Here is a 57186-nt window from a genome sequence, read left to right as displayed (position 1 = left end):
CAGGCTGCAATACCAGCGCCTTGCAAAGCTGCTGGACCCAGTGGCGCAGCGCCCAAAAAGCGCTGGCCGACGCCCATGCCGCTCACGATTCACTGCAACAGGAGCAGGAGCGTCTGGCCTGGCAAATTGGCGAGGTCGGCAAGCTGGCGCCCGGCGCAGACGAATGGGACGGACTGAACGCCGAGCACACCCGGCTTTCGCACGCCCAGGCCCTGCTGGACGCGGTGCAGGCCGCCATCGATGCCCTCGAAGGTGAGGACTCCGGTGCACTGACCGGCCTGTCGCGTGCCTACACAGCGCTACATAATCAGGAGCACATTGCGCCCGAATATGCTGCGCTGGCCGAGGTTTTAGCCTCCAGTCTGGCGCAGGCCGAAGATGCCGCGCATTCGCTGCACGCCACGCTGCGCAAGACCGAGCTGGACCCGGACCGACTGTCCGAGCTGGACGAACGCATGGCGCAATGGGTATCGCTGGCGCGGCGCTACAAACGTACGCCCCCTGAGCTGCCCGCCCTGCTGGACAGCTGGAAAACCGAGCTGGCCCGGCTCGATGCCGCCGCCGACACCGACAAGCTAGAAGCCGCCGAGCGCCAGGCGCACAAGACCTATCTGGCCGAGGCCCAGGCACTGACCAAGGCCCGCACCCTCGCTGCCCCGAAGCTGGCCAAGGCCATCACCCTGGCGATGCAGGGCCTGGGCATGCAGGGCGGCCAGTTCCAGGTGGCACTGCAAAAAACCGAGCCCAGCGCCAGCGGCATGGAAGAGGTGCAGTTCCTGGTGGCCGGCCACGCCGGCAGCACGCCGCGCGCGGTGGGCAAGGTGGCCTCTGGCGGCGAGCTGTCGCGCATCGCCCTGGCCATTGCCGTCACCACCAGCGAATTGGGCACGGCGCAAACATTGATTTTTGACGAGGTGGATTCCGGCGTGGGCGGCGCCGTGGCCGAGACCGTAGGCCGGCTGATGAAGCAGCTAGGCCGCGACCGCCAGGTGCTGGCCGTTACCCACCTGCCCCAGGTAGCGGCCTGTGCCGACCACCACCTGGTGGTGGCCAAGCAGCACGACGGCAAAAGCACGGTCAGCAGCGTGGCCTTGGTGCAGGGCGAGCAGCGCGTGGCCGAGGTTGCGCGCATGCTGGGCGGTGAAAAACTATCCGGCACCACCTTGGCACACGCCAAGGAAATGCTGGGCCCCACCTACTCCTAAGCGCCATGAAACTTGAAATCATCCTCATCACCGGCATGTCCGGCTCGGGCAAGTCGGTCGCCCTGCATGCGCTGGAAGACGCGGGCTACTACTGTGTGGACAACCTGCCACCCGAGCTGCTGCTGAGCTTTGCCAAGCTGGAGCAGACCCAGGGCGCACAGAAGGTGGCAATTGCCATGGACGTGCGCAGTGCCACCTCGCTGCCCCTGGTGCCGCAGTACCTGTCCACGCTGCGCAAAAGCGGCGTCACGGTCAAATCATTGTTTCTGGACGCCACCACCGACACCCTGGTGCAGCGCTACTCCGAAACCCGGCGTAAGCACCCGCTATCGCGCTCAGACCAGGTAGACCAGCAGCACGCACTGGTGGAGGCCATCGAGCTGGAGCGCGAGCTGCTGTCCGACCTGCGCGACCTGGCCCATGTGATCGACTCCAGCATCATCCGCCCCTCGCAGCTGCAGAGCTACATCAAGTCCCTGGTGGCCGCGCCCGATGCACAGCTGACGCTGGTGTTCGAGTCCTTCGCCTTCAAGCGCGGCATTCCTGTGGACGCGGACTATGTGTTCGACGTGCGCATGCTACCCAACCCGCACTACGAGGCCGAACTGCGCCCGCTGACCGGGCGCGATGCGCCGGTGGCCGAGTTTCTGCACAAGAGCCGCGACGTGGCGCAAATGTTCACCCACATCGAGCAATTCCTTTCGCACTGGCTGGAGCGGCTGGCGCGCGACCACCGCAGCTACGTCACGGTGGCGGTGGGCTGCACCGGCGGGCAGCACCGCTCGGTCTATTTGGTGGAGCAATTGGCCGCGGCGTTCAACACCCGCTGGGTCACCCTGAAGCGACACCGCGAACTGGACGCCCGCGCCAGCGCCCGGGGGCCGTCCAGCGAACCTACGGCAGGCGCCACTATTTTTTAAATAAAAAGTGCCTCTAGCGCAGAATATACCTGCGCTAGCAGCTACACAATCAATAGCAAATGATTTACATCAAGCTGCGGACAGCAGCTTGCGTATGGGGGCAGGCAAGCCCACCTCGGGCCAACGCGCAGCCTCTACCCAGTCGCCATCCAGGCCCGGGCGCGTGCCCAGCGGCAACTGCAGCCGCACAGGGTGAAGGTACAGGTCTTTGTGCGTCAGCACGTGTAGAAATACCGGCAGATCATCCAGCTGCGCCGCCCCGGTCGTGTCGGCCAGCGCCTCGCGGCTGTCGAACACCGGCAGGCAGTACAGGCCGGCCCACACGCCGGCATCCGGCCGGCGCTGCAGCCACACGCGGCCGGCAGCATCCTGCGCCCACAGCAGCCACCAGGATTCAGTACTGCGCTTGAGCTTGCGGGTTTTGACGGGATATTTCTCTGGCGCGCCCTCGCGCTGGGCGGTGCACACCGGCTGCACCGGACACAACAGGCAGGTGGGCTGGCGCGGCATGCAAACTGTGGCGCCCAGGTCCATCAAGCCCTGGGTATAGCGCGGCATGGTGTGCAAACCGGCCTGAGCGGGCAGTAAGGCGGTGGCCTGGTCCCACAGCGCGCGCTCATTGGCGGCCACGGCCAGGTCGGCATCAAAACCCAGCACCCGGGTCAGCACCCGCTTCACATTCGCATCCAGGATGGCGGCGCGCTCGCCATAGCAGAACGAGGCAATAGCGGCCGCCGTCGAACGGCCTATGCCGGGCAAGGTCTGCAGCAGCTCCGCTGTAGGCGGGAAGCGGCCGCCGTGCACTTCCATGACCTGCTGGGCGCAGCGGTGCAAATTGCGGGCGCGGCTGTAGTAGCCCAGGCCGCTCCACAAAGCCAGCACATCGTCCAGGCCAGCAGCGGCCAGGCTCTGCACATCCGGGAAGCGGACCAGAAAGCGCGGGAAATACTCCAATACCGAGCTCACCTGGGTCTGCTGCAACATGATTTCAGACAGCCAGACACGGTAAGGGTCCTGCGTGTTTTGCCAGGGCAGGCTATTGCGGCCATGGCTTTGCTGCCAGTGGATCACCTGCGAAGCAAACGCGGTCGCCACCGCCTGGTGCGACGCAAACGGGGGAGCGGCCTCGCGTGCGGCCAAGGCCGCCGTCATGCAGCCTCGGGCCGGGGCGGCAAATGCGCACTGGCGGTGGAAATAAAGTACGAGGTCAACAGCTGCAGGCGGGTGTCGAACTGGCCCAGCACCGCTTCCTGCGCCTCGATTTCGGCAACCCGCTCATCCAGGCCGCCGGCGGCTTCCTGGATGCGGTCTATGGCTTCTATGCGCCGCACAAAGCTTTTTTGCCGTTCTTTGAGCTGGTCGTCCAGCTGGGCGGCGGCAGATTTGCTCCACAGCTCCACATCGCCAAACGCCGACTCGAAAACCAAGCGCAGGCGCGCGGTCAATGCCCGCACCAGCCTCTCGACAAACTCGGGCTGGGCCAGCTTCATCACATTGCGCAGGCCCAGGTACTGAATATGGCTGTTCTCGATCTGGTCCAGCTCGCCCTGGTAGTGCGGCACATCGGGCATGCCATACAGCTGCAAGGAGAAGCTGTATTCGGCATTCAGCTGGCGGAAGGTGCCTTCCAGCATCTGCTGCATCTCCTGCGCCAAGGCCTGGGCGCGGGCCAGGTTGTCACGCAGCCGGGTAAAGGTGGCGGTGTACACGCCCTTGGCGCCCAGCTTCAGGCCGGGCTGGCGCAGGGCCTGGGCCAGCAATGCCATTTCGGCCTTCACCGCGCGGCTGCCCAGCAACGCAAACACTTCACTCAGCAGGCGGTGCTGCACGGAGCGCACGGCCTGTATCTTGGTGCTGCCCATCTCGAAAGCGCGCTTTTCCTGCTCGATGCGGGAGCGCATGTTTTTCACTACCACCGTGTTCTTGCCGCCCAGCCCCTGCAACTCCTGCTTTTGCTCGGCCAGGTCGCGGCGGCGGATGTGCAGCACACGACCTGTTTCCTTGCGTAAATCAGAAATGCCGCGCGATAACTCGTCGCGCAAGATGGCATGGCGCTGGCCCAGAATGCCTTCACTGAGCGCTGTCTCCAGCAGAGGCAGGCCGCTGGCTTCCAGCAGGGCCGCGTTGGCGCCGATCTTGGCCACCAGGCCCTTCTGGGCCGACACGGCCAATACGCGCTCCACCGCCACGCCCAGCAGCGCGGCCGACTCGGCACGCTGGCGGTCGATCTGTGTCTGTAGCTGTTCAGCTGAGCTCAGCGTATCCCATAAGGTGTCAACCTTGTTCAGCACGACCAGGCGCGCATGGCTGTTTTCGCCATCCAGGCCCAGGTGCTCTCGCCATACTGCCAGGTCGGACTTGGTCACGCCGGTGTCGGCCGCCAGCATGAAGACCACGGCATTGGCCTGGGGGATCAGGTTGACGGTCAACTCGGGTTCGGCGCCAATCGCATTTAGCCCAGGCGTATCCAGAATCACCAGGCCTTGGGCCAGCAGAGGGTGCTCCACATTCACCACGGCATGCCGCCAGCGCGGCACTTCCACCTTGCCTTCGGCGTCGAGCACGGGGTTGTCCTCAGGCACTTCGTCATGCCAGAAGCCCAGGGCACGGGCCTCGGACTGGCTTACCCGGCGGACTTCGGTGACCTTTTCCAAAGCGTGGGCCAGATGTTCGGCGTTGTCCACGTCCAGCTCGAACTGGGTCCACTTGTCAGGCGACTGGCGCCATTCGGCCAAGGACTGGGGCAGCAGGCGGGATTCGATGGGCAGCAGGCGCAAGCTGGGCGGCGTGCCGACATCGAAACGCAGCTCGGTCGGGCACATAGTGGTGCGGCCGGCGCTGGCGGGCATGATGCGCCGCCCGTAGCCAGCGAAAAACAGAGCGTTGATCAGCTCCGACTTGCCGCGTGAAAACTCGGCCACGAAGGCCACGGTGACCTTGTCGCTGCGCATCTGCTCTTCCAGACGCTGCAGGCGGGCCTCAACCCCGGCGTCCATCAAGGCGTGCTCTTTCATCCAGGCTGAAAGCAGCTTCAAGCGCAGCACGAATTCGCGTCGCCAGGCCGCGTATTCGCCTAATTGTTGATTGATGGAGGTCACCACGGTGGGCTGTGCTTTACATAGGGCGTTAAAAAATCAATATAGCACCGCCTGGCACCGTAATTTGCGGGCACTAGCGCTTTTGGCATTGCGGACAGAAATAGGTAGACCGCTGGCCTTGTCGCAGGAGCTGTATTGTGCTGCCACAAGCCCGGCATGGCAGGCCCTGGCGGTCATAGACCATCGCCTCCAGCTGAAAATACCCGCTTTCACCGTGGGCATTGGAGAAGTCGCGCAAGGTGCTGCCGCCTTTCAGCACGGCGCGCGCCAGCACTGTGCGCACCGCCTCGTGCAGCCTGGCCACCCGCGCACGGCCTATGCTGGACGCTTTGGTCGTAGGGCGGATACCGGCCAAGAACAGCGCCTCGGAGGCATAGATATTGCCGACCCCCACCACCACCTCACCCGCCAGCAGTACCTGCTTGATGGCCGTCTTGCGCGCGTGCAGACCCGCGTAGAACGCAGCCAGGGGGAAATCGTCGCCCAGCGGCTCCATACCCAGGTGCCCCAACAACTTGGTCGCAACCGGTGCATCCTGGCTGTCGGCATACACCACGGCGCCGAACCGGCGCGGGTCGTGCAAACGCAGCGTGCCCCGGCTGGTGAACAGGTCGCAGTGGTCATGCACCCCGGCAGGCGGCAACTCAGATGCGAAATGCAAGCTGCCAGACATGCCCAGATGCAACAGGAGCAGGCCACGGTCCAGGTCCAGCAGCAGGTATTTGCCGCGCCGACGCACCTGCAGCACCGTGCGCCCCTGCAGCAAAGAGGTGTCGCAGCCCAAGGGCCAGCGCAGCGGCTTGCCCATACGCAGCTGCTGTATGCGTGCGCCCTGGATGCGATCGGCAAAACTCAGTCGGGTGACTTCCACCTCAGGTAATTCGGGCATGGCGTGCAGGGATTCAGGTAAAGTATTTTCAAGGGCAAGGGTGGCAAGCCCCCTATAAGCAGTAAGTTCGCAGGCTTGGATTATTATGAGCCGATGAAGCGATTCCAACGTTTAGCCGCCACCAGTCTTGCCACACTGGCCCTGATCACAGGTAGTTTGCCCGCACAGGCGCAAACACCTGGCACCCCCTCTACGGAGCCGGCACAGTCTGCATTGAATGGCGAGCTGTTCTACATTCTGCTGCTGGGTGAACTGAATGCGGCAGGCGGTGAGCCCGGCTACGCCTACCAGCTATATCTGGAAGGCGCACGCAAAGCCGACGACGCCAGCCTGTACCAGCGGGCCATCGAAATTGCGCTGCAGTCCCGCTCAGGTGATGCCGCGCTGCAAGCCGCACGCGCATGGAACAAGGCCCAACCCTATTCCCGCGAAGCCAACCGCTACGTATTGCAAATACTGTTGGCGCTGAACCGTGTCGCTGACACCGCCGAACCACTGAAAAACGAACTGGCCATGGCCCCGGCCATGGAGCGGGCCGCGGCCATCAACGCCATACCTCCGAGCTACGCACAAAGCTCTGACAAGAAACAGGCTGCCAGCGTGGTGGAAACGGCGTTGGCAGACTACCTCGCCAGCCCCAGCGTAGGCGCAAATGCCTGGACCACCGTGGGCCGCATGCGCCTGGCTGCAGGCGACAGCACAGGCGCCCTGGATGCCGCACGCCGCGCCCAGGAAATCGACCGCAACGCCCCAGGCCCCGCCATGCTGGCTCTTGAAATGATGGGGCCCCAAACGCCTTTGGCCGAACCCATCGTGCAGCACTATATGGCCGGCCAACCGGCGCCAGAGCTGCGCATGAGCTATGCACGGGTGTTGATCGACGGACAACGCTTCGACGATGCAAGTGCACAAGCCAAGCTACTGACCGAGCAAAACCCCGACTTTGCCGACGGCTGGCTGTTGCAAGGCAGTCTGCAGCTACAAGACAAGCAGCTTGCAGCGGCCGAAACCTCTTTCAAGCAATTCGTGGCACTGGCCCAACCCTTGCCCGCAGGAGAAGCTCGCACCCGTGGCTTGGCACAGGCCTATTTATCCCTGGCCCAGATCGCCGAAAGCCATAAGGACTACGCCGGGGCAGACGCCTGGCTGCAGAAAATCGACGACGGACAAGACCGTGTCGCAGTACAGGGCCGCCGGGCAAGCCTGCTGGCCAAGCAGGGCAAGCTGGCGCAAGCCCGCGCATTGCTGCAAGCGCTGCCGGAACAAAGCCCCACGGACGCACGGCAAAAGCTGGTGGCCGAAGTACAGCTGCTGCGCGACAACAAGCAATACAAAGCGGCCTACGAGCTGATGGCCGCCGCCATCAAACAATCGCCCGACGACACCGACCTTCTCTACGACCAGGCCATGCTGGCCGAAAGACTCAACAAGCTGGATGAGATGGAGCGCCTGCTGCGCCAGTTGATTCAACTCAAGCCGACTTACCACCATGCCTATAACGCACTGGGCTATTCCCTGGCGGACCGCAACATCCGGCTACCGGAAGCCCGGGACTTGATACGCAAGGCCCTGGAGTTCGTGCCCAACGATCCCTATATTTCCGACAGCATGGGCTGGGTGGAATTCCGCATGGGTAACCAAACCGAAGCTTTACGCGTGCTGGACTCTGCCTACAAGGCGAAGCCCGACGCCGAAATTGCCGCCCACCTGGGTGAAGTCCTGTGGGCCATGGGCCAACGCGAACGAGCTACCAGCATCTGGAAAGAAGGGCTGCAACTCAATGCCGACAACGAAACACTGCAGGAAACCCTCAAGCGCCTGCACGTAAAACTTTGAAGCAACTCACTCGCCGCCGGGGTCTGTTGCTGTGCATGGCGCTGCTCAGCGGCTGCGCCCATCTCGGCACCACCACACAGCGCACCGAAGGTGCCCCATTCTGGAGTGGCCGCCTAGCATTGCAGGTGGAAGGTTCTGCCGCCCAGTCTTTCTCGGCGGGCTTTGAACTCAAAGGCTCAGCCCAAACAGGCGAACTCAACCTGTTTAACCCGCTAGGCGGAACCGTTGCCCGCATGGCCTGGCAGCCCGGCACCGCCACATTGCTGGCACGCGGCGAAACACGCCAGTTTGACTCGTTGGCAACCCTGGTAGAGCAAGCCACGGGCGCACCGTTGCCCGTCGCGGCGCTGTTCGACTGGCTGCGTGGCGACAATACCCCCATAGCCGGCTGGCAAGCCGACCTGTCGCAGCTGGCCGACGGGCGCCTGAACGCGGTGCGCAGCAAGCCCCAACCCACAGCCACGCTGCGGGTCGTCATCGACCAATAAACATGCAAGCCCTGTACGACGTAGCCGCCCCAGCCAAACTGAATCTTTTTTTGCACATCACCGGCCGCCGTGAAGACGGCTACCACCTGCTGCAATCCGTCTTCATGCTGATCGACTGGTGCGACACCATGCACTTCGAGTTGCGCAGCGACGGCCAGCTCAGCCGCGAAGATCTCAGCACCCCATTGCCGCCAGACGATCTGGTGTTACGCGCAGCCCGGGCCTTGCAGGCAGCCACCGGCACCCGGCAAGGTGCACACATCGGCGTGCACAAAGACATACCCGCGCAGGCCGGCATGGGCGGCGGCTCATCAGATGCAGCGTCGTGCTTGCTGGCATTGAACCGCCTGTGGAACTTGAAACTCAGCGTAATCCAGCTGCAGGCCATCGCTTTGCCACTGGGTGCCGACGTGCCATTTTTTGTGGGTGGCCGCAACGCCTGGGTCGAAGGCATTGGCGAAAAAATCACCCCACTGTCTCTGCCACCCAGCCGCTTTCTGGTCGCCAAACCCCCCGAAGGATTGGATACGAAATTAATTTTTTCTTCGCCAGATCTAAAGCGCAATTCAGACCATGCTATACTCGCAGGCTTTGCTGCTAGGCCACTTCACTTCGGTGAAAACGCCTTGCAGCCAGTCGCAGAAAATCTTTGCCCTGCTGTAAAACAAGTCCTTGAGTGGCTTGGAGGCAAAGGTTTACATGCTAGAATGACTGGCTCAGGAAGCGCGGTATTTGCGCCGATGCCAAACGATGTAGGTGTGACAGATGCGCCAAGCGCCTGGAGCATTCGCAAGTGCAGCAATATGGATGTTCATCCTCTGGTGGGTTGGGCATCCAGCGATGGTTAATCGGTTGACAGCGTCACGCTGTTGACCCGTGTAGGGGAGTCGCCAAGTTGGTTAAGGCACTGGATTTTGATTCCAGCATGCGAAGGTTCGAATCCTTCTTCCCCTGCCAAATATTTTGAACCTGCGGATGTTCAAAATATGCACACAGTCAATTCATCGCAAAGACGTTCATGCAGCCCCACCACACTGATTTCATGATTTTCACCGGCAATGCCAATCCTGGCATGGCCTCCGATATTGCCAAACATTTGGGCATCTCACTGGGCGCAGCCCGCGTGGGTCGCTTCTCGGATGGCGAAGTAACCGTTGAAATCAACCAGAACGTGCGCGCTCGCGACGTTTTCGTGGTGCAAAGCACATGCGCGCCGACCAATGAAAACCTGATGGAATTGCTGATCATGGTCGATGCGCTCAAGCGTGCATCGGCAGAGCGCATCAGCGCCGTGATCCCGTATTTCGGCTATGCCCGGCAAGATCGCCGTCCCCGCTCGGCACGCGTGCCCATCACCGCCAAGGTAGTGGCCAATATGCTGCAGGCCGTGGGCGTGGAACGCGTACTGACCATGGATCTGCATGCCGACCAGATCCAGGGGTTCTTCGACATTCCGGTCGACAATATTTACGCGTCGCCCGTTTTGCTGGGTGATCTGCGCCAAAAAAATTACGAAGACCTGATCGTGGTCTCGCCTGACGTGGGTGGCGTGGTGCGCGCACGCGCGCTGGCCAAGCAATTGGGTTGCGACATGGCCATCATCGACAAGCGCCGCCCCAAGGCCAATGTCAGCGAAGTGATGCACGTGATCGGTGAAATCGATGGCCGCAACTGCGTCATCATGGACGACATGATCGACACAGCGGGCACCCTGGTGAAAGCCGCCGAAGTATTGAAGGAGCGCGGCGCCAAGAAGGTCTATGCCTATTGCACGCACCCTATTTTCTCTGGCCCCGCCATCGAACGCATTGCCAATGGCTCTGCACTCGACGAAGTGGTGGTGACCAACACCATTCCGCTCAGCCCGGCTGCTGCGGCATGTTCCAAAATTCGTCAACTCACCGTGGCACCGCTGATCGCAGAAACGATTCAACGCATTGCCAATGGCGAGTCGGTCATGAGCTTGTTCTCGGACCAGGACAGCGCGTTTTAAGGCTGCATCCCAGCAGCCTCCCCTATTTGTTCTGAACAGGACAAAAAGCAGACCGGTGTGCACTGTGCCCACCGGTTTTTATGAAACCGGAGTGACACTGGTCGCGGTGCACTCTTACAGGAGTTAGTTATGAAATTCGTCGCTTTTGAGCGCGCAAAGCAGGGCACGGGTGCGAGCCGCCGTCTCCGCATTACCGGCCGCACCCCCGGCATCGTTTACGGTGGCGCTACGCCTGCCAGCCAGATCGAAGTCGATCACAACGCGCTGTGGCACGCCCTGAAAAAGGAAACCTTCCACTCCACCATTCTGGACATGGAATTGGCTGGCAAGGAAAGCAAGGTTCTGCTGCGCAACGTGCAAATGCACCCCTTCCGTCAGCTGATCCTGCACGTTGACTTCCAACGCGTGGAATCCGACACCAAGCTGACCATGAAAGTGCCACTGCACTACAGCGGCCAGGAAGTGTCCCCCGCTGTGAAGACGGAAAACTGCTTGGTCACCCCCGTGGTGACCGAGCTGTTGATTTCCTGCCTGCCTGCCGATCTGCCTGAGTTCATCGCTGTGGACCTGAGCGGCCTGACCAAGGGCTCTTCCTTGCATGCCAAGGACCTGACCCTGCCCAAGGGCGTGTCGGTTGTGACCCGCGGCAAAGAAAACCCCGCCCTGGTGTCCGTCGTGGCTCTGGCCGAAGAAGTGGCAGTGGACCCCGCTGCCGCTGCTGCTGCACCCGCCAAGGGCAAGGCCGGCGCCAAGCCAGCCAAGAAGTAATCCACTTCTTAGCCTTGCACAACGGCCCACCTCGGTGGGCCGTTTTTGTTTCTGCTTCGGGATAATCTGCGCATGATCAAATTGTTTGTTGGCCTGGGAAACCCCGGCCCCGAATACGAGGCGACCCGCCACAACGCCGGTTTCTGGTGGATAGATGCCTTGGCACAAGAGCTGAAAACCAGCCTGCAGCCAGATAAAAGTTATTACGGCTTTGTGGCCCGCACGGTAGTGGACGGGGAGCCGCGCTGGCTGCTCAAGCCACAGACCTTCATGAACCTGTCTGGCAAATCGGTGGCGGCATTGGCCCGCTTCTTCAAAATTCAGCCGGCCGAGATTCTGGTGGTGCACGACGAGTTGGACGTGGTCCCCGGCCAGGCCAAACTCAAACTAGGCGGCAGCCATGCGGGCCACAACGGCCTTCGCGACATCCACGGCCAACTGGGCAGCCCGGACTACTGGCGGCTGCGCATCGGCATAGGCCACCCCGGGTCCAGGGAAGAAGTCGCCAACTGGGTACTCAAAAAGCCCTCAGCGGAGCACCGCCATGCCATCGAAGACAGCATGCACCGCGCACTGAAAGCCGTGCCAGCCCTGCTGGCCGGCGATATGAACAAGGCCACCATGGCCATCCACACCACCAAACCGCCACGGCCCAAGCCGGAGCGTCCGCCGGAAACCCCAAAAGCACCAGAGGCTCCGGCGACCCCTGACAAGAGCTAGGGCTTGGCGATACCGGCCTGCAGCCGCCGGTATTTCTGCAGCAGGGTTTCCTTGTCTTCCACAAAATCCGGGTTCACCGGAATGCAGGAGACAGGGCAGACCTGCACGCACTGCGGTTCGTCGAAATGGCCCACGCACTCGGTGCACTTGTGCGGGTCGATCTCGTAGATCTTCTCGCCCAGGTAGATCGCATCATTCGGGCACTCGGGCTCACACACATCGCAGTTGATGCATTCATCGGTGATGATCAAAGCCATGGCGCTGTCCCGTAATTCATATGCGGATGGTAGGTCACACGCCCGCCAAAGCGCCGCGCATGCTGTCAATCACCGCCTTGTAATCAGGGTTGCCGAAAATCGCGCTGCCCGCCACAAATGTATCGGCGCCAGCCGAAGCCACACGCGCAATGTTGTCGGTCTTGATACCGCCGTCCACTTCCAGGCGGATGTCCTTACCAGATGCCTCGATACGCTTGCGCGCCTGCTCAATCTTGCGCAGGGCCGAGTCGATAAAGCTTTGTCCGCCGAAACCCGGGTTGACGCTCATGATCAGGATCAGGTCGATATCGTCAATGACCCAATCCAGCACGTCCAACGGCGTGGCGGGGTTAAAGACCACGCCGGCCTGGCAGCCCTTGGACTTGATGGCCTGCACGCTGCGGTGCACATGGCCCGAGGCTTCGGGGTGGAAGCTGATCAAGGAAGCCCCCGCATCGGCAAACGAAGCGGCCAGCGCATCCACGGGCTGCACCATCAAATGCACGTCAATGGGCACTGGCGTGCCGTCGGGCTTTTTGGCGTGCGGCTTCAGGGCGCTGCAGATCATCGGCCCGAAGGTCAGATTGGGCACGTAATGGTTGTCCATCACGTCAAAATGGATCCAGTCAGCACCGGCCTGGATGACATTTTTAACCTCATCGCCCAGGCGGGCGAAGTCGGCGGACAGGATCGAGGGGGCGATGCGGTAATTTTTCATGGGCCGTATTTTCGCAGGCCTTGCCCGGCAAGGGCCAAAACGGCGCTGTACGATGCCGCCATGCCCAAATACCAGTTCACCATCGAAGCGGTACCGCAGTACCTGCCGGAGCAGTCCGCGCCCGCGCAATCCGTGTTCAGCTTCGCCTACACCATCACCATCCGCAACACCGGCAGCGTAGCGGCGCAGCTGATCTCGCGCCACTGGAACATCAGCGATGCCAACGGCCATCTGCAAGAGGTCAAAGGCCTGGGCGTAGTGGGCCACCAGCCGCTGCTGCAGCCCGGTGAATCCTTCCAATACAGCAGCGGCTGCCAGCTGCGCAGCAGCACCGGGGCGATGCGCGGCAGCTACTTCTTTGTGGCCGAAGACGGCGAACGCTTCGACGTACCTATTCCCACCTTTGTGCTCGACTCCACTGGCGACAGCGGCCTGCCCGCATCGCACACCCTGCACTGAGCGCCAGCATGGGCGAATTCGACCTGATCCGCCGCTACTTCACCCGGCCCACGCCGCGCGCGGTGCTGGGCGTGGGCGATGACTGCGCCCTGCTGCAGCCGCGCCCCGGCATGCAGCTGGCCATCTCCAGCGACATGCTGGTCGAAGGCCGGCACTTTCTGTCCACCGTGGACCCGGCGGCGCTAGGCCACAAGGCACTGGCAGTGAACCTCAGCGACCTGGCGGCCTGCGGCGCCCAGCCCCTGGCCTTCACCCTGGCCCTGGCCCTGCCCAATGCCGACGCTGCCTGGCTGGAACCGTTCTCGCAAGGCCTGCTGGCCTTGGCCGACGCCCACGGCTGCGAACTGGTGGGCGGCGACACCACGCGCGGACCCTTGAACATCTGCATCACCGTCTTTGGCGAAGTCCCCCCTCGCCAGGCGCTGCTGCGCTCCGGCGCGCACGTGGGTGACGACCTGTACGTCAGCGGCACGCTGGGTGACGCACGAATGGCGCTGGAAGTTTTTCGCGGCACGCTGTCGCTGCCCGAAGCGGCCTTTACCCAGGCCCGCCAGCGGCTGGAGCGCCCCACACCCCGGGTGGCGCTGGGCCTGGCGCTGCGCGGCGTGGCCAGTGCGGCCGCCGACATCAGCGACGGCCTGCTGGGCGACCTGGGCCACATCCTGCAAGCCTCCGGCGTGGGCGCCGTGGTGGATGCCGATATCGCTACAGGTTTAATAGCTACTCGCGCAGATATCTCCTGCGCTAGCGGCAGTTTTAGCCTGGAAAAGCAAAGAGAGTACGTATTGGCCGGCGGCGACGACTACGAGCTGGTCTTCACCGCCCCCGCAAGCGCACGCCAAGCCGTGCAAGCCGCCGCCACACAAGCCCAGACCCCGGTGACCCGCATCGGCCAAATAGAGCCCCGCACGGCGCAGGGACCGGCCATCCGCCTGGTGGATGCCCACGGCCAGGCATTGCAGCTGGCGCTGGCCGGCTTCGACCACTTCGGCTAAGGGTATTCACGCAGAACCGCCTGCATGCGTAAACTGTGGCGCATGAACGAAGCTGATGTCATCCGCCAAATACTGACCCATGCCCGCACCATCGCGGTCGTGGGTCTGTCGCCCAACCCGGGCCGGGCCAGCCACGACGTTGCCAGCACCATGCAGTCGCGGGGCTACCGCATCATTCCGGTCAACCCGGTGACGGATGCGACCGAGATCCTGGGTGAAAAGGTCTACCCCAGCCTGAAAGCCGCCGCGCAGGAGCACACCATCGAGGTGGTGAACTGCTTCCGCAAGAGCCAGGACATCCCGCCCATCGTGGAAGAGGCCATTGCCATAGGAGCCAAGGCGGTGTGGATGCAGCAGGGCATCGCCCACCGCGAAGCCGCCAAGCGCGCCACGACCGCCGGACTGCGGGTGGTGCAGAACAAATGCATCAAGACGGCGCACACCGTGCTGTCCGCGCGCGGAGTCATTTAGCTGACCCCCAGGCTACAGTGCTGCGCACTTTTCGCCCCCCCTCGCATCGGTTTGAAAAAACGATGCGACACGCAGGGGGCGATTCCAGCGGCCTGGCAAAGCCAGTTCCGCGGAATCCCTGGAAGGGATGTATAGCCACAGGGGTTTATGCGTTTGAGGCCGCTAGCGCCGATTGAACCTGCTGCTGCAGCTATTTAATCCATAGCATGAGAAAGCGGCCCAGAGAGTGCGAGACCGGTGCGTTAAGCTTCTAGGTTTAGCCCGCCCTCCACCGCCATGTCCTTCGCCCCGCTCCAGAACGATAGCTTCCTGCGCGCCTGCCTACGCCAGTCCACCGACCACACCCCCGTCTGGCTGATGCGCCAGGCCGGCCGCTACCTGCCCGAATACCTGGCCACCCGTGCCAAGGCCGGCAGCTTCATGGGCCTGGCCACCAACACCGACTACGCCACCGAAGTCACGCTGCAGCCGCTGGAGCGCTACCCGCTGGACGCGGCCATCCTGTTCAGCGACATCCTGACCGTGCCCGACGCCATGGGCCTGGGCCTGAGCTTTGCCCAGGGCGAAGGCCCACGCTTCGCCCACGCAGTGCGCGACGAGGCCGCCGTGGCCGCGCTGCAGGTGCCCGACATGGACAAGCTGCGCTATGTGTTCGACGCCGTCACCTCCATCCGCAAGGCCCTGAACGGCCGCGTGCCACTGATAGGCTTCTCCGGCAGCCCCTGGACGCTGGCCTGCTACATGGTCGAGGGCAAGGGCTCGGACGACTACCGCCTGGTCAAGAGCATGCTGTACAGCCGCCCGGACCTGATGCACCGCATGCTGCAGGTGAATGCCGACGCGGTGGCTGCCTACCTGAACGCCCAGATCGAAGCCGGCGCCCAGGCGGTGATGATTTTCGACAGCTGGGGCGGCGTGCTGGCCGATGGCGCGTTCCAGCAATTCAGCATGGCCTATACCCAGCAGGTGCTCAAGCAACTCAAGACCGAGCACAACGGCCAACGCATTCCGCGCCTGGTGTTCACCAAGGGCGGTGGCCTGTGGCTGGACGAGATGGCCGGCCTGGACTGCGAGGTACTGGGCCTGGACTGGACGGTGAACCTGGCCAAGGCGCGCGCTCTCGTTGGCGGCAGCAAAGCATTGCAAGGCAATATCGATCCGAACGTGTTGTTCGCGCCGCCAGCGCAGATAGAAGCCGAGGTGGACAAGGTGGTGCAAAGCTTCGGCCGGCCCCATCAGGGCGCCGGCACCGGGCCGACACACATCTTCAACCTGGGCCATGGCATCAGCCAGTACACACCGCCAGAGCATGTGGCCGCGCTGGTGGCCGCTGTGCACCGGGCTTCGCACCGAATCCGGGCCTAAATAGCGGCCCTGCACGCGAAAAATAGTTTTGGCAAGCCCCAGTTATGCACAAAACTTGTGCTTGCCCTTTGGTGAAGCGGCCGTAAAGCAGCAAGCCGCTATAAAACGAATAGCGCACGTAAGTGGTTGATTTATATAGTCATCTGAAAATGCTTTTTTTACAGGCAAAGTGTTGAGAGCCTTGATTTACGGGCCTTTACAGAGCCCCCGCTTGGGATATCAACAAAGTTATCCACAGCTTCTTGGGATAGCTTTCAAATCATTTGTAAATCAAGCACTTAGGCTCCAATCCACAAGTTTTCGTGAACAAACGCACATAAGCTGCACCCTCCACCACCCCACATGTCCCACCGGCTTTCCGTCGTTGTCCAAACCCCCGCCCACAGCGCACTGTCCGGCCCGCTGACCTACAGCCACGCCACGCCGCTGCCACCCGGCAGCCTGGTGCGGGTGCCACTGGGCAAGCGCGAAACCCTAGGCGTGGTGTGGGATGTAATGCCCGAGGAAAGCGAATTCGAGATCCGCCCCCTCAGCGCGGCGCTGGACGGGCTGCTGCCGCTGAACGCCGCCTGGCGCGGCCTGGTGCAGTTTGCCGCCCAGTACTACCAGCGCGCCGTGGGCGAGGTGGCGCTGGCCGCCCTGCCCCCGCAATTGCGCGAACTGGACACCACCCAACTGGCACGCCGACTCAAGCGCCCACCGATTGGTGCAGCAGCAGGAACCGAAAACGCTACACATTCCGCAGCACTCAGCGCAGAGCAGGCGAGCGCCATTGCCGAATTTGATGCACAAGCCGGGCCGTTCCTATTGTTCGGCGCCACCGGCAGCGGCAAGACCGAGGTGTACCTTCAGCTGGTGCAAAGCCTGCTGGCCCGCGACCCCACCGCCCAGGCGCTGGTGATGGTGCCCGAGATCAACCTCACGCCGCAGCTGGAGGCGCGTTTCCGCGAACGCTTCGAGCCGCAGTATGGCGCCGCCTCGGTGGTATCCATGCACAGCGGCATGACGCCGCCGCAGCGCCTGAAGAGCTGGATGGCGGCCCACCATGGCACGGCCCGCATCGTGCTGGGCACGCGCATGGCGGTGTTTGCCTCCATGCCGCACCTGAAACTCATCGTGGTGGACGAAGAGCACGACCCCAGCTACAAGCAGCAGGAAGGCGCCCGCTACTCGGCGCGCGACCTGGCCGTCTACCGCAGCCAGCTGGAAACCCGCCTGGCCACCCAGGCCGACGCCGCAGCCACGCCCTGCAAGGTGCTGCTGGGCTCGGCAACGCCCTCGCTGGAGAGCTGGCACCACAGCCGCCCGGCCGCGGAGGGCGGCCGCTACGTGCGCCTGTCCATGCCCAGCCGCATAGGCGCCGGCGCCCTGCCCAAGGTGCGGCTGGTGGACATGAATCTGCAGCAGAAGAAAACCGTGTTCTCGCCCCCGCTGCTGGCCGCCATCCAGCAGCGGGTTGAGCGCGGCGAGCAAAGCATGGTGTTTTTGAACCGGCGCGGCTACGCCCCGGTGCTGGCCTGCAGCGCCTGCGAGTGGAAGAGCGAATGCCCGCACTGCAGCGCCTACCGCGTGTTCCACAAGATCGACCGCAGCCTGCGCTGCCACCACTGCGGCTACGCCGAGCCGGTACCACGCGCCTGCCCGACCTGTGGCAACCCCGACATCTCGCCCGTAGGCCGGGGCACCGAGCGGCTGGAAGAACATCTGGCCGAGCTACTGGTCAACCTGCGCCGCCCCGACGGCGGAGCTGTGGTGGTGGCGCGCATAGACGCCGACAGCACCAAGGCCAAAGGCGCGCTCGAAGCCCAGCTGGACCAGGTGCACACTGGCGCGGTGGACGTGCTGGTCGGCACGCAGATGATTGCCAAGGGCCACGACTTTCGCCGCATCACCCTGGTGGCGGCTATCAACCCGGACGGCGCGCTGTTCTCCAGCGACTTCCGCGCGCCGGAGCGACTCTTCAGCCTGCTGATGCAGGCCGGGGGCCGCGCCGGCCGCGACGCCGCCCATAGCGCGGCCAGCGAGATGTGGGTGCAGACCGAGCACCCCACCCACCCGCTGTTTACCGCGCTGCGCCAGCACGACTACCCAGCGTTCGCGCAGAGCCAGTTGGGCGAGCGCCTGGGGGCCGGCATGCCGCCCTTCAGCTACCAGGCCCTGGTGCGGGCCGAGGCGCGCACGCAGGAGGCCGCCCAGGCCTTCCTGACCCTGGCCAGTGCCGCAGCCTGCGATGTGCCTGATGCCGACCGCGTCACGCTCTACCCCGCCGTGCCCATGGGCGTACAGCGGGTGGCGAATGTCGAGCGCGCCCAGATGCTGGTGGAAAGCCCATCGCGCCAGGCGCTGCAACGCTTCTTGTCGACCTGGCAAGCCGTGCTGCGCGCCACCCGCAGCCAGCCCGAAGCCAAGGGGCTGATCCGCTGGGCGATTGACGTCGATCCATTAGGGATTTAAAAGAAATCGGGCTCTGGCGCAGGTAGTACTTGCGCAAGCAGCTATCAAAACTGCAGCAGACCTAAGCTGGCCGGTACGCCAGTTGCTGCGCCACAAATCCATCAAACGCGTCCAGCAAAGGCTGAAAGTGCCCGGCGTCGCCCTCCAGCTGGGCCAAGGCTTGGCATGTCGCCTCCAGCGTGGACAACTGGTCCGGCCGGTGCGCCTTGCGGATGCGGTAGCGCGAGGCCGGCACGTCGCGCAGGCCCAGACGCGGCAGCTGCTGCAGCGCGGGGCTTTGGTAGAGCATCTTGCGGCTTTTGCGCCAGGTGCCGTCCAGCACCACCAGGCGGATCTGCGTCGGGTCTTGCAGCGCTGCGGGGTCCAGCGCGGGTGCTGGCAGCAGGCCCAGGGCAGCGTCTTCCGGCGTGTCGGGGTAGAGCAGCACGGTGTGTTGCGGCGCAGGCCGGCTCCAGGGAGCCGTCAGCAGTGCGGCGTCCGCCAGGGCTTCGCAGACCAGCATGCGGCTGTGCGGCAGGCTCAGATGCAGCAGGCGCGCGCTGCCCTTGGCGTGGTCCACCTCCAGCGGGTGCTGCAGTACCAGCAGCTCCACCGTATGCGCGGTCGGCCGCACCCAGGCGCAGATGCAGGCGCGCTGCGGGCGCAGGCAGGCCGGGCAACGGGGGCGAGAAATGGCAGGCACAGACATGGGCGCTGGATTCTAACCAGCAAAAAACCTGCTAGCGCAGACAAAACCTGCGCCAGCAGCTATGTATTCAATAGCAAGCTACGCGACTCCACAGCCCCAAGCAGCGGCTGCTCGGGCAGGGTAAAAACCTCCACGGCGGCCACCAGCTCGTGCGCCTGGGTCTTCATGCTGCGGGCCGCTGCGGCCATTTCCTCGACCATGGCCGCGTTTTGCTGGGTCGCCTGGTCGATCTGGCCCACGGCCTGCAGGATGTGGGCCACGCCCGCGCTTTGGCCGCTGCTGGCGGCGCTGATCTCGGCCACGATGGCGGTCACCTGGCGGATCGCGTCCACCACCTCGCCCATGGTGGCGCCGGCCCTGTCCACCAGCGCCGTGCCCTGGGCGACGCGGTCCACGCTGGCGGAGATCAGCAATTTGATCTCCCGGGCCGCGTCGGCGCTGCGGCCAGCCAGGCTACGCACCTCGCTGGCCACCACGGCAAAGCCCCGGCCCTGCTCGCCGGCGCGGGCGGCTTCCACGGCGGCGTTCAAGGCCAAGATATTGGTCTGGAAGGCGATGCCGTCGATCACGCCAATGATGTCGCTGATCTTGCGCGAAGAAGCATTGATGCCCTGCATGGTGGTCACCACCTCGGCCACTACGGCACCGCCCTGCTGGGCCACCGTGCTGGCGCGCTGGGCCAACTGGTTGGCCTGGACGGCGCTGCTGGCGTTGTGCTGCACGGTAGCGCTGAGCGTATCCATGGACACGGCCGTTTCCTGCAGCGCGCTGGCCTGCTGCTCGGTACGCACGCTGAGGTGGTGGTTGCCCTGGGCGATTTCGGCACTGGCAGCCGCCACGGACTGCGCCCCCTGGCGCACATTTACCACCACAGTGGACAGGCTGGCCTGCATGGCCGCCAGGGACTGCATCACGGCGGCCACCTCGTCTCTGCCCGCCGTGTCCACGGTCTGGTCCAGGTGGCCACCGGCGACCGCCTCGGCCAAGCCGCCAGCGCGCAGCAGGGGCGCGGTGATGCCGCGCATCAGCGTCCAGCCAAACAGCACGGAGAACAGCAGGCCAAAGGCAATGGCGGCGATGCAGGCGGTGCGGATGGCGTGGTAACGCAGCACAGCGGCGTCATAGTCTTGCTGGGCCTCGTCGGTGGTCAGCTTGAGCAGGGCCACGATGTCGTTGCTGATGGGGTTGAACAAGGCGGTGAACTTGCCCAGCACCAGCACCTGGGCGGGCAGAAAGTCGTCGTCGCGCAGACGCTCCATCACCGGTTTGAGGCCCTCTTGCTGGAAGCTTTGGCGTTTCTGGGTCAGCTCCTTCACCAGGCCTGCTGCAGCGGGGGACATCGGGGTGGCGATGAAAGTATCCCAGGCCTTTTGGGATGCAGCGCTGATGGCGCCCACCTCCTGGATATTTTTGGCGACCACCAGGGGCACGGGGTCGATCAGCGTGTCGGAAATCACCTGCCGCGCGCGCATGGCCAGGAACTGGTAATTGCCCAGGGCGGCAATCGACTGCATCCGCTGCTTGTACATGGCTTCCACCACGGCGTTCGACTGGGAAATACCCAGCAAGCCGATGGCCCCCACGGCGACCAGCAGGGCCGATAAAACCCCCACGAGTACCAGCAGGCGGGTGGATATTTTGAGATTTTTCATGTGCTAACCCTGTGCAACGGGCGAGGCCAGACAAGTGCAGCCTGCTACGCCCGGAGATGTTGCGCCGCCGACGTGGCGACCTAGGGTTAGACCTTAGCGGTTGTAACTACATGTTTTTATGACAAGTCCATAAACTTGCCACACAGGCATTAAACCGCTATTTAAAACATAGCATACAGCACAGATTCCGTCTGCGCTGTGCCAGGAAAATGCTCTTGGACTTGGTGTGGTGTACGGCTAGCTGGCCTGGTTAGCCTAGTTGTTGCCAATCGGCACCAGCGCCATGTGGTCCTGCGGCAGCCGGAACACGGCCACCGCGTCCACCAGGTCTTGCGCCTGGGCGCGCATGCTGCTGGCGGCGGCCGCCATCTGCTCGACCAGCGCGGCATTTTGCTGCGTGGTCTGGTCCATCTGGGTCACGGCTTCGCCGATCTGGGACACGCCCAGGCTTTGCTCCTGGCTGGCGGAACTGATCTCGCCCATGATGCTGGTGGCACGGCGGATGGCATCCACCACCTCGGTCATGGTGGTGCCGGCTTTGTCCACCAGCAGGCTGCCCTGGGCGACGCGCTCCACGCTGGCAGAAATCAGCTGCTTGATTTCCTTGGCTGCGTCGGCCGAACGTCCAGCCAGGCTGCGCACCTCGCTGGCCACCACGGCAAAGCCACGGCCCTGCTCACCCGCGCGGGCGGCTTCCACGGCGGCATTCAGCGCCAGGATATTGGTCTGGAAGGCGATGCCGTCGATCACGCCGATGATGTCGCTGATCTTGCGCGAAGACTCGTTGATGCCCTGCATGGTGGTCACTACCTCGGCCACCACCTCGCCACCTTGCATGGCTACCTTGCTGGCACGCAGGGCCAGTTGGTTGGCTTGGGAGGCGCTGTCGGCGTTCTGCCGCACGGTAGAGCCCAGCTCTTCCATGGAAGCAGCGGTTTCCTCCAGTGCGCTGGCCTGGTGTTCGGTACGGGCCGACAGATCATGGTTGCCTTCGGCAATCTCGGCGCTGGCATTGGCCACGCTCTCCGAACCACGGCGCACCGTGGCCACCACCTGCGACAGACTGGACTGCATGGAACTGAGTGCCAGCATCACGGACGACACTTCGTCCTTACCCGTGGTGTCGATCTGCTGGCTCAGGTCGCCACCGGCCACCGCATTCGCCACCTGGCTGGCTTGCTGCAGCGGCCGGGTGATGCTGCGCATCAAGGCAAAACCAAACAGTACTGCAAACACGACACCGACAGCGATGGCGGCGATGGCAATATTGCGAATCACCAGGTACCGCGCCTCGGCATCTTGGTAATCACGCAGTGTGGCCTCTTTGGTCAGGGTCAGCAGAGCGCTGGTATTGTCCAGCAGCGGGTCGAACAAATCACCAAACTTGCGCACCACCAGCACCCGCGCCGTGGCCGTGTCTTCGCTGGCCAGAGCGGCCATTGCAGGCTGCAGCCCTTCCTGCATGATCTTCTGGTTCTGGTCGCCAATCGCCTTGATCAGCTTGCTACCCTCCGGCCCCATGGGCACCGCCGACAACGAGGTCCACACCGTATTCACCTTCTGGATATTGGCGGTGGCCTCAGCCATGGCCTTGGCAACCTTCTCCGGCACCGGCGACATCAGAGCGTTGGACACCAGCAGGCGGTTGCGCGTGGTGAGCAGCAAGAAGTCAGATACCCAGGTCTGGGTCTGCATGCGGTCCTTGTACATGGACTCGATGGCCCCATTCGACTTGGCGATCCCGAACAGACCAAGTGCGCCAATCGCCACCAGCAAGGCCGATAAAACACCGACCAATACCAGCAGCCGGGTGGAAATCTTGAGATTCTTCATGTGAGCCATCTTGCCCCGAAAATGTAAGTTAATGTTCAGAATACCTCAGCAAGCCCCGCTTCAGTCGCCCAAAGTCTGCAAACCCAGCGAACCCAGGGTAATGCCGGATATGTTTTTTGTAACCGAACCATTTTCGTTTGGATATAGCAAGCCATCCATGCCCGCGCGGTGCGCTTGACGGTCCTCCTACAATCGGCCACGACTTTTTATCCATAAGGATGCCCATGCTACTGAGTTGGTTTAACGCCAAGGATGCCCACGAATTCGGCGGCGAACTGGCGCAGTTTTTCATAGGGCAAATGCCCTTGGACCGGCCCAGCAAAGACAAAAAATTTGCGACCAAAACGCAGAATCTGCTGCTGCAGATGGACCGGCGCGTGCAGCAGTTCAAGGCCAGCCACAAGCTCAATATCTACACCCGCGCCCGGCTGGGCAACCAGTTCAAATGGACACTGAAGGACGCCGGCTATGACGATGCCTACCTGGAAGAACTAACCGAATGGCTGGTTAAACGCCTGTAAGCTTTTAGCGCACTGAACACGGTCCTGGCATGAAACATTGGCTGCAAAAATTACTCCCCTCGCGCGCACCGGCGCCCCAGGCATCCACCACCAGCGCGCAGGAACGCCGCCAGGGCAATGCCCACCTAGACCAGGGCAATCTGCAGGCCGCCATCGATTGCTACCAGCGCGCAGCTACGCTGGACCCGCAATCGGCCGACGCCTTCATCAGCCTGGGTTTTGCGCTGCAGCAGGCCGGGCAATTGCATGCGTCACTGGCCGCGTTGGCCCAGGCACGGCAACTGCAGCCACAGAACTTCGACGCCGCCTACCTGTCGGGCCAGGTCTGTGCCAGCCTGCAGCAGCCCGCCGAGGCCGTGCCGCATTTCGAACAGGCGCAGGCGCTACAGCCGGAGTTTGAGCCCCTGTATGGGGAGTTGTGCCAAGTTTTATTCCAGGCTGGCGCCCTAGAACGCGCACGCGACACAATCAACGAGGGGCTGCTACGCTACCCGCAGAATGCCGGGCTCCACCTGTTCTCGGGCAATCTGCACTTTCACCTAAAAGAATGGGCCGCCGCGCAGAGCGCCTATACCCACGCGCTGCACCTGGATCCGCACCTATCGCAGGCTTACGGCAATCTGGCCATCATGCTGCAAAACCAGGAAAACTGGCAGGAGGCTCTGGTCTATTTCGACAAGGCGCTAGACCTGGAACAACGCGAAGCCAGCTTTCACTTGGGTCGCGCGACCTGCCTTTTCCGCTTGGGGCAGGTGGAAGCGGCGCTGCAAAGTCAACTGCAGGCACTATCCATCACGCCCGAAGCAGCCGATGTGCACCAAAACCTCGGCTTTCTGTACATGCAGTTAAATCGCCGCACGGATTCCGAGCGCCACAGCCGCAAAGCATTAAACCTCAACCCAAACGATGCCAACGCGCATAGCAACCTGGGAGCGTTACAAGCATCCCTGGGTCACTTCATCGAAGCCGAAAGAAGTTTCCGGGCAGCATGCGATTTGCAGCCGTCGACCGCCGTTTTTCGCAGCAATCTAGGCGGCTGCCTGGTCCGCCAGGGGCGGCTGCCGGACGCCATTACTTGCTTTCGCAAAGCCATGCAGCTGGACCCGCGCCACGTAGAAAGTGGCAACAACCTGCTGCTCGCATTAAGCGCGGACCCCACCACGCTGGCCGCCCAATACCTGGCCGAAGCCCGGGCTTTTGGTGCGCAACTGAGTGCGATGGCGGATACCGCCTATTCTGAGTGGCCTGCCTCGGCAAATATGGCAGCCAACCAGCCGCTGCGGGTTGGATTGATTTCCTCGGATCTATGCAATGGTGCGGTCGGCTATTTTTTGGAGGGCGTGGTGGCCCACACCAACCCGGCCCGCATACAGCTGGTTGCCTACGACACCGGTACCCAGATGGATGCCCTCAGCCAACGCATGGAGCCCCGCTTTGCCCAATGGAACAAGGTTTTTGGCAAAGCCCCCCAGGACATTGCCCAAAAAATCCACGGCGATGGCATCCACATCCTGATAGACCTCAACGGACACGCGGGCGGAAATAGCCTGCCCGTGTTCGCCTTGAAGCCAGCTCCTGTACAGATCAGTTGGCTCGGCTACTGGGCCAGCACGGGCTTGCCAAGCATGGACTTTGTGCTGGCCGATACCGCCAGCGTGCCACCTGGCGAGCAAAACCAATTCACAGAAGCGGTGTACTACATGCCGCACACGCGGCATTGCTTTACCCCGCCGCACAGCGCATTGCCACTCAGCCCTGCGCCGGCTCTGCAGCAGCGGTTCATTACTTTTGGCAGCTACCAATCGCTGACCAAAATCCACGCAGCCGTACTGTCCACCTGGGGCTGCGTCTTGCGGGCTGTGCCCCACTCCAGACTGCATCTGACCAGCCATCAGGTTAGTGACGAAGCGTTCCAACAACAATTCCGAGCAAAACTGGAAGGAGCAGGCATCGATGCGTCCCGAGTTACTCTTACGGGCCCGTTGCCACGGCAAAAGTACCTGGAAAGCTATGCACACATAGATATCGTGCTTGATACCTTTCCGTACACCGGTGGAACGACCACCTGCGAAGCCTTATGGATGGGCGTGCCAACCTTAACGTTACGCGGCCATAGCATGATTGCCCGCCAGGGTGTGAGCATGCTGGGCTGCGTGGGCCTGAACGACTGGATTGCCGAAGACGAAGACGACTACGTTGCCAAGGCCTGCGCACATGCGGCGGATATCGAAGCCTTGAATACGCTGCGACTGTCTCTGCGGGGCCGCGCATTGGCGTCGGCCCTGTTCGACGCCCCCCGTTTCGCAAAGGATTGGGAAGACGCCCTGCTGGCGATGTGGAAAATCAAACAGGGCTGATACAAAAACCATAGCTGCTGGTGCAGATTCCACCTGCGCCAGCAGCCTAAAAGGCTTAAAAGCCTAGAACGGCATCTTGGGCATGCCCTTCATACCGCCCATGCGCTTGAGCATCTTCATCATGCCGCCGCCCTTCATCTTTTTCATCATTTCCTGCATCTGGCCAAACTCGTTCAGCATGCGGTTGACTTCCTGCACCTGCACACCGGCACCGGCGGCGATGCGGCGCTTGCGGGTGGCCTTGATCAGGTCGGGCTTGCGGCGCTCCAGCGGGGTCATGCTGTGGATGATGCCTTCCTTGCGGCGTATATCGCGTTCGGCCTTGTCCATGTCCATTTGACCGGCCTTGGCGGTCATCTGGGTGGGCAGCTTATCCATCAGACTGGACAGGCCGCCCATCTGCTTCATCTGTTGGATCTGGCCCAGGAAGTCATTCAGGTCAAAGCTCTCGCCGCTCTTCACCTTCAGGGCGAGCTTTTGCGCGGCGGCCATGTCCACGCCAGCCGTGACCTGTTCGACCAGGGCCAGGATGTCGCCCATGCCCAGCACCCGCCCGGCGTGGCGCTCAGCGTCAAACACTTCCAGTCCGTCGATCTTTTCGCTGGTACCGGCAAACTTAATTGGCACGCCGGTGACATGGCGCACCGACAGGGCCGCACCGCCACGCGAATCACCATCGGTCTTGGTCAGGATGATGCCGGTCAGCGGCAGGGCATCGGAGAAAGCCTTGGCGGTGTTGATCGCGTCCTGGCCCTGCATGGCATCGACCACGAACAGGGTTTCCACAGGCTTGAGCAGCGCGTGCAGGCCCTTGATTTCGTTCATCAGCACTTCGTCGATGGCCAGGCGGCCAGCGGTATCGACCAGCAGCACGTCAAAGTAGTGCTTGCGGGCGTAATCGATGGCGGCTGCGGCGATGTCGGCGGGCTTTTGGTCAGGCGTGCTGGGGAACCACTCGGCACCGGCTTGCCTGGTGACCATCTTCAGCTGCTCGATGGCGGCAGGGCGGTAGACGTCGCCGGACACGGTGAGCACCTTCTTCTTGCGCTTTTCGATCAGGTGCTTGGCCAGCTTGGCGGTGGTGGTGGTCTTACCCGCCCCTTGCAAACCGGCCATCAAAATCACGGCGGGCGGCTGGGCGGCCAGATTGATGTCGCTCACACCCTCGCCCATGGTGCGGCTGAGCTCACGGTTGACAATGCCCACCAGCGCCTGACCGGGCGACAGCGAGCCCATGACCTCCTGGCCCAAGGCTTTTTCTTTCACCCGGGCAATAAAATCGCGCACCACCGGCAGGGCCACGTCGGCCTCCAGCAGGGCCATGCGCACTTCGCGCAGCATGTCGGCCACATTGGACTCGGTGATGCGGGCCTGGCCCCGGATTTCCTTGACCAGGCGGGAGAGTTTGTCGGTGAGGGCGGAGGCCATAAGAAATTTCCGGAGAGGGTTGTGCGGGTGCTGCGCAAGGCAGGCCCGCACCAAGGACTGGGTACGGGGCGAAACGCTAAACTGTGCCCATGATTTTAACGACTGCGCCCTTCGCCAACGTGCTGCTGTGCGTGGCTGCCGCTCTGGCCTATGCGGTACCCGCGCTAGGCGCCCCGCACCTCAGCATGCGGGCCAGCAAAAGCGCGTTGTGGCTGGCTTGGCTATTGCACGGGCTGGCACTCAGCATAGGCTTGTTTGACTCGCCACCGCACTTCGGCTTTGCCCCGGCCTTATCGGTCACGGCTTGGCTGGTGCTGACGGTATATGCGGTTGAAAGCCATCTGTTCCCGCAGCTGGAGGCACGCTGGGCCCTGGCCGGACTGGGAGCGGTAGCTGTACTACTGGCCCTGTTGTTCCCGGGTAGTTCACTACACGACATCGCCTCGCCCTGGCTGCCTTTGCACTGGGCCCTGGGCATTGCGTCTTATGGCTTGTTTGCGGCGGCGGTGGTGCACGCCTGGCTGATGACCCGGGCCGAACGGCAGATGCGCAACGCCGCAGAAGCACCCAGCGGCCTACCCTTGCTGACGCTGGAACGGTTGACGTTCCGGTTGGTTACGGCGGGCTTTGTGCTGCTGTCCGCCACTCTGCTGGTGGGCTGGTTTTTTGACGAACAGCTGTATGGAGTACATGGCTGGCGATGGAGTCACAAGACCGTGTTTTCGCTGCTGTCCTGGTTGACCTTTGCGATTCTGCTGCTGGGGCGTAGCCGCTTTGGCTGGCGCGGGCGCAAAGCCGTGCGGGTGCTGTACATAGGCGCCGGCCTGCTGTTGCTGGCCTATGTGGGTTCGCAGTTTGTACTGGAAGTGGTGTTGAGGCGCGGCATATGAAGCTGTTGCTGGTCTTGCTGGCCGTGTTGTTCGGCGTATGGCTGTGGCGATCAAGGAGACTCGCCGAACGCCCCCAAGCGCCGCGCCGCCCTGCGGAGTTGCAAAACATGGTGACTTGCCGGGTCTGCGGCGTACATCTGCCGTCCCCCGAGGCCATCCACACGGCGCACGGCGCTTACTGCGGCGAAGCACACCGCAAGCAGGCAGAAGGGTGATGGCAGACACCACACCTACCCTGCAGGCCCCTGGCGCGCCGCTGGCGCTGGCACGGGTCTGGTACGGATTCATGACAGCCCGGGTCAGCATTGCGCTAGCTATTCTGCTGCTGCATGTCTCACTATGGGCTCTGGGCCAGGATGTATCACTGTGGATGCTGCTGTTCTGCGTAGGCTATTTCGCCAGCACCCTGGCGGTGCGCCTGCGCATGCACCCCAGCGGCGATGCACAGCCGCCGGCCCGCTACTGGGCCGGCACGGTCGGCGTGGATGCGCTGGTGTTCTCCATTTTGCAGCTGCTGGAGTCCAGCAGCATCAACTACAGCCCGCTGCTGGCGCTGCCAGTACTGCTGGCCGCGGTGCAGGGTTCGCGCCGCATTGCCCTGGGTACGGCGGCCGGCATGACCCTGCTGTTGCTGCTGGAAGCCTGGTGGACGTCCCACCACAGCGCGGACGGTACCGCCCGGTTGGTGCAAAGCGGGCTCACCGGCATGGGGTATTTCGTGGTTGCCTTCCTGGTCAATCAACTGGCAGCCCGACTGGAGGGCGAAGAACAGCTAGCCTTGCGCAGCCAGATGGACGCACAGCTGCAGACCCGCGTCAATGAATTGGTGATCGAAACCCTGGCCGACGGTGTGCTGGTGGTCGATATCCACGGCGCCACCCGTACCGCCAACCCGGCAGCCCGCTGGCTGCTGGGAGCAGAGGCAGGCCCTCCGCTACTCCTGTCCAGTGAGCCCGGTTGGCGCACTCTGCTGGCGCTGGCGCAAAAGACGTTTGCCACGGAGAGCCCCCAGAACGGTGACATCAGCATCCACGCGACGGGCAAAAGCCCGCGCCGCGTACGGGTCCGCACCCGCATGACGGTGGCGCAGGCCGCTCGCACGGAAAGCCTGTGCGTGCTGTTTTTGCACGATCTGCGTGAAATTGAGGCCCGGCTACGCACTGAAAAAATGGCCGCCATGGGCCGCATGTCGGCCGCCGTAGCCCATGAGATCCGCAATCCACTGGCCGCCATTACCCAGGCCAACGCGCTATTGGAAGAAGACCTGACAGACCCGGCCCACCAGCGGCTGACGCATATGGTGCAACAGAATGCATTGCGGCTGTCCAAGATCGTCGATGAAGTGCTGGGTATTGCCCGCCTGCAGCACTCCGGCACCGGCCGGCCGCCGCAAACCCGTCTGGACGAAGCCATCAACAACATTTGCGCCGATTGGACGCAACAGGACGCGCGCCGCCAGCAAGTCAAGGTTACCCCTGCCACTCTGGGCATGCCGGTGGACTTCGATGCCGACCATTTGCGGCGCGTACTGCTGAATCTGCTGGACAACGCTGCACGCCACGTCAGCACACAGCCCGAGGCCATCCAGGTCAGCACCAGCCTGTCGGCCAACCAGCAATCGCATCTGCAGGTCTGGAGTGACGGCCCAGCTCTGGAGCAAACCGTAGAGCAGCATTTGTTTGAACCTTTTTTCAGCTCTGAGAGTCGCTCCAGCGGACTGGGTCTGTATATTTGCCGGGAATTGTGCGAACGCCACCGCGCCAGCATCGGCTACCAGCGTGCGACGCGGATGCGCAATGGCCAGGAAGTACAAGGCAATGAGTTTTTTGTGCAGTTCCGCCCGCCCAAGCCAAGCAGCCTGGCGGCACGTCCTTTAGATATCCAACCTGTCTGACCATGGCCTCATCCAGTGCATCCTCCCCGGCATCCGTCTTGGTGGTGGATGATGAACCCGATTTGCGCACGCTGTATGAGCTGACCTTGCTGCGCGAGGGCTACCGTATCGACACTGCAGCCGACCTGCAAGAGGCCCGCCTGATGCTGGACCAGCAGCGCTTCGACGTCGTGATCACCGATATGCGCCTACCCGACGGCCTGGGGAGCACACTATTGCACAGCCTGAAAGCCCAGCAACGCGCTGAGCGCGTCATCGTCATGACCGCCTACGGCTCGGCCGAAAATGCCGTGGAGGCACTGAAGGCTGGTGCTTTCGACTACCTGACCAAGCCGGTGGACCTGAAGCAATTTCGCACCGTGGTGGCGTCGGCGATCCAGGACAGCAACCGAACACAGCGCACCGCCATCCCGAATGAAAAAGCGCCCCAACGCACAGCGTCCGGGGACAGTGCGCTACAAAAATTGGTGGGCACCTCGGACGCCATGCAGCAAGTCAAGCAGCGCATCATCAAGGTCGCGCGCAGCATGGCACCGGTACTGGTTCGAGGCGAATCAGGCACCGGCAAAGAGCTTGTGGCCCAAGCCCTGCACGCCAACAGCCACCGTGCCGCTGGCCCACTGGTGGCGGTGAATTGCAGCGCTATCCCCGAGAACCTGCTGGAAGCCGAGTTCTTCGGTGCCAAAAAAGGCTCGTACACCGGTGCCACGCAAGACCGACAAGGTTACTTCCAGGCCGCCCGCAATGGCACCTTGTTTTTGGATGAAATTGGCGACCTCCCCCTGGCCATGCAGTCCAAGCTGCTGCGGGCCATACAGGAGCGCAGCGTACGTGCCCTGGGCTCGGTCCAGGAAGAGGCGGTAGACGTACGCATCGTCAGCGCTACGCACAAGGACCTGGCCGCCGATGTCAAGGCCGGCCGCTTCCGCCAGGATTTGTACTACCGCTTGAATGTGATCGAGATCGCCATCCCGCCACTACGCGAGCGCCGCGGAGACCTGCCGTCGCTATGCGAGGCCTTGCTGGAGCGCATCGCACAAGAGTCGGGCATGCCGCCACCGCGCCTATCCTGTGAACTGCTGGAGCAGTTGGCCAACCACCCGCTGGGCGGCAATGTGCGTGAACTTGAAAACCTGCTACACCGCGCGGTCGCCATGGGTGATGGTGAAGCCTTGCACCTGGACCTGGACTTTGAACCCACGCAGGACATGGGCTTGGTACCGCTGCCCGAAACCTCATCAGAGCCGACGGCCCCCGCCGATCCCGGTATCTCGTCAAGTCCCTGGACCCTGGACTCGGTCCCCTCTGACCTGCAGGCATTTCTGGACCGGCAGGAGCGAGAGATCCTGGTCAAGGTACTGCATGAAACAGGTTTCAACCGCACAGCGGCAGCCAATCGCCTGGGACTGAGCCTGCGCCAGATACGCTACCGCATCGAACGGCTCAACATCGCCACTCCGCAGGACAACGAGCCCCATGACGCCTAAAGCAGCAACCGAGCCCAGCCGCCCCCTGTGGTCAAACGGCTGGTACCGTTTTGCCCACCAGCAACGCTCGCCAAATTACGGCCCACGCCCACCCCAGGCACGCATCGACCTGGTGGTGATCCATTCCATCAGCCTGCCGCCGGGGCAATATGGCGGAGACGAGGTGATGGCATTGTTCGCCAATACGCTGGACTGGGACGCCCACCCCTATTTCAACAGCATCCGCGGGCTGCAGGTATCTGCCCACTTCTATATACGCCGCAATGGCGAGCTGTGGCAGTTTGTGAGTACGGACGACAGGGCTTGGCATGCCGGGGTATCCCAGTACCGGGGGCGCAGCAACTGCAACGATGACTCCATAGGTATCGAACTGGAAGGCCTGGAAGGCGACAGCTTCGAAGCCGCGCAATATGAAACCCTGACCAGCCTGGTTCCGGCCATCGCACAGGCCTATCCGATACGCCATATCGCAGGCCATGAACATATCGCCCCAGGCCGAAAAAACGACCCAGGAACCGGCTTCAACTGGCCAAGACTGCAACGCGGAACCGGCTGGGAAGCCCGCTATTTCCCGCTCGGCACCGGACTCTGAGAAATATTTTTAACTTGCTGGCTGCGGCCAGATACACCCGGACACATGCCTCGCCCCAGGAGTTACGCTGCCAAACAAGGCAAATCCGGCGAGAACCCGCATCCAGCCTAGGTTTTTCTGCCGCAGACAAGGCAGTACAACACTTGCCGGAGGGTTGCACTCCGTGCTCAAACAAAACCCGACACGCAAGGCGCTATTCGCAGGGCGGTACACTACCGGTAGTGGCTTGAATTGATTTAAGACCCTATATATAGTGTCCAGCCAGTGCTACGAAGCACCTCAGTTTCGCTGCGGCGGTTGCCATTGCCGCCCATTCCACTCTTCATACTGTCCCAAAAGTCCAAAGGAAGCTATGCAAACCGCGTTGAACACCCCGTCTACCGTCCCCCAGCCACACTCCACGCTCCACGACGCAAGCCATGGCGACGCCGCAGTGCAAGGTACGCTGGCCCACTACCAGGTCATCCGCCGCAATGGCGCCGTCGTGCCTTTTGAGCCGGGCAAAATTGCCATCGCCATGATGAAAGCCTTCTTGGCCGTGCACGGCACGCAAGGCGCAGCATCAGCCAGCGTGCGCGAAGTGGTGGACGCGTTGACGCAGGGCGTGATTCGGGCCTTGGTGCGCTCGCGTCCAGGCGGCGGTACCTTCCATATCGAAGACGTGCAAGACCATGTGGAACTAGGCCTCATGCGCGGCGGCCACCATGAAGTCGCGCGCGCCTATGTGCTGTACCGCGAGCGCCATTCCCAAGAGCGGGCCAAACAAAGCGTTGAACAGGCACCAGCAGCCCCCGTGCTGCATGTGCTGGACGCGGGCCGACGCGTGCCATTGGACACGGCACGCTTGCAACAACTGATCGAACAGGCCTGCGCCAACCTGGGTGGCGAAGTGACGGCCGCCCCCATCGTCGCGGAAACCATGCGCAACCTGTACGACGGCGTGCCCATGGAAGAGGTCTACAAAGCCGCCATTCTGGCCGCCCGTACCCTGATCGAAACAGACCCCGACTACACCTACGCCACCGCCCGCCTGCTGCTGCACACCATTGCCAAGGAAGTACTGGGCAAGGACGTCACGCAAGCCGAACTGGCACAGGAATACGCCAACTACTTCCCCAGCTATATCCAAAAGGGTGTGGACGCTGAACTGCTGGATGCCAAGCTGCTGACCTTCGACCTGCAAAAGCTCGGCGCGGCACTCAAGCCCCAGCGCGACCTGCAGTTTGACTACCTGGGCCTACAAACCCTGTACGACCGCTATTTCCTGCACATCCGCAAGACCCGCATCGAACTGCCACAGGCCTTCTTCATGCGCGTAGCCATGGGCCTGGCCCTGAACGAAACCGACCGCGAAGCCCGCGCCATCGAGTTCTACGAAGTCATGTCGGCGTTTGACTTCATGTCCAGCACGCCCACGCTGTTCAACAGCGGCACGCTGCGCCCCCAGCTGTCCTCCTGCTACCTGACCACCGTGCCTGACGATCTGGACGGCATTTACGAATCTATCAAGGAAAACGCCCTGCTGTCGAAATTTGCCGGCGGCCTGGGCAACGACTGGACCCGTGTGCGCGCCCTGGGCAGCCACATCAAAGGCACGAATGGCGAATCGCAAGGTGTGGTTCCCTTCCTGAAGGTTGTAAACGACACCGCTGTCGCGGTGAACCAAGGCGGCAAGCGCAAGGGTGCGGTCTGCACCTACCTGGAAACCTGGCATCTGGACATTGAAGAGTTCCTGGAGCTGCGCAAGAACACCGGCGATGACCGCCGCCGCACCCACGACATGAACACCGCCAACTGGGTGCCGGATCTGTTCATGCGCCGCGTCATGGAAGGCGGCAGCTGGACGCTGTTCTCGCCCTCCAACGTGCCCGACCTGCACGACAAGTTCGGAGCCGATTTCGAAAAAGCTTACACCGCCTACGAAGCCAAAGCCCAACGCGGTGAAATCAAGCCTTCGCGCACCCTGCCAGCGAGCGACCTGTGGCGCAAGATGCTGACCATGCTGTTCGAAACCGGCCACCCCTGGATCACCTTCAAGGATGCCTGCAATGTGCGCAGCCCACAGCAGCATGCCGGTGTGGTGCACTCATCCAATCTGTGCACAGAAATCACGCTGAACACCAGTGATGACGAAACCGCTGTGTGCAACCTTGGGTCGGTCAATCTGCGCCAACACATCACCAACGGCCAACTCGACCACGCCAAGCTGCAAAAGACCATTTCCACGGCCATGCGCATGCTCGACAACGTGATCGACATCAACTACTACGCCGTCAAAAAAGCCCGCGACTCGAATATGCGCCACCGCCCGGTTGGCCTGGGCTTAATGGGCTTCCAAGACAGTCTGTACGCGCTGCGCATCGCCTATGCCAGTGAAGGCGCTGTGGCATTCGCAGACACATCGATGGAAGCCATCTGCTACTACGCCTACTGGGCATCCAGCGAGCTGGCCAAAGAGCGCGGCCAATACTCCACCTACAAGGGCTCCCTGTGGGACCAGGGCATCCTGCCACTGGACACACTGGACCTGCTGGCCCAAGCCCGCGGCGGCTACGTAGACGTGGACCGTTCGGCAACACTGGACTGGGACGCGCTGCGCCAAAAAATCAAGGCCGACGGCATGCGTAACTCCAACTGCGTCGCCATCGCCCCTACGGCCACGATTTCCAACATCATCGGCGTGGATGCATCTATCGAGCCCTGCTTTGGCAACCTGTCCGTCAAGTCCAATCTGTCCGGCGAATTCACCGTCATCAACAGCTACCTGGTACATGACCTGAAGCGCTTGGGCCTGTGGGACAACGTGATGCTGATGGACCTGAAACACTTCGACGGTTCGCTGCAATCAATTGACCGCGTACCAAACGAAATCAAGGCGCTGTACCGCACGGCCTTCGAAGTGGAAACCACCTGGCTGGTCGAAGCTGCGTCACGCCGCCAGAAATGGATAGACCAGGCCCAGTCGCTCAACATCTACATGGCAGGCGCCTCCGGCAAGAAGCTCGACGACACCTACAAGCTGGCATGGACGCGCGGCCTGAAAACGACTTACTACCTGCGTACCCGCAGTGCCACCCACGTGGAGAAATCCACTGTGGCGGCAGGCCGCATGAATGCAGTTTCGTCAGGTCAAGCTCCTGGGCAAACCATGAGCGCGGTCGATGCAGCCGCAGTCGCAGCACGCCAGCAAATCAACGCCGATGCACTGGCCACCAGCCCTGCAACCGATATCAAGTTCTGCGCCATCGACGACCCAGGCTGCGAAGCCTGCCAATAAATCCAAGCCTGCTTGCCACGCATCGTGAAACCTTGTTTTCACGATGCGCATGAGCAACACAAACGGCACAAAATAGCAGCGTTGAAAATGAACACTTTTCATTTTGTGACGCTGCTCTCATAATCCTAGCATTGGAAAATTTATGTTGACCTGGGACGAAGAAGTCACGCCCTCATCGCCATCTGCAGCGCAAAGCGGTTTACCCATCAACCGTGAGGCATCACACGCCGTTTTTTCGGCTACACCTACATCCGCACCAGCTGCAACACCGGTTGCCGCCCAGGCCACTGTGGCCACAGCAGCAGCACACGTCACCGCACAAGCTACGGCTGCTCGTCGCGTAAATGCTGCCGACAAACGCATCATCAATGGTCAGACCGATGTCAACCAGTTGGTGCCTTTCAAATACAAATGGGCCTGGGAGAAATACCTGGCCTCCTGCGCCAACCACTGGATGCCGCAAGAGGTCAACATGACCCGCGACATCGCGCTCTGGAAAGACCCCAACGGCCTGACAGAAGATGAACGCCGTATCGTCAAGCGCAACCTCGGCTTCTTTGTCACTGCCGACTCTTTGGCTGCCAACAACATCGTGCTGGGCACCTACCGCCACATCACGGCGCCCGAATGCCGCCAATTCCTGTTGCGCCAGGCGTTTGAAGAAGCCATCCATACCCATGCCTACCAGTACATCGTGGAATCGCTGGGCCTGGATGAAAGCGAAATCTTCAACGCCTACAACGAAGTCGCATCCATTCGCAACAAGGACGAGTTCCTGATCCCCTTCATTGAAGCGATCATGGACCCGAATTTCCATACGGGCACTCCAGAGAACGACCAGACCCTGCTGAAGTCATTGATTGTGTTTGCATGCCTGATGGAAGGCCTGTTCTTCTATGTCGGCTTCACCCAGATCCTGGCTTTGGGTCGGCAGAACAAGATGACGGGTGCAGCCGAGCAGTACCAATACATCCTGCGTGACGAGTCCATGCATTGCAACTTTGGCATCGATTTGATCAACCAACTCAAGCTGGAGAATCCGCACCTGTGGACTGCTGAGTTCAAGACCGAGATCAAAGACCTGTTCATGAAAGCCGTCGAACTGGAATACCAGTACGCCGAAGACACCATGCCGCGTGGTGTGCTAGGCATGAACGCATCCATGTTCAAAGGCTATCTGCGCTACATCGCCAACCGCCGTGCGACCCAGATCGGCTTGGAAGCCTGCTTCCCGCACGAAGAAAATCCATTCCCATGGATGAGCGAAATGATCGACCTCAAAAAAGAGCGCAATTTCTTTGAAACCCGCGTGATTGAATACCAATCGGGCGGTGCGCTCTCCTGGGATTAAGCTTTTCTTGCCCCATGCTTTCCAACAATGCGCAAATCACCACTCACCTCCATGGGCGAGTAGATGTTTGCGCTCCCGAGTACATGGTGCTGGGCATTGGCCCAACACCATGCATCGCTTGATGCCAACCAACCGGCAGCAAGTGCTCTTTGTAAACAGATCAAGGAGAAAATAATGGCAACTGCAAAAAAACCAGCCGCAAAAAAGGCTGTTCCCGCAAAGAAAGCGGCTCCCGTGAAAGCGGCACCAGCCAAAAAAGTAGCGGCTGCTAAGCCCGCTGCAAAGAAAGCGGCACCTGTGAAGGCTGCGCCAGCAAAGAAAGCTGCCGCGCCCGCCAAGAAGGCTGCGCCTGCGAAAAAAGTAGCGGCTCCGGCCAAAAAAGCTGCTGTCGCGCCAGCAAAGAAAGCTGCACCAGCCAAGAAAGCCGCACCCGCCAAAAAGGCAGTTGCAGTCAAGGCTCCAGCAGCCAAGGCCGCTCCCGCAAAGGCTGCAGCCAAGAAGGCAGCACCCGTAAAGGCAGCAGCAAAAAAGGCCGCTCCTGCACCCAAGGCAGCAGCCAAGAAGGCAGCACCTGCCAAGAAAGCCGCTCCTGCGAAGAAGGCAGCTGTTGTAGCCAAGAAAGCCCCTGCGGCCAAGAAGGCCACGAAAACGGTAGCAAAAAAAGCTACAAAGGCCCCTGCAGCGAAGCCTGCACCTGCCCCCGCAGCATCTTCGGCACAGACCACGCTCAATCCGCAAGCTGCTTGGCCGTTTCCCACCGCAAGCAAACCCTGATCGAACAAGACTTGTTCGTCTCAGGCCTGGCATCGCAAGATGCCAGGCCTTTTTTACTTCAGGGGTAAAACGCCAGCAAGCGGTAGCCGACGATACGGGACTTCATGGCATTGTCCAACACCTGCACGTCGACCGATGTTGCCCACTCTCGCCCAGCAAATAGCAGCCGGGATGCACCGCCGAAATCCGAAGGCGACAGCACGCGACGGAACAAAGCCTGTTCATCGCCATCCGTCAGCACAAACTCCAGTGCAGGCATCGCCAAATCAACCATCGCATGATTTTTTAACACCAGGCTCAAATGGTAAGCGTCGTTACGCGCAACACTCAGCGATGAACTATCGATGGCAATGGACTCTATATGTCGCAGCGCCTGCACCTCGCATCCCAACAACCCACACGCAGACTGAAACCAGGGTTTTGTAACCGACCAACTGGCAACAATACGGTCCCGCCCGTACATCAGCACCTGCAAGCCCAACAGCAAGCCCAGCAACCCCACTCCCAACAAGATGCCCCAGCGTACAAACCGCGTCTGACCATCGCTTGGAGGAGTTGGAGCCCGGGCAAAGGAGTAATTTGCAGCCAATGACTCTGCAGAGGGTTCAGGTGCAAAAAGCACAGGTGAAGACAATGGCTGCTCTTCAAGCTCTGGCGCATCTTCAGGCTCCGCCTCAAGCTCCGCTTCAGGCAGCACATTTACGTCAACTTGGTCGACAACCGGGAAAACATCCGACTCCTGCCCCCCAGCAGCCTCTATATCCGGAGGAAGTAGTGGTGCCGCAGGCCCCTCTTCGGGCTCCTCGGGCAAGACATCTTCCTGAACGGGAAGCACTGACGACACCGATGCCTGATTCAGGTAATTGGTAAACGACTCAGGCTCAGTAGGATTCAAGTACGGAGCATGGGGTAGATCCGCATCTACTGCCACACCTTCTACAGGTGCAACATCAAGAACGGGAGCGACAGCAGCACCTAAAACCGCCGTCCCTGGCATCGCCATCTCACCTTGCTGAAGATCGCTGGAGGCATCAAAAACCTCTGCACATTGACCACAACGCACCCAGCCCTCGGAAATCCTGAGCTGGTCAGGAACAACCTTGAACTGGGTACCGCAGACAGGACAACGTGTAATCAAGGCCATAGACTTTTACAGTTCCAGCCAACAGCAGCATGCGCTACAAGCTTGCCGTCATCAGCACCCAACCGTCTTCCCGGTCCGATACGTCCAGCTGCGCCCAGGGCGCATAAGCCTGTTTCAGCTCTTCCGACTGGCGCTCCAAAATGCCGGCGAGCACCAAAGAGCCGCCCGGTGCCACATGGGAACACAGCAAGGGCGCAAGCACCTTCAATGGCGTTGCCAGGATATTGGCAAGCACCGTTTGGTACTGCCCCTTGGCGCGGTCCGGCAAACCAGCATGCAGTTGCACGTGGTTTGCATGTGCATTGAGAACCGTGGACTCCACCGCTGCATCGTCAATATCGACGGCATCAATTTCTGCCGCACCAAACTTGGCTGCACCAATAGCCAAAATGCCAGAACCACAACCGTAGTCAAGCACTCGAGCCAAGCGACTCGCCTCCTGGCCCGCAATCCAGCGCAAGCACATACGGGTTGTGGGATGGGTCCCCGTACCGAATGCCAAGCCCGGATCCAGACGAATGACACGCGTCGCCTGTGCCGGTGGCTCGTGCCAAGTAGGCACAATCCAGAACGTAGGTGTAATCTCCACCGGCGCAAACTGCGACTGCGTCACACGAACCCAATCCTGCTCGGGCACGACAGCCACACCCAGCACGCTGCAATCGACAAAAAAGTCTTGTGCCGTCAAAACTTCAGCAGCATCGCGCGCCAAAGCCTCGTTAGCAAACAACGCCTGAATACGGGAGCGCTGCCAACCGTCCTGCGGCGGCGGCATGCCGGGTTCGCCAAACAGCGCCTGTTCGGCATCGGTTTGCGCGTCTGCATCTTCCACGCTCACGCTCAGGGCATCCAGAGCGTCCAGCGCATCGCTGAGCATCTCCACCCGGTCTTGCGGGCACATCAGACTGATTTCAAACATCGGCGCTTACCGTTTATGCTGAGACAGCCACTCTTCCAGGTAATGGATATTGGTGGCACCGGCCATGAACTTGGCATCCACCATCAACTCGCGATGCAACGGGATATTGGTATTGATCCCTTCGACCACCGTCTCCAGCAAGGCCGTACGCATGCGGGCCAAAGCCTGCTCACGGGTGTCGCCGTGCACAATGATCTTGCCAACCATCGAGTCGTAGTTCGGTGGCACGTAGTAATTCGTATAAACATGCGAATCCACCCGAACACCCGGGCCACCCGGTGGATGCCACATGGAAATTCGTCCCGGAGATGGGATGAATTTGTAAGGGTCTTCCGCGTTCACACGGCATTCGATCGCATGTCCACGGATTTCGATCTGGCGCTGGGCAAATGGCAGCTTCTCACCGGCAGCCACCATGATCTGGGTGCGCACAATATCGATGCCAGTGATCATCTCGGTCACAGGATGCTCAACCTGAACCCGGGTGTTCATTTCAATGAAATAGAACTCGCCGTTTTCGTACAGAAACTCGAACGTACCCGCACCGCGGTAACCTATCTTCTTGCACGCAGCAACGCAGCGCTCGCCGATACGCTCGATCAGCTTGCGTGGAATACCAGGCGCTGGGGCTTCTTCCAGTACCTTTTGGTGGCGGCGCTGCATGGAGCAGTCGCGCTCGCCCAGGTAGACGGCATTCTTGAACTTGTCCGCCAGGATCTGGATTTCAATGTGGCGTGGGTTCTGGAGGTATTTCTCCATATACACAGCGCCATTGCCAAATGCAGCCAGGGCTTCCGCCTTGGTCATCTGGACGGCATTGACCAAAGCCGCTTCGGTGTGAACCACACGCATGCCACGACCACCGCCGCCGCCCGCCGCCTTGATGATGACCGGATAGCCCACAGCTTTCGCAGTACGGCGAATAATGACCGGATCATCCGGCAACTCACCTTCCGAGCCGGGCACACAAGGCACACCGGCCTTGATCATGGCCTGCTTGGCAGACACCTTGTCACCCATGGTGCGGATGTTTTCGGGGGTTGGGCCGATGAACTGGAAGCCGCTTTTTTCCACGCGCTCCGCAAAATCAGCGTTTTCACTCAGAAAACCATAGCCGGGGTGAATAGCCTCGGCATCCGTGACTTCTGCCGCCGAAATCAGGGCTGGCATATTCAGATAGCTCAGGGCCGAAGCCGCTGGCCCAATGCACACAGCCTCGTCGGCCAGCTTAACGTACTTGGCGTCACGGTCGGCTTCTGAGTACACCATGACCGCCTTGATACCCATTTCGCGGCACGCGCGTTGGATACGTAGGGCAATTTCGCCGCGATTCGCAACCAGTATTTTTTTAAACATGCTCTACCAAATCCTGCGGGATCACTCGATCACGTACAAAGGCTGACCGTATTCCACAGCCTGGCCGTTTTCACACAAGACCTGCACCACCGTTCCGGCCTTATCCGCCTCGATTTCGTTCAAAATCTTCATCGCTTCAATGATGCAGATGGTGTCGCCTTCCTTGACCTGGCTACCCACTTCCACAAAGGCCTTGGCACCTGGGCTGGAAGAGCGATAGAAAGTGCCCACCATCGGCGACTTCACCACGTGGCCAGTGGCTGCTTCAGCCACCGGTGCGGCAGCCACCGCAACGGGAGCAGCAGGGGCCGCCGTTTCAGCATGCGCGGGCGCCATCATCACGGGAGCTGCTTGGTACACCATGGCACCACCACCCTTGACAATGCGAACCTTGCCTTCGGCTTCGGTAATCTCCAGTTCTGACACATTGGAATCAGACACCAAGTCGATCAACGTTTTGAGTTTGCGCAAATCCATAAAACCTCCAGCCACGACGTAAGAAAATGAGGCAATCTACCCCAAATTGATCGAACAGTCGCTTATTTCTTTGATTTCGATGTACACGCCGGGTTGAAATTTATTCAAAAAGACGGCGTGCATGAAGGTTGAAGCCTCTACTTCAACCCGGCCCACAGCTGCAAATCAGCGGGGCTTAGCTTACCCATTTTACGATGAAGCACAGCACCGGAGCCCCCCAGCAGCAGTGTAAAGGGCAGGCCACCGCTCAGGTTGCCCAAAGACCGGCCCAGCTCCGTACCGCCCAACCCGGCCATTCCAATAGGATAACTGACCGGGGTTTTTTGCAAAAATTGCCGCACAGCCCCTGGTTGGTCCACGGCCAATCCCACAACTTGCCAACCGTTAGCCGCATTTTCCTTAAAAAAACGGTCAATCAGCGGCATCTCTTCTACACAGGGCGGGCACCAGGTCGCCCAGAAGTTCAGCAGCACCGGCTTGCCACGCAATGCCTGCATATCCAAGCCCCCGCCGGAGGGCGTATCGAAACGCAGCCCCCATAGCGCCTGCTCAGCCTCGTTCAATGCGGATTCCGGCTGGTGCTTCCACCAAGCCAGACCAGCCCCCGCCAAGCCAGCCACAGCGGCAACGCCGCCGACAAGCCGCCGGCGCTGCTGTGTTGACACTTCTGCACTCATGCAGCCCCCATCAATAAGTTACGCACGGCCTCGGTATCGCCGCGCGGGCTACGCCCCTTGCTATCCGGCTTCAGCGCGCCGCGCAAATCATCCAGGTCGTACACCATCAAATGCACACCTACGGCCAAACCCAGCTCAGGGCTCTGGCTGGCAAAACTCAAGGCCTCGACCGGCTCGCCCCGAAAACCGGTAACTGTCGCCGGTGTATAGGGCACGCGGTGGTCGATCAGGGCAATCTCCGCTGATTTGGAGTCATCGCAAAACAGCTGGATGGAAATATCCGACAAGCGGGTCGCCGTGCCGTGCCAGACCGAGCCACACAAATGGGGACGGAAAGCGGCCAAGCGCTCCATCCACACCAAAGCCATCGCGCGCAAAGCCCGCAACTCCACAGGCTGGGTGTCTTCACAAAACAGCTCGATGTACTCGCGCACGGCGTCTTCCAGATCGTCATTGCTGGGCAAGGGCGCACGGCCCACGCCCAACTGGGATGCGGCACGGCGCTTGGCGGGGCCGTACTCCAGCCCCTCCTCGACCACCAGACGGGCGGCCGTGGCCGCGATTTCAGAAGTCAATGCTTGCATGACCCGGATTTTGCACCTTTTGCCAAAGCCCGAAGGGGGCCGCCCAGCCCCCTAAAATCCCCGCCATGCACATTCATATTCTGGGTATTTGCGGCACTTTCATGGGCGGACTGGCGGCTTTGGCGCGCGAAGCCGGGCACCGGGTTACCGGTTGCGACGCTGGGGTCTATCCTCCCATGAGCGACCAGCTGCGCGCACTGGACATCGGCCTGATCGAAGGCTTTTCGGCAGACCAATTGGCCCTCAAACCCGATATGTTTGTGGTCGGCAACGTGGTGTCACGCGCCCGCCTGGCCGACGGCAGCCCCAAATTTCCGCTGATGGAAGCTATCCTGGACGCGGGCCTGCCCTATACCAGCGGCCCGCAGTGGCTGGCCGAACACGTGCTGCAAGGCCGGCACGTGCTGGCCGTAGCCGGTACGCACGGCAAGACTACCACCACCGCCATGCTGAGCTGGGTGCTGGAACACGCCGGCTTGGCCCCTGGCTTTCTGGTGGGCGGCGTGCCGCTGAACTTCGGCGTGTCCGCCCGCCTGGGCAGCGGCAAAACCTTTGTCATCGAGGCCGACGAATACGACACTGCCTTCTTTGACAAGCGCAGCAAGTTTGTGCACTACCGCCCACGCACTGCCGTGCTGAACAACCTGGAGTTCGACCACGCCGACATCTTTGACGACCTGGCTGCCATCGAACGCCAGTTCCACCACCTGCTGCGCACTGTGCCGCCGAGTGGGCGTGTGGTGAGCAACGGCCTGGAAGAAAGCCTGACCCGCGTGTTGCACCAGGGCTGTTGGAGCGAGGTACGCAGCTTTGGCGCGGCGGTCAGCGACTTCAGTGCGCGTGGCGAGCCGCACCACTTCGATGTACTGCAACAGGGCCAGCCGGTTGCGACTGTTGAGTGGTCACTGGGCGGCGTACACAACCAGCTCAATGCCCTGGCCGCCATTGCCGCAGCAGACCATGTGGGCGTTACGCCCGCCGTAGCGGCCGAAGCCTTGGCCAGTTTTCAGAATGTAAAGCGGCGCATGGAAGTGCGCGGCACGGTGCGCGGTATCACGGTTTACGACGATTTCGCCCACCACCCCACGGCCATCCGCACCACGGTGGACGGGCTGCGCCGGCGCCTGCCGCCGGGCCAGCGCATCCTGGCCGTATTCGAGCCACGCAGCAACACCATGAAGCTGGGCGCTATGAAGGCCCAGCTGCCCTGGAGTCTGGAAGAAGCCGACCTGGCCTTCTGCCACACGGGCGGGCTGGGCTGGGATGCACGCAGTGCCCTGGAACCCATGGGCGCCCGGGCCCAGGTCGCCGACAACATCGACGCCCTGGTGCAGCAGGTATGTGCAGCCGCCAAGCCTGGCGACCACATACTTTGCATGAGCAATGGCGGCTTTGGCGGCATCCACGCCAAGCTGCTGGACGCGCTACAAAATAAATAGCTGCCAGCGCAGGTACTAGCTGCGCCAGAGGCTTATTTTCCTTAAACCCCTGGCGCTAGCAAAACTCAGCGTGCGCGGCGCGCCTTCACCGCGTCGGACAGGATTTCCAGCGTCTGCAGAGACTGCTCCCAGCCCAGGCAGGCGTCGGTAATGCTGCGGCCGTATTCCAGGGTCTTCTGGTCGGTCTTACCGGGGGTGAACTTCTGCGCACCTTCCTGCAGATGGCTTTCCACCATCAGACCGAAGACTTGGCGCGATCCGCCCGCCACCTGGCCGGCGATATCGCGTGCCACATCGATTTGCTTCTCGTGCTGCTTGCTGCTGTTGGCATGGCTGCAATCCACCATCAGGGTGGCTGGCATCTGGGCGGCAGCCAATTCGGCGCAGGCAGCGGCCACGCTGGCGGCATCGTAGTTAGGCGTTTTGCCGCCGCGCAGGATCACGTGGCAGTCCTTGTTGCCATTGGTTTGCACGATGGCTACCTGGCCGCTCTTGTGAATGGACAGGAAGTGGTGGCCGCGCGCTGCCGCCTGGATAGCGTCGGTGGCGATGCGGATATTGCCGTCGGTTCCGTTCTTGAAGCCGATCGGTGCCGACAGGCCCGAAGCCAGCTCGCGGTGCACCTGGCTTTCAGTGGTGCGCGCACCGATAGCGCCCCAGGAGATCAGGTCGCCAATGTACTGAGGGGAAATCACGTCCAGGAACTCGCTGCCAGCAGGCAAGCCCAGGCGGTTAATCTCGATCAGCAGCTGGCGTGCGATGCGCAGGCCTTCGTCGATACGGTAGCTCTCGTCCAGGTAGGGGTCGTTGATCAGGCCCTTCCAGCCCACGGTGGTACGTGGTTTTTCGAAGTAGACACGCATCACGATTTCCAGCGTGTCGGCGTATTTCAGGCGCTGGGCGTGCAGACGGCGGGCGTATTCCAGCGCGGCGGCCGGGTCGTGGATGGAGCAAGGGCCGATCACCACCAGCAGGCGGTCGTCCGTGCCGGAAATGATGTTGTGAATGTTCTTGCGGGTGTCGGTGATCAGTGTTTCCACCGCGGTACCGCGGATGGGGAAGAAGCGGATCAGATGTTCTGGAGGTGGTAGCACGGAAATATCCTTAATACGTTCGTCGTCGGTTTGGCTTGTTTTTTCGACGCTCGCATACCAGGCTTCACTGCTGGCGGGATAGGTTTTCGCATTCATGGGGTGACTCCTGTAAGGATGGATATGGGAAACAAACAAACGAAAAAAAACCGCCGGAGTTTTGGACTCCGGCGGTTTTTAGGAAGGACTTGCAGTTTTTACAGCTTAGCCTCTCATCCGCCGGGGACCGAGAACCAAAAGTAAAAAAAGGCAAACACGTGCTTTTGCATAGAGGATCAATGTACCACAGTCATTTGCATAACATGCCGGGGCGAAACCCTAGGGCCGTGGTCAGGCTGTGCCGCCGACCGTCAGGCCGTCGATGCGCAAGGTGGGTTGGCCCACGCCCACAGGCACGCTCTGGCCTTCTTTGCCGCAGGTACCCACGCCCGGGTCCAGCTTCATATCGTTGCCGATCATGCTGACCTTTTTCAGGCATTCGGGGCCGCTGCCAACGATGGTCGCACCCTTGACTGGATAGAGAATCTTGCCGTTTTCCACCCAGTAGGCTTCGCTGGCGGAGAACACGAACTTGCCCGAGGTGATGTCCACCTGGCCGCCACCGAAGTTGCTGGCATACAGACCCTTCTTGATGCTGGCGATGATTTCCGCTGGCTCCTTGTCACCACCCAACATATAGGTGTTGGTCATGCGGGGCATGGGGATGTGGGCATAGCTCTCGCGGCGGCCGTTGCCGGTGGGCTTGACGCCCATTAGGCGGGCGTTCATCGAGTCCTGGATGTAGCCCTTCAGGATGCCATCTTCAATCAACACATTGCGTTGACTGGCGTGGCCTTCGTCGTCCACATTCAACGAGCCACGGCGGTCTTTAATGGTGCCATCGTCCAGCACAGTGACACCCTTGGCGGCAACACGTTGGCCGATGCGACCGCTGAATGCGCTGGAGCCCTTGCGGTTGAAGTCGCCTTCCAGCCCGTGGCCGATAGCCTCGTGCAGCAGGATGCCGGGCCAGCCGGAGCCCAGCACCACCGTCATCACGCCGGCCGGAGCAGGCCGTGATTCCAGATTGGTCAACGCCGCATGCACAGCGTCGTTCACATATTGGTTGATCATGGCGTCGTCAAAATAGGCCAGACCGAAACGGCCTCCACCGCCACCCGAACCTACTTCGCGGCGCACCACGCCTTTGACCGTAGCCTCGGCAATCACCGTGACGCTCAGGCGCACCAGCGGGCGCACGTCGGCGGCCAGCGTGCCGTCGGCACGGGCGACCATGACCACATCGTATTCGGCGGCCAGGCCGGCCATGACCTGCGCCACGCGCGGGTCTTTGGCACGGGCCAGCTTTTCCACCCGCTCCAGCAGCTTCACCTTGGCCGTGCTGTCCAGCGAGGCAATCGGGTCCACACCAGGATAAAGGCTGCGCCCTTTTGCTATCTTTTGCGTAGCTACCTTCGTACGTTTTGTCTGCGCTGCAGCCGAAATCGCCCGTACGGTACGGGCTGCATCCAGCAGCGAGGCTTCGGAGATGTCGTCGGAATAGGCGAAGGCGGTTTTCTCGCCGCTGACGGCGCGCACGCCCACGCCTTGGTCGATGCTGAAGGAGCCGGTTTTGACGATGCCCTCCTCCAGGCTCCAGCCCTCGCTGCGGGTGTACTGGAAGTACAGATCGGCGTCGTCCACCTTGTGCGCGGTGATTTCGGCCAGCGCCCGGCTCAGGTGCGCGGGCGTCAGACCGAACGGGTCCAGCAACAGGGATTGGGCAATGGCGAGGCGTTCGAGGGTGGGTTCACGGAGGGTCATGCAGGCATTTTAGGCCTGCGATCCGGGCTGCGCGTACGACGCAGCGCATCCCCATGGCGCGGCCTAGGACAACACCAGCCGCCGGGCCTTGGCGATGGACATCAAAATGCCCAGGCCCAAGCCCAAAGTCACCATGGCGGTGCCGCCATAGCTGATGAAGGGCAAGGGCACGCCCACCACCGGCAGGATGCCGCTGACCATGCCCATATTGACGAAGGCATAGGTGAAGAAGATCAGCGTCACGCTGCCCGCCAGCAAGCGCGAGAACATGGTGGGCGCGTCCATCGCAATCACCAGCCCCCGCATTACCAGGAACAGAAAGCCTGCAATCAGCAACAGGTTGCCGATCAGGCCGAACTCTTCGGAAAAGGCGGCAAAGATGAAGTCGGTGGTGCGCTCAGGGATGAATTCCAGATGGGTTTGCGTGCCCTGCATAAAGCCCTTGCCCAGCACGCCGCCCGAGCCGATGGCGATCATGCCCTGGATGATGTGGAAGCCCTTGCCCAGCGGATCGCGGCTCGGGTCCATCAGGGTGCAAATACGCTGCTGCTGGTAGTCATGCAACACCACCCAGCGCACGCCATCGGCGCACAGTGCCGGCTCGTTCCACACGACCAGGCCAACGCCGACCAAGCCCAAAAGCACCGGCGGCACGATCAGCTTCCAGCTCAAACCGGCAAAAAACAGCACCGACAAACCGGTCGTCATCACCAAAATGGCGGTGCCCAGGTCGGGCTGCCTGACGATCAGACCCACCGGCACCGCCAGCAACACGCCGCCGACCAGAAAGTCCAGCGGACGGAGCTGCCCCTCGCGCCGCTGGAACCACCAGGACAGCATCAAGGGCATGGCGATCTTCAAAATCTCGCTGGGTTGGATGGTGATACCCACGTTCAGCCAGCGCCGGGCGCCTTTCTTGGTAATACCGAAGATAGCCACAGCAATCAGCAAGGCCACGCCCACTGTATAGAGCGGCACGGCAAAAGCCATGAGGCGCTGCGGTGGAATCTGCGCCACCACAAACAGAATAGCCCCCGCCAGCAGCATATTGCGACCATGGTCCACGAACCGGGCGCCATGGTCGTAGCCGGACGAATACATGGTCAGCAACCCGGCACACACCAGCATGAAGACAGCAAATGCCAGCGGCCCGTCAAAGCCGCGGAACATGGGGGCGATGCGCCGCCATAGGGGTGGTTTTTCAAAAACAACAGACATGGCGCAATTATCGGCGCAGGCTGTATACCCCTGGTGCCGGCTGAGGCGCCTTAGCCGCCCAACACCCGGTTCTTGCCGGTGCGCTTGGCTAGGTACATCGCCTTGTCCGCACGCTTGATGCATTCCTGGCCGTCCTCGTCGGCAGCCAGTTGGGCCACGCCAGCGCTGAAGGTGATCAACACCTTCTGGTTCTCACGCAGAAAGAATTTCTTGGTCAGCTCGCGCTGCAACCGGGTCAGGGCGACAACCCCCATGTCGAGCAAGGTGTCCGGCAGCACAATCACGAACTCTTCGCCGCCAAAACGGGCCAGGCTGTCCTGTGGGCGCATGGATTCGCGCGTCACCTTGGCCAAATGGCTCAGCGCCTCGTCACCGGCCTCGTGCCCGAGGTCGTCGTTGAGCTTCTTGAAGTTATCCACGTCCAGCAAAGCCAGGCACAACGGCGTGCCTTTGCGCCGGGCGTTGGCGATCTCGCGCTGGATGACTTCGTCCAGGCCGCGGCGGTTCAGGGCGCCAGTCAGCGGGTCGTGTCGGGCCTGCACGCTCACGCGGTCCAACTCCTGGTGCAGCTTGAAGATTTCGGCCTCGGCCTTTTCGGTCTTGTCCCGCATGGCCTGTAGCTGGTCGCGCGCCGCCTGGGTATCGTGTGCCATATGGCGCGTGGCCCCCAACGCAGCCTGCAGCACGGGGCTCAGTTCTTCAATCGACTGGGCCTGCTCTATCTGGCGGGCACATTCCTCGATCTTGCTCTGGTAGGCACCACTGGCCTCGCCCATGATGGACAGGCGGTCCACAAAAGCCACCAGCAGCTGACGCATCTCCAGTTGCGCTTCGACGGCGCGCTCCTTGGCCTCGGACTGCTTGGCGATCACATCCACCAGCCGACGCTGCACGTCGTCCAGCCGGCGCAAGCTCAACGGCGGCTTGGAGGCCTCCATCAAGGCGTCGATCTGCCCTTTCAGCCACAGGTCGTCTACGCACAACACGCCAATATTGGTAAATACCAGGTGCAGCAACTGCAGCAGCACGGTTTTGATCTCGCCCTGGTCCTCTGCCGTAAACGACAAACGGTGGCTGAAATCGGCCAGCATGGTCTTGGTGCGGGGCAAATCGGGCACCGGCTGGCGCATGAAGTTCAACAGTTCCTCGGTTTGCGCCAGAAACCGGGTGTCCTCGTCGCCCAGCGCCGGCAGCATATTGCCGATCAGGCGCGCAATCTGCTCCATAAACTCGGGGGTCAACGCCGGGTTGCTGAGGTTTGGCCCCGAGGGCAGACCACTTTGCAGGCTGTCGGAAGCGGCTACGCCGAAGTTGGCATAGGCCATCAGCGCGTTGTGCACACCGTCCCAGCTACGCTGGCCGATCGCGGACTCCATCAAGCCCAACTGGCGCTGCTGGCCCGGATTTCTGGCCGGCAGGGAGGCCGCAATCTGCCGCAGCGGTTCGTAGGGGAAATGGGCTGGCACCATGGTGCCAGCCACCTCGTGGTACAGCGCTTGGTAGTTTTCCGGCGTAGGAACCAGCTTACGGGTAGTCAGCAGCTTCAGGGTTTCGCGTGCAATTTCACCAGGAGATCGGGTAGACATGGGTTTTCACAATTAGGTCAACTGCGGACAATCGCATCGACAGGCTGTGATCGTAGCGGCTAAGCCCCACATATCCAAACCGCCAAACCAAGCGCTTTCCGCCGACTCGCCAGACCCCGGCGCGCCGCATGGGAGAATTCATCCCATGTTTGCAATATTTGAAGAAGCCGGAAAATTCATGGCCGGGCGTATCCTGTCTGAGGCGGAGTCATCCGCCCAGGTAGAGCTGGACAGCGGCAAGCGGGTCAAGGTCAAGGCCGCCAACCTGCTGCTGAAATTCGACAAACCGGCTCCCGCCATCTTGCTGCGCGACGCCCAGGCGCTGAGCCAAACCATTGAACTGGAGCTGGCCTGGGAGTTTGCCCCCGAGGAGGACTTTGGTTTTGCCGATCTGGCGCGCGACTATTTCAGCGCCAACGCCACTCTGGAACAGCAAACCGCCATGCTGCTACGCCTATTCGAGGTGCCGCACTATTTCCGCCGTGCCGGCAAAGGCCGCTTCCGCAAGGCGCCAGCCGACATCCTGCAGCTGGCACTGGCCGCCATCGAGAAAAAAGCCCAGCTGCAGTTACAGATCGCCGCCTGGGCCGAAGAGCTGGGCCGTGGCGAATGCCCACCGGCCGTGCGCGAACAGCTTTACAAGATTCTTTTCAAGCCGGACAAAAACGGCCCCGAATACAAGGCCGTGGTCGAAGCCTCGCGCGCCACGCACAAAGCGCCGCTGGTGCTGCTGCAACATGCCGGCGCCATCGACTCGCCCTACCAGTTCCACTGGCGCCGCTTCTTGCTGGAGAACTTCCCCAAAGGCACGGGTTTTCCCTCCCTGGAGGCGCCGCAAATCAAGGACGAGCTACCGCTGTCCACCGCGCAAGCCTTTTCCATCGACGACTCGCAAACCACCGAGATCGACGATGCGCTGTCAGTGCAAAACCTGGGCTCGGGCACGGTCACGGTCGGCATCCACATCGCCGCGCCCGGCCTGGCCATCACACCGGGCAGCGCCGTGGACCAGTTAGGGCGCTCCCGCCTGTCCACGGTCTATATGCCGGGCTACAAGCTGACCATGCTGCCCGACGCCGTGGTGCAAAACTACACCCTGCAAGAAGGCCGCGACTGCCCGGCCGTGTCGCTGTATGTAACGCTGGACGAGGCGACGCTGGAGATCACCGCCAGCGAAACCCGGCTGGAGCGCGTACACATCGCAGCCAACCTACGCCATGACCAGCTCGATACTGTGGTCACCGAGGCCTGGCTGGAAGATTCCACGTTTGAGCATGAAAACGGCCTGCAGCGCACGGATATCCAGCGCGAGCAGCTATCATTTTTATACCGCCTGGCCAAACACCTGAAAGGCCTGCGCGAGATCGCCCGCGGCAAGCCCGAGAACTTCAACCGGCCCGACTACAACTTCAAGCTGGTTGGCAACGACGGCGCGGAGCCCAGTGGCAACGAACAGGTGCAGATCAGCACCCGCCAGCGCGGCGCACCGCTGGACCTGATCGTGGCCGAGGCCATGATCCTGGCCAACAGCACCTGGGGCGAATGGATGGCCGAAAACGGCGTACCCGGCATTTACCGCAGCCAGGCGAGCTTGCTGCCGGGAGTAAAGGTGCGAATGGGCACCAAGGCCCTGCCGCATGCCGGCATCGGCGTGAAAAGCTATGCCTGGAGCACCTCGCCCTTACGCCGCTACACCGATCTGGTCAACCAGTGGCAAATCATTGCCTGCGCCCGCCACGGCAAGACCGCCGCCCTGGCCGCACCGTTCAAGCCCAAGGATGCCGACCTGTTCTCCATCATCTCGATGTTTGACGCGGCGTATGCCACTTACAACGGCTACCAGGGTGCGATGGAACGCTTCTGGACGCTGAAGTATCTGCAGCAAAACAGCATCAGCGACATCGTCGGCACCGTCTTCAAAGAAGGCATGGTGCGCGCCGACAACCTGCCCCTGGTGCTGCCGGTGCTGGGCACGCAAGACCTGCCGCGCGGTGCCAAGGTGCGGGTGCAATTGGGTGCGATCGACGAAATCACGCTGGACATTGCCGGCACCGTCGTGGAACGGTTGGATGCGCCGGCCGAAACACCGACCGACGACACCGAAGAAGACGACGAACCCAGCGCCGGGCCTATCGCCATCGCTGTCGATATCGACGAAACTGAGGCCCCCGCCGCCACCGACGCCACACCGTGATCTTGCGCATCCTCAGCACTATTCGCCATCTGAGTACTCTGCAGTGGGCGCTGGGCGCCTCCATCGGACTGCACGCCGTGCTGCTGACGGTGCGCTTCATAGACCCCGAGAGCTTCAACCGCGTGTTCCAGGACACGCCGCTGGAGGTAATTCTGGTCAACGCCCAGTCCACAACCCCGCCAGACAAGGCCACCGCTATCGCCCAGGCCTCGCTGGCCGGCGGTGGCGAGGCCGACAGGGGGCGCGCCACCTCGCCGCTGCCGCCTTCGGCGTTTACCGACATCGGCGAGACCATGGAGGAAACCCAGCGCAAGATGGACGCCATGCAGCAGCAGCAAGCCATGCTGCTGGCGCAGGTCAGTCAAAAGCTGGCTACCATGCCGCTGCCGGACCCCAAGCTGGCCAGCAATGCGCCCGAGGCCACGGCCCAGGAAGAAAAGCGCCGCCAGTTGCTGAACCTGCTGGCCGAAATCGAGCGCCGCATCAACCAGGAAAACTCGCGCCCCAAGCGCCGCTATGTCAGCCCCTCCACCCGGGAAGAGGTGTACGCGGTGTACTACGACAACCTGCGCCACAAGGTGGAAGACCGCGGCACCGAGAACTTCCCCGAATACGGCGGTAAGAAGCTCTACGGCGCGCTCACCATGATCGTCACCGTCAACTTTGATGGCCAGGTGCTCGCCACCCAGATTGCCGAAAGCTCGGGCAACCGGGTGCTGGACCGCCGCGCCGAGGCCATTGTGCGCAGCGCCGGCCCGTTCGGCCCCTTTACGGATGCAATGCGCAGCAAGGTGGACCAATTGGTGGTGGTGTCGCGCTTTCGCTTCACCCGCGACCAAACGCTGGAAACCAAGGTCAGCGCTTCGCCCTGAATTTCCCCTTATTTTGTAAAGAGCTTTTTCATGGACCAGTATTGCGTAATGGGTAACCCGGTGGAACACAGCCGGTCTCCCTGGATCCACGCCCGCTTCGCCGAATTGACCGGCCACAGCCTGCAGTACGGCAAAAAGCTGGTCCCGCTGGATGGCTTTGACGCAGCGGTTGCCGCCTTTCGGGCCGAGGGCGGTCTGGGCTGCAACGTCACCGTGCCGTTCAAATTTGACGCGGCACGCATCAGCACCACGCAAACGCCCCGGGCCCAACTGGCAGGCGCCTGCAACACCCTGCACCTGCGCCCGAACGGCATTTTTGCCGACAACACCGACGGCGCCGGCCTGGTCAATGACATCCAATCCAATGCCGGCTTTGCCCTGGCGGGACGAGATGTACTTCTCATAGGTGCAGGTGGCGCATCAGCCGGCGTCATCGGCCCCATGATCGAAGCCAAGGTACGCAGCATCACCGTGGCCAACCGCACGCTGACCAAGGCAGACGACCTGGTGACGCGCCACACGGCACTGGCCCAGCAGCATGGGACCCTATTGCACGCCAGCGAACTGCACGACGTACAGAGTCCATTCGACGTGGTGGTCAACGCGACCGCCAGCAGCCTCAGCGGCGCCGGCGTCCCGATATCGCCCGCAGTACTCAAGCCCGGCGCACTGGCACTGGACATGATGTACGGCCCCGCCGCCGCGGGCTTCATGGACTGGGCCCGTGCACACCAGGCCGTGCCGCGCGACGGACTGGGCATGCTGGTGGAACAGGCGGCAGAAGCCTTCCTGATCTGGCGCGGCGTGCGTCCACCATCGGCCCAGGTATTGGCCGAATTACGCGCTACCTTGGCCTGATCCATGCGCCCGCTATTGCGCTGGTGCGTGCTGGCGGCTTTTGCCACACTTGCACTGCAGCTGTTTTTTATCGGTCGTATTGCCATGATGGTGGCTGTTGCACCTGAATCAACCACGTTTGAACGTTCAGAAGCCTGGCGACTGCTGACCAGCCCCGACAGCCCGGGACTGCGCTGGAGGCAACAGTGGGTGCCGTACGCGCAGATCTCCGACAACCTCAAGCGTGCCGTCATCGCCTCAGAAGACGGCTCCTTCGTCAATCACGACGGAGTGGACTGGGAGGCTTTGGAGAAAGCCTGGCAAAAAAACGAGAAGGCCCAGGAGCGCGCCGCAAAATTAGCACCCACCAAAGCCAAGACGCTGGCGCCGGTGCGGGCTCCGAAAATCATCGGCGGCTCCACCATCACCCAGCAATTGGCCAAAAACCTGCTGCTATCGGGCGAGCGTACCCTGCTGCGCAAGGGGCAAGAGTTTGTGCTGACCATGGCGCTGGAGCTGCTGCTGGACAAGCAGCGCATCCTGGAGATTTACCTGAACAACGTGGAATGGGGTGAGGGCGTATTTGGCGCGGAGGCCGCGGCCCAGCATTACTTTCGCAAGCCAGCAGCGCGCCTGAGCGCATTTGAGGCGGCCCGCCTAGCCGTGATGCTGCCGCGCCCCAAATACTTCGAGAAACTGCCCAACTCCGGCTATCTGAGCAGCCGTGCAGGCACCATCGTCGCCCGCATGCCCAGCGTGGAACTGCCCTGAAAGGTGTAGAGGGATAATGCAGGTCGATCCATCTGAACCCGCCTACGCCCCATGTCCGACATCCTGCAAAAAATCATTGACGTCAAACGCGAAGAAATCGCCCAAGCCAGCAAGCGCAAGCCTCTGCCGGAAATGCGTGCCGACGCCGAATCCCGCGTTCTGACCCGCGATTTCGTGGGTGCGATGCGGGCAAAAATTGCCGCAGGTCAAGCCGCCGTGATCGCCGAGATCAAAAAAGCCAGCCCTTCCAAAGGCGTCATCCGCGCAGACTTCATTCCAGCCGACATCGCCCAGAGCTATGCGGAACATGGAGCGGCCTGCCTTTCGGTGTTGACCGATAAGCAGTTTTTCCAGGGCCAGATCGACTACCTCAAGCAGGCGCGCGCCTCCTGCCAGCTGCCGGTGCTGCGCAAGGATTTCATGGTGGACGCGTACCAAATTTACGAGTCGCGTGCCATGGGGGCCGATTGCATCCTGTTGATAGCAGCCGCCCTGGACGACGCACAGATGGCCGATTTTGAAGCCATTGCCCGCACCCTTGACATGGCCGTACTGGTGGAAGTGCACGACGCAGCAGAGCTGCAAAGAGCCTTGAAACTGAAGACCCCCTTGGTGGGAGTGAACAACCGCAATCTGCGAACCTTTGAGGTCAGCGTGGAAACCACACTGGCACTGCGCAAAGACGTGCCCGGCGATCGCATCCTGGTCACCGAAAGCGGCATCATGACCCCTGCTGATGTACAGCGCATGCGTGAAGCCAAAGTGGACGCATTCCTGGTCGGCGAAGCCTTCATGCGCGCAGAAGAACCCGGCGCCGCTTTGTCCAAATTATTTGGACTGGACTAATTGACGGCATCCAAACCACACGGGATGCTCGCACCAACACAAGTCTCGCGACAACTTGCATTGCTTGACGCAACAGACGCTATCCCCACTTTACGCACGTGGCCCCCAGAGCCAGGGGCCGTGGCACCCGACTGGCAAACCACGGTAACGCAGTTTGGGGCCAGCCCCCAGGGTAAGCAGCTATCGCAATTTATCGCCACGCGCCTAGGCGAGCGGGCGACCATTTACCCCCCCGAACCTCTACGGGCTCTCCGACTGACGCCGCTACACTCCGTGCGCGTAGTCATCTTGGGCCAAGACCCCTACCACGGCCCAGGGCAAGGCGAGGGATTGGCATTCTCTGTTGCGCCAGGCGTGGCGCCTCCACCCTCACTACGCAATATCTTCAAAGAACTGCAGCAAGAAGGATTGCGCCCGGCCCATCAAGCCGACACCAATGGATCGCTCACATCCTGGGCACAACAGGGCGTGCTGCTGCTCAATACCTGCCTGACGGTAGAAGACGGCCGCCCCGCCAGCCATGCCAAAAAAGGATGGGAAGCACTCAGCGATGCCGTCGTTGCGCAAATAGCTCAAACCGCGCACATCTGCGTTTTCATGCTGTGGGGCGCCCACGCCCAAGCCAAGGCCCCCATGATCCAGCAACTGGCGGCTGCACACGATCGCAATATCCTGGTACTGCAGGCAAACCATCCATCCCCCTTGTCAGCCAACCGTCCGCCGACACCATTCGTGGGTTGCGGCCACTTCCAAGCCGCCAACGATTTTTTGGTAGGACATGGCTCCCGGCCCATTCGCTGGAGCAACATGGACTGAGCAGAATTTCTACTCTCCCTCCCACCGGCAAGAAAGCACGCTATAATAGAAAGCTATCGAACGTAGACGCACAAAATGCAATAGCATTGTGATGCTATAATTCGAAGTTCGCCGGAGAGGTGGCCGAGTGGTTAATGGCAGCAGACTGTAAATCTGCCCTCTTACGAGTACGCTGGTTCGAATCCAGCCCTCTCCACCAGCGACAGGCTTGCTTGCGAGCTGTGAGTTTTTGATGTGTTGATGCGCGTTTTTGGATTTAGCGGCGGCGTTTCGCATGGAAGTTTTTACTTCATATGCGGGAGTAGTTCAATGGTAGAACCCTAGCCTTCCAAGCTAATGACGCGGGTTCGATTCCCGTCTCCCGCTCCAAAAGCGATCGTCGGCGCGAAAGTTTTGTTTAGGTTGCTATAAATTTGTAGCAACTTGAAATGCCCATTTGGCTCAGTGGCAGAGCACTCCCTTGGTAAGGGAGAGGTCCCGGGTCCGATTCCCGGAATGGGCACCAATATTTCGGTTGATTTGGTTTGTTTTTTTCGGAGTCGAAAAAATGGGAAAAGAAAAGTTCACGCGCACCAAGCCCCACGTCAACGTGGGCACGATCGGTCACGTTGACCACGGCAAGACCACGCTGACGGCCGCCATCACCACCGTGCTGGCAGCCAAGTTCGGCGGTTCGGCCAAGGCCTACGACCAAATCGACGCAGCGCCCGAAGAAAAGGCCCGCGGTATTACCATCAATACCGCCCACGTCGAATACGAAACCGCCAACCGCCACTACGCCCACGTGGACTGCCCAGGCCACGCCGACTATGTGAAGAACATGATCACCGGCGCAGCCCAAATGGACGGCGCCATCTTGGTCTGCTCGGCTGCTGACGGCCCCATGCCCCAAACCCGCGAACACATCCTGTTGGCCCGCCAAGTGGGCGTGCCATACATCATCGTGTTCCTGAACAAGTGCGACATGGTGGACGACGCCGAACTGCTCGAACTCGTTGAAATGGAAGTGCGCGAGCTGCTGGACAAGTACGACTTCCCAGGCGACGACACCCCCATCATCCACGGCAGCGCCAAGCTAGCCATGGAAGGCGACAAGGGCGAGCTCGGCGAAGGCGCGATCATGAAGCTGGCCGATGCACTGGACACCTACATCCCCCTGCCAGAGCGTGCTGTTGA

Annotated in this window: 50 protein-coding genes and 4 tRNA genes (1 of these 54 only partly in view); 35 read left to right on the top strand and 19 right to left on the bottom strand. The window is 61.5% G+C overall.

The genetic code is table 11. The annotated features are described in order from the left end of the window. Positions 1–1205, top strand: the 3' portion of a protein-coding gene (gene recN, locus AC07VY_RS19535; RefSeq protein WP_495098927.1) for a DNA repair protein RecN. 445 nt of this gene lie to the left of the window's left edge; only the last 1205 of its 1650 coding nucleotides appear in the window; its start codon lies off the left edge, out of view; its stop codon occupies positions 1203–1205. A gap of 5 nt (positions 1206–1210) precedes the next feature. Continuing rightward, positions 1211–2125: an RNase adapter RapZ gene (rapZ, locus tag AC07VY_RS19530; RefSeq protein ID WP_495075141.1), complete on the top strand. Its 915-nt coding sequence runs from the start codon at positions 1211–1213 to the stop codon at positions 2123–2125. A gap of 69 nt (positions 2126–2194) precedes the next feature. On the opposite strand, the gene mutY is transcribed toward rapZ, so the two are convergent. The 3 genes from mutY to mutM all read right to left on the bottom strand — a co-directional run bounded on the left by mutY (position 2195) and on the right by mutM (position 6112). Continuing rightward, positions 2195–3277 carry an A/G-specific adenine glycosylase gene (gene mutY, locus AC07VY_RS19525; RefSeq protein ID WP_495098928.1) on the bottom strand — a complete coding sequence of 361 codons (1083 nt, stop codon included), beginning with the start codon at positions 3275–3277 and terminating at the stop codon, positions 2195–2197. After that, on the bottom strand, positions 3274–5226 hold the full coding sequence (locus AC07VY_RS19520; RefSeq protein ID WP_495098929.1) for a dynamin family protein: 1953 nt from the start codon (positions 5224–5226) through the stop codon (positions 3274–3276). The genes mutY and AC07VY_RS19520 overlap by 4 nt, the downstream gene beginning before the upstream one ends. Before the next feature lie 70 nt (positions 5227–5296). After that, on the bottom strand, positions 5297–6112 hold the full coding sequence (gene mutM, locus AC07VY_RS19515; protein ID WP_495098930.1) for a bifunctional DNA-formamidopyrimidine glycosylase/DNA-(apurinic or apyrimidinic site) lyase: 816 nt from the start codon (positions 6110–6112) through the stop codon (positions 5297–5299). A gap of 93 nt (positions 6113–6205) precedes the next feature. Between mutM and AC07VY_RS19510 the strand changes: the two genes are divergently transcribed. The 7 genes from AC07VY_RS19510 (at position 6206) to pth (ending at position 11917) form a co-directional block, all read left to right on the top strand. Then, positions 6206–7948 (top strand): tetratricopeptide repeat protein, encoded by a 1743-nt coding sequence (locus AC07VY_RS19510; RefSeq protein WP_495098931.1) that lies wholly within the window; start codon positions 6206–6208, stop codon positions 7946–7948. Next, positions 7945–8436 carry a lipoprotein insertase outer membrane protein LolB gene (locus tag AC07VY_RS19505; protein WP_495098932.1) on the top strand — a complete coding sequence of 164 codons (492 nt, stop codon included), beginning with the start codon at positions 7945–7947 and terminating at the stop codon, positions 8434–8436. Before AC07VY_RS19510 ends, AC07VY_RS19505 begins: the two co-directional genes overlap by 4 nt. Positions 8437–8438: 2 nt before the next feature. Further along, positions 8439–9284, top strand: coding sequence for a 4-(cytidine 5'-diphospho)-2-C-methyl-D-erythritol kinase (gene ispE, locus AC07VY_RS19500; protein ID WP_495098933.1), 846 nt, complete (start codon positions 8439–8441; stop codon positions 9282–9284). A gap of 32 nt (positions 9285–9316) precedes the next feature. Beyond that, a tRNA-Gln gene (locus tag AC07VY_RS19495) sits at positions 9317–9393 on the top strand. A 61-nt stretch (positions 9394–9454) separates the two neighbouring features. After that, positions 9455–10429: a ribose-phosphate pyrophosphokinase gene (locus AC07VY_RS19490; protein ID WP_495075134.1), complete on the top strand. Its 975-nt coding sequence runs from the start codon at positions 9455–9457 to the stop codon at positions 10427–10429. 129 nt (positions 10430–10558) lie between these two features. Next, a complete protein-coding gene (locus AC07VY_RS19485) occupies positions 10559–11197 on the top strand; it encodes a 50S ribosomal protein L25/general stress protein Ctc (RefSeq protein WP_495098934.1) in 639 nt (212 codons plus the stop codon). Positions 11198–11269: 72 nt separating this feature from the next. Next, positions 11270–11917: an aminoacyl-tRNA hydrolase gene (pth, locus tag AC07VY_RS19480; RefSeq protein WP_495098935.1), complete on the top strand. Its 648-nt coding sequence runs from the start codon at positions 11270–11272 to the stop codon at positions 11915–11917. On the opposite strand, the gene AC07VY_RS19475 is transcribed toward pth, so the two are convergent. Beyond that, positions 11914–12174: a YfhL family 4Fe-4S dicluster ferredoxin gene (locus tag AC07VY_RS19475; RefSeq protein ID WP_490592199.1), complete on the bottom strand. Its 261-nt coding sequence runs from the start codon at positions 12172–12174 to the stop codon at positions 11914–11916. The genes pth and AC07VY_RS19475 overlap by 4 nt on opposite strands. A gap of 34 nt (positions 12175–12208) precedes the next feature. Further along, positions 12209–12892, bottom strand: coding sequence for a ribulose-phosphate 3-epimerase (gene rpe / locus AC07VY_RS19470; protein ID WP_495098936.1), 684 nt, complete (start codon positions 12890–12892; stop codon positions 12209–12211). A gap of 60 nt (positions 12893–12952) precedes the next feature. Between rpe and apaG the strand changes: the two genes are divergently transcribed. The 5 genes from apaG to priA all read left to right on the top strand — a co-directional run bounded on the left by apaG (position 12953) and on the right by priA (position 18636). Then, positions 12953–13351: a Co2+/Mg2+ efflux facilitator ApaG/CorD gene (gene apaG / locus AC07VY_RS19465; protein ID WP_495075130.1), complete on the top strand. Its 399-nt coding sequence runs from the start codon at positions 12953–12955 to the stop codon at positions 13349–13351. Between the two features lie 8 nt (positions 13352–13359). After that, on the top strand, positions 13360–14346 hold the full coding sequence (thiL, locus tag AC07VY_RS19460) for a thiamine-phosphate kinase (protein ID WP_495098937.1): 987 nt from the start codon (positions 13360–13362) through the stop codon (positions 14344–14346). 24 nt (positions 14347–14370) lie between these two features. After that, positions 14371–14817 (top strand): CoA-binding protein, encoded by a 447-nt coding sequence (locus tag AC07VY_RS19455; RefSeq protein WP_495075128.1) that lies wholly within the window; start codon positions 14371–14373, stop codon positions 14815–14817. A 276-nt stretch (positions 14818–15093) separates the two neighbouring features. After that, complete coding sequence (gene hemE / locus AC07VY_RS19450) at positions 15094–16182, top strand: uroporphyrinogen decarboxylase (RefSeq protein WP_495098939.1); 1089 nt, start codon at positions 15094–15096, stop codon at positions 16180–16182. A 342-nt stretch (positions 16183–16524) separates the two neighbouring features. Then, positions 16525–18636 (top strand): replication restart helicase PriA, encoded by a 2112-nt coding sequence (gene priA / locus AC07VY_RS19445; RefSeq protein WP_495098940.1) that lies wholly within the window; start codon positions 16525–16527, stop codon positions 18634–18636. 61 nt (positions 18637–18697) lie between these two features. Here the strand turns inward: priA and AC07VY_RS19440 are convergent, their stop codons facing one another. The 3 genes from AC07VY_RS19440 to AC07VY_RS19430 all read right to left on the bottom strand — a co-directional run bounded on the left by AC07VY_RS19440 (position 18698) and on the right by AC07VY_RS19430 (position 22809). After that, positions 18698–19324 carry a tRNA-uridine aminocarboxypropyltransferase gene (locus tag AC07VY_RS19440; RefSeq protein ID WP_495098941.1) on the bottom strand — a complete coding sequence of 209 codons (627 nt, stop codon included), beginning with the start codon at positions 19322–19324 and terminating at the stop codon, positions 18698–18700. 59 nt (positions 19325–19383) lie between these two features. After that, positions 19384–20976: a methyl-accepting chemotaxis protein gene (locus tag AC07VY_RS19435; protein ID WP_495098942.1), complete on the bottom strand. Its 1593-nt coding sequence runs from the start codon at positions 20974–20976 to the stop codon at positions 19384–19386. Positions 20977–21231: 255 nt separating this feature from the next. Continuing rightward, positions 21232–22809 (bottom strand): methyl-accepting chemotaxis protein, encoded by a 1578-nt coding sequence (locus AC07VY_RS19430; protein ID WP_495098943.1) that lies wholly within the window; start codon positions 22807–22809, stop codon positions 21232–21234. 224 nt (positions 22810–23033) lie between these two features. On the opposite strand from AC07VY_RS19430, the gene AC07VY_RS19425 reads away from it, so the two are divergent. Together AC07VY_RS19425 and AC07VY_RS19420 are read left to right on the top strand one after the other, a co-directional pair. Further along, positions 23034–23330 carry a hypothetical protein gene (locus AC07VY_RS19425; protein WP_495075122.1) on the top strand — a complete coding sequence of 99 codons (297 nt, stop codon included), beginning with the start codon at positions 23034–23036 and terminating at the stop codon, positions 23328–23330. A gap of 29 nt (positions 23331–23359) precedes the next feature. Further along, positions 23360–25687 (top strand): tetratricopeptide repeat protein, encoded by a 2328-nt coding sequence (locus tag AC07VY_RS19420; protein WP_495098944.1) that lies wholly within the window; start codon positions 23360–23362, stop codon positions 25685–25687. A 63-nt stretch (positions 25688–25750) separates the two neighbouring features. Here AC07VY_RS19420 and ffh read toward each other — a convergent pair whose 3' ends face one another. Continuing rightward, positions 25751–27115, bottom strand: a complete 1365-nt coding sequence (ffh, locus tag AC07VY_RS19415; RefSeq protein ID WP_495098945.1) for a signal recognition particle protein — start codon at positions 27113–27115, stop codon at positions 25751–25753. An 89-nt stretch (positions 27116–27204) separates the two neighbouring features. Between ffh and AC07VY_RS19410 the strand changes: the two genes are divergently transcribed. The 8 genes from AC07VY_RS19410 to AC07VY_RS19375 all read left to right on the top strand — a co-directional run bounded on the left by AC07VY_RS19410 (position 27205) and on the right by AC07VY_RS19375 (position 37380). Beyond that, positions 27205–28005, top strand: coding sequence for a cytochrome C assembly family protein (locus tag AC07VY_RS19410; RefSeq protein WP_495098946.1), 801 nt, complete (start codon positions 27205–27207; stop codon positions 28003–28005). Further along, on the top strand, positions 28002–28220 hold the full coding sequence (locus AC07VY_RS19405; protein ID WP_495098947.1) for a PP0621 family protein: 219 nt from the start codon (positions 28002–28004) through the stop codon (positions 28218–28220). Before AC07VY_RS19410 ends, AC07VY_RS19405 begins: the two co-directional genes overlap by 4 nt. After that, on the top strand, positions 28220–29899 hold the full coding sequence (locus tag AC07VY_RS19400) for a sensor histidine kinase (protein WP_495098948.1): 1680 nt from the start codon (positions 28220–28222) through the stop codon (positions 29897–29899). Before AC07VY_RS19405 ends, AC07VY_RS19400 begins: the two co-directional genes overlap by 1 nt. A 2-nt stretch (positions 29900–29901) precedes the next feature. Then, positions 29902–31386 (top strand): sigma-54-dependent transcriptional regulator, encoded by a 1485-nt coding sequence (locus tag AC07VY_RS19395; protein ID WP_495098949.1) that lies wholly within the window; start codon positions 29902–29904, stop codon positions 31384–31386. Then, entirely contained in the window at positions 31376–31978 is a 603-nt protein-coding gene (gene ampD / locus AC07VY_RS19390) for a 1,6-anhydro-N-acetylmuramyl-L-alanine amidase AmpD (RefSeq protein ID WP_495098950.1), read from the top strand. Before AC07VY_RS19395 ends, ampD begins: the two co-directional genes overlap by 11 nt. Before the next feature lie 352 nt (positions 31979–32330). Beyond that, positions 32331–35255, top strand: coding sequence for a ribonucleoside-diphosphate reductase subunit alpha (locus AC07VY_RS19385; RefSeq protein ID WP_495098951.1), 2925 nt, complete (start codon positions 32331–32333; stop codon positions 35253–35255). Positions 35256–35397: 142 nt separating this feature from the next. Then, entirely contained in the window at positions 35398–36606 is a 1209-nt protein-coding gene (locus AC07VY_RS19380; RefSeq protein ID WP_495075113.1) for a ribonucleotide-diphosphate reductase subunit beta, read from the top strand. A gap of 174 nt (positions 36607–36780) precedes the next feature. Further along, a complete protein-coding gene (locus AC07VY_RS19375; protein ID WP_495075479.1) occupies positions 36781–37380 on the top strand; it encodes a histone in 600 nt (199 codons plus the stop codon). A 58-nt stretch (positions 37381–37438) separates the two neighbouring features. Here AC07VY_RS19375 and AC07VY_RS19370 read toward each other — a convergent pair whose 3' ends face one another. The 6 genes from AC07VY_RS19370 to AC07VY_RS19345 form a co-directional block, all read right to left on the bottom strand. Beyond that, positions 37439–38524, bottom strand: a complete 1086-nt coding sequence (locus AC07VY_RS19370) for a zinc-ribbon and DUF3426 domain-containing protein (RefSeq protein ID WP_495098952.1) — start codon at positions 38522–38524, stop codon at positions 37439–37441. Positions 38525–38558: 34 nt separating this feature from the next. Then, positions 38559–39443, bottom strand: coding sequence for a 50S ribosomal protein L11 methyltransferase (prmA, locus tag AC07VY_RS19365; RefSeq protein ID WP_495098953.1), 885 nt, complete (start codon positions 39441–39443; stop codon positions 38559–38561). Between the two features lie 6 nt (positions 39444–39449). Then, positions 39450–40799 (bottom strand): acetyl-CoA carboxylase biotin carboxylase subunit, encoded by a 1350-nt coding sequence (gene accC, locus AC07VY_RS19360; RefSeq protein ID WP_495075110.1) that lies wholly within the window; start codon positions 40797–40799, stop codon positions 39450–39452. Between the two features lie 21 nt (positions 40800–40820). After that, on the bottom strand, positions 40821–41276 hold the full coding sequence (accB, locus tag AC07VY_RS19355; RefSeq protein ID WP_495098954.1) for an acetyl-CoA carboxylase biotin carboxyl carrier protein: 456 nt from the start codon (positions 41274–41276) through the stop codon (positions 40821–40823). Positions 41277–41413: 137 nt separating this feature from the next. Continuing rightward, positions 41414–41953, bottom strand: a complete 540-nt coding sequence (locus AC07VY_RS19350) for a TlpA family protein disulfide reductase (protein WP_495098955.1) — start codon at positions 41951–41953, stop codon at positions 41414–41416. Next, a complete protein-coding gene (locus AC07VY_RS19345; protein WP_495098956.1) occupies positions 41950–42537 on the bottom strand; it encodes a hypothetical protein in 588 nt (195 codons plus the stop codon). Before AC07VY_RS19345 ends, AC07VY_RS19350 begins: the two co-directional genes overlap by 4 nt. Before the next feature lie 65 nt (positions 42538–42602). Between AC07VY_RS19345 and mpl the strand changes: the two genes are divergently transcribed. Next, positions 42603–43976 carry a UDP-N-acetylmuramate:L-alanyl-gamma-D-glutamyl-meso-diaminopimelate ligase gene (gene mpl, locus AC07VY_RS19340; protein WP_495098957.1) on the top strand — a complete coding sequence of 458 codons (1374 nt, stop codon included), beginning with the start codon at positions 42603–42605 and terminating at the stop codon, positions 43974–43976. Between the two features lie 65 nt (positions 43977–44041). On the opposite strand, the gene AC07VY_RS19335 is transcribed toward mpl, so the two are convergent. The 4 genes from AC07VY_RS19335 to AC07VY_RS19320 all read right to left on the bottom strand — a co-directional run bounded on the left by AC07VY_RS19335 (position 44042) and on the right by AC07VY_RS19320 (position 49674). Next, positions 44042–45166 carry a 3-deoxy-7-phosphoheptulonate synthase gene (locus AC07VY_RS19335; RefSeq protein ID WP_495098958.1) on the bottom strand — a complete coding sequence of 375 codons (1125 nt, stop codon included), beginning with the start codon at positions 45164–45166 and terminating at the stop codon, positions 44042–44044. Positions 45167–45397: 231 nt separating this feature from the next. Continuing rightward, positions 45398–46870 (bottom strand): metalloprotease TldD, encoded by a 1473-nt coding sequence (tldD, locus tag AC07VY_RS19330; RefSeq protein WP_495075104.1) that lies wholly within the window; start codon positions 46868–46870, stop codon positions 45398–45400. Between the two features lie 63 nt (positions 46871–46933). Continuing rightward, a complete protein-coding gene (rodA, locus tag AC07VY_RS19325) occupies positions 46934–48088 on the bottom strand; it encodes a rod shape-determining protein RodA (RefSeq protein ID WP_495098959.1) in 1155 nt (384 codons plus the stop codon). 50 nt (positions 48089–48138) lie between these two features. Beyond that, the gene (locus AC07VY_RS19320) at positions 48139–49674 is read right to left on the bottom strand and encodes a GGDEF domain-containing protein (protein WP_495075102.1); all 1536 of its coding nucleotides are present in this window, start codon (positions 49672–49674) and stop codon (positions 48139–48141) included. 145 nt (positions 49675–49819) lie between these two features. Here AC07VY_RS19320 and AC07VY_RS19315 point away from each other — a divergent pair, with 145 nt between their 5' ends. From AC07VY_RS19315 to AC07VY_RS19270, 10 genes are all read left to right on the top strand, one after another. Further along, complete coding sequence (locus AC07VY_RS19315) at positions 49820–51868, top strand: ribonuclease catalytic domain-containing protein (RefSeq protein WP_495098960.1); 2049 nt, start codon at positions 49820–49822, stop codon at positions 51866–51868. 2 nt (positions 51869–51870) lie between these two features. Then, complete coding sequence (locus AC07VY_RS19310; protein ID WP_495098966.1) at positions 51871–52740, top strand: energy transducer TonB; 870 nt, start codon at positions 51871–51873, stop codon at positions 52738–52740. Positions 52741–52770: 30 nt separating this feature from the next. Beyond that, the gene (gene aroE, locus AC07VY_RS19305; RefSeq protein ID WP_495098961.1) at positions 52771–53598 is read left to right on the top strand and encodes a shikimate dehydrogenase; all 828 of its coding nucleotides are present in this window, start codon (positions 52771–52773) and stop codon (positions 53596–53598) included. A gap of 3 nt (positions 53599–53601) precedes the next feature. Then, on the top strand, positions 53602–54348 hold the full coding sequence (locus tag AC07VY_RS19300) for a transglycosylase domain-containing protein (RefSeq protein ID WP_495098962.1): 747 nt from the start codon (positions 53602–53604) through the stop codon (positions 54346–54348). Between the two features lie 51 nt (positions 54349–54399). Next, entirely contained in the window at positions 54400–55194 is a 795-nt protein-coding gene (trpC, locus tag AC07VY_RS19295) for an indole-3-glycerol phosphate synthase TrpC (RefSeq protein WP_495098963.1), read from the top strand. Between the two features lie 24 nt (positions 55195–55218). Further along, complete coding sequence (locus AC07VY_RS19290) at positions 55219–56010, top strand: uracil-DNA glycosylase (RefSeq protein ID WP_495098964.1); 792 nt, start codon at positions 55219–55221, stop codon at positions 56008–56010. A 113-nt stretch (positions 56011–56123) separates the two neighbouring features. Beyond that, positions 56124–56209 (top strand) — tRNA-Tyr (locus AC07VY_RS19285). Between the two features lie 96 nt (positions 56210–56305). Further along, positions 56306–56379 (top strand) — tRNA-Gly (locus AC07VY_RS19280). 61 nt (positions 56380–56440) lie between these two features. Then, a tRNA-Thr gene (locus tag AC07VY_RS19275) sits at positions 56441–56515 on the top strand. Between the two features lie 42 nt (positions 56516–56557). Then, on the top strand, positions 56558–57186 hold a 629-nt coding region (locus AC07VY_RS19270), incomplete at its 3' end, for a GTP-binding protein (RefSeq protein ID WP_495098965.1).

The sequence above is a fragment of the Rhodoferax sp. GW821-FHT02C08 genome (genome assembly GCF_059421805.1).
This window is presented reverse-complemented; position numbering and strand designations above follow the sequence as displayed.

What these genes read in the sequence shown, in the direction of transcription:
- rapZ (WP_495075141.1), top strand. Translation starts at nt 1,211, where the DNA reads ATGAAACTTGAAATCATCCTCATCACCGGCATGTCCGGCTCGGGCAAG.
- mutY (WP_495098928.1), bottom strand. Translation starts at nt 3,277, where the DNA reads ATGACGGCGGCCTTGGCCGCACGCGAGGCCGCTCCCCCGTTTGCGTCG.
- mutM (WP_495098930.1), bottom strand. Translation starts at nt 6,112, where the DNA reads ATGCCCGAATTACCTGAGGTGGAAGTCACCCGACTGAGTTTTGCCGAT.
- AC07VY_RS19510 (WP_495098931.1), top strand. Translation starts at nt 6,206, where the DNA reads ATGAAGCGATTCCAACGTTTAGCCGCCACCAGTCTTGCCACACTGGCC.
- ispE (WP_495098933.1), top strand. Translation starts at nt 8,439, where the DNA reads ATGCAAGCCCTGTACGACGTAGCCGCCCCAGCCAAACTGAATCTTTTT.
- AC07VY_RS19490 (WP_495075134.1), top strand. Translation starts at nt 9,455, where the DNA reads ATGCAGCCCCACCACACTGATTTCATGATTTTCACCGGCAATGCCAAT.
- AC07VY_RS19485 (WP_495098934.1), top strand. Translation starts at nt 10,559, where the DNA reads ATGAAATTCGTCGCTTTTGAGCGCGCAAAGCAGGGCACGGGTGCGAGC.
- pth (WP_495098935.1), top strand. Translation starts at nt 11,270, where the DNA reads ATGATCAAATTGTTTGTTGGCCTGGGAAACCCCGGCCCCGAATACGAG.
- AC07VY_RS19475 (WP_490592199.1), bottom strand. Translation starts at nt 12,174, where the DNA reads ATGGCTTTGATCATCACCGATGAATGCATCAACTGCGATGTGTGTGAG.
- rpe (WP_495098936.1), bottom strand. Translation starts at nt 12,892, where the DNA reads ATGAAAAATTACCGCATCGCCCCCTCGATCCTGTCCGCCGACTTCGCC.
- apaG (WP_495075130.1), top strand. Translation starts at nt 12,953, where the DNA reads ATGCCCAAATACCAGTTCACCATCGAAGCGGTACCGCAGTACCTGCCG.
- thiL (WP_495098937.1), top strand. Translation starts at nt 13,360, where the DNA reads ATGGGCGAATTCGACCTGATCCGCCGCTACTTCACCCGGCCCACGCCG.
- AC07VY_RS19455 (WP_495075128.1), top strand. Translation starts at nt 14,371, where the DNA reads ATGCGTAAACTGTGGCGCATGAACGAAGCTGATGTCATCCGCCAAATA.
- hemE (WP_495098939.1), top strand. Translation starts at nt 15,094, where the DNA reads ATGTCCTTCGCCCCGCTCCAGAACGATAGCTTCCTGCGCGCCTGCCTA.
- priA (WP_495098940.1), top strand. Translation starts at nt 16,525, where the DNA reads ATGTCCCACCGGCTTTCCGTCGTTGTCCAAACCCCCGCCCACAGCGCA.
- AC07VY_RS19440 (WP_495098941.1), bottom strand. Translation starts at nt 19,324, where the DNA reads ATGTCTGTGCCTGCCATTTCTCGCCCCCGTTGCCCGGCCTGCCTGCGC.
- AC07VY_RS19435 (WP_495098942.1), bottom strand. Translation starts at nt 20,976, where the DNA reads ATGAAAAATCTCAAAATATCCACCCGCCTGCTGGTACTCGTGGGGGTT.
- AC07VY_RS19430 (WP_495098943.1), bottom strand. Translation starts at nt 22,809, where the DNA reads ATGAAGAATCTCAAGATTTCCACCCGGCTGCTGGTATTGGTCGGTGTT.
- AC07VY_RS19425 (WP_495075122.1), top strand. Translation starts at nt 23,034, where the DNA reads ATGCTACTGAGTTGGTTTAACGCCAAGGATGCCCACGAATTCGGCGGC.
- AC07VY_RS19420 (WP_495098944.1), top strand. Translation starts at nt 23,360, where the DNA reads ATGAAACATTGGCTGCAAAAATTACTCCCCTCGCGCGCACCGGCGCCC.
- ffh (WP_495098945.1), bottom strand. Translation starts at nt 27,115, where the DNA reads ATGGCCTCCGCCCTCACCGACAAACTCTCCCGCCTGGTCAAGGAAATC.
- AC07VY_RS19410 (WP_495098946.1), top strand. Translation starts at nt 27,205, where the DNA reads ATGATTTTAACGACTGCGCCCTTCGCCAACGTGCTGCTGTGCGTGGCT.
- AC07VY_RS19405 (WP_495098947.1), top strand. Translation starts at nt 28,002, where the DNA reads ATGAAGCTGTTGCTGGTCTTGCTGGCCGTGTTGTTCGGCGTATGGCTG.
- AC07VY_RS19400 (WP_495098948.1), top strand. Translation starts at nt 28,220, where the DNA reads ATGGCAGACACCACACCTACCCTGCAGGCCCCTGGCGCGCCGCTGGCG.
- AC07VY_RS19395 (WP_495098949.1), top strand. Translation starts at nt 29,902, where the DNA reads ATGGCCTCATCCAGTGCATCCTCCCCGGCATCCGTCTTGGTGGTGGAT.
- ampD (WP_495098950.1), top strand. Translation starts at nt 31,376, where the DNA reads ATGACGCCTAAAGCAGCAACCGAGCCCAGCCGCCCCCTGTGGTCAAAC.
- AC07VY_RS19385 (WP_495098951.1), top strand. Translation starts at nt 32,331, where the DNA reads ATGCAAACCGCGTTGAACACCCCGTCTACCGTCCCCCAGCCACACTCC.
- AC07VY_RS19380 (WP_495075113.1), top strand. Translation starts at nt 35,398, where the DNA reads ATGTTGACCTGGGACGAAGAAGTCACGCCCTCATCGCCATCTGCAGCG.
- AC07VY_RS19375 (WP_495075479.1), top strand. Translation starts at nt 36,781, where the DNA reads ATGGCAACTGCAAAAAAACCAGCCGCAAAAAAGGCTGTTCCCGCAAAG.
- AC07VY_RS19370 (WP_495098952.1), bottom strand. Translation starts at nt 38,524, where the DNA reads ATGGCCTTGATTACACGTTGTCCTGTCTGCGGTACCCAGTTCAAGGTT.
- prmA (WP_495098953.1), bottom strand. Translation starts at nt 39,443, where the DNA reads ATGTTTGAAATCAGTCTGATGTGCCCGCAAGACCGGGTGGAGATGCTC.
- accC (WP_495075110.1), bottom strand. Translation starts at nt 40,799, where the DNA reads ATGTTTAAAAAAATACTGGTTGCGAATCGCGGCGAAATTGCCCTACGT.
- accB (WP_495098954.1), bottom strand. Translation starts at nt 41,276, where the DNA reads ATGGATTTGCGCAAACTCAAAACGTTGATCGACTTGGTGTCTGATTCC.
- AC07VY_RS19350 (WP_495098955.1), bottom strand. Translation starts at nt 41,953, where the DNA reads ATGAGTGCAGAAGTGTCAACACAGCAGCGCCGGCGGCTTGTCGGCGGC.
- AC07VY_RS19345 (WP_495098956.1), bottom strand. Translation starts at nt 42,537, where the DNA reads ATGCAAGCATTGACTTCTGAAATCGCGGCCACGGCCGCCCGTCTGGTG.
- mpl (WP_495098957.1), top strand. Translation starts at nt 42,603, where the DNA reads ATGCACATTCATATTCTGGGTATTTGCGGCACTTTCATGGGCGGACTG.
- AC07VY_RS19335 (WP_495098958.1), bottom strand. Translation starts at nt 45,166, where the DNA reads ATGAATGCGAAAACCTATCCCGCCAGCAGTGAAGCCTGGTATGCGAGC.
- tldD (WP_495075104.1), bottom strand. Translation starts at nt 46,870, where the DNA reads ATGACCCTCCGTGAACCCACCCTCGAACGCCTCGCCATTGCCCAATCC.
- rodA (WP_495098959.1), bottom strand. Translation starts at nt 48,088, where the DNA reads ATGTCTGTTGTTTTTGAAAAACCACCCCTATGGCGGCGCATCGCCCCC.
- AC07VY_RS19320 (WP_495075102.1), bottom strand. Translation starts at nt 49,674, where the DNA reads ATGTCTACCCGATCTCCTGGTGAAATTGCACGCGAAACCCTGAAGCTG.
- AC07VY_RS19315 (WP_495098960.1), top strand. Translation starts at nt 49,820, where the DNA reads ATGTTTGCAATATTTGAAGAAGCCGGAAAATTCATGGCCGGGCGTATC.
- aroE (WP_495098961.1), top strand. Translation starts at nt 52,771, where the DNA reads ATGGACCAGTATTGCGTAATGGGTAACCCGGTGGAACACAGCCGGTCT.
- AC07VY_RS19300 (WP_495098962.1), top strand. Translation starts at nt 53,602, where the DNA reads ATGCGCCCGCTATTGCGCTGGTGCGTGCTGGCGGCTTTTGCCACACTT.
- trpC (WP_495098963.1), top strand. Translation starts at nt 54,400, where the DNA reads ATGTCCGACATCCTGCAAAAAATCATTGACGTCAAACGCGAAGAAATC.
- AC07VY_RS19290 (WP_495098964.1), top strand. Translation starts at nt 55,219, where the DNA reads ATGCTCGCACCAACACAAGTCTCGCGACAACTTGCATTGCTTGACGCA.